Below are 57,671 nucleotides of genomic sequence, written 5' to 3' on the forward strand. Positions count from 1 at the left end.
CCTTCACGTAGCGCTTGAATGGCAGCATTGATATCAAAAGTAGGTGTGGTCATAAATCATCTCTTTTTGGCATCCATGCCATCGCGGCATTTGTGCATCCTTTCACATCAGACGGGGCGGTCGAGCATCCACGGACGGACTGGCTGCGAGTCGACGAGCGAATGCCATGGCAAGCCTGTGTGAGTGGATATCAGCAAATGCTAAAATCCCAACGACTGAAATAACAGGTCACCCCGTACAGTTTGCCTAAACTATTAGGTCAAAAGGTGAGCTAGGTTCAGTACGATAATCTGTTATTCAAAATAGTAAAAAGCCCTGCTTATACAGTGATGTATAGCATGGCTTTTTGAAGCGAGTTTGCATTCGCTCATCTCTTTACACTAAAACCGCATCATAGATATTCTAGTAACCGATAGCTTCGCTACCCGAGTGGCGTGGATCTGACGCGCCAAAAATCCCTTGTTCGGTCACCATAATTGATTGCGTACTGCCCATAGCGGACTGTACTTTCACTTTGTGGCCTTTGGCTTCGAGCAGGGATATGGTATCGCGGTTTAAGCTGGATTCGACCCGCAGCTCATCGGGCAGCCATTGATGATGCACCCGGGCTGCATTGCTGGCTTCGGCGATGTTTAATCCATGATCAATCACATTCATGATGATCTGCAGTGTGGTGGTGATAATGCGTGAGCCGCCCGGGCTGCCAGTGACGAGGAAAGGTTTGCCACCCTTCATCACGATAGTGGGGCTCATTGAGCTGAGTGGGCGCTTATTGCCTTCGACCGCGTTGGCATCGCCGCCAACTAAACCGTAGCCGTTTGGTACGCCGGGTTTAGCTGAGAAATCGTCCATCTCGTTATTGAGCAAAATGCCAGTTCCCTTTGCCACTAATCCTGAGCCGTAGCTGAAATTTAGGGTGTAAGTGTTTGAAACGGCATTACCCCATTTATCCACCACCGAGAAGTGAGTGGTTTGGTCGCTTTCATAGGGGGTGAGTTTACCTGGCTTGATTTCGGCGCTTGGTGTTGTTTTATTGATGGCAATTTTACTGGCGATTTTTTGGGCGTAGTCCTTACTGGTTAAGGCTTTGACGGGCACCTTATAGAAGTCGGGATCGCCTAAGTATTCGCTGCGATCGCTATAGGCTTGCTTCATGGTTTCCGTCATCAGATGGATCGTTTGGGCGGTGTTGTGGCCGAACTTATCGATGGGGAATTGCTGAAGTACATTGAGCATTTCGATGATGTGTACGCCGCCCGATGAAGGGGGCGGCATAGACACAACCTCGTAGCCACGGTATTCGCCGCGCACGGGTTCGCGTTCGACAACCTTATAATTTTTAAGATCGTCTAAGGTCATAATGCCGCCAGCTTCCTGCACTGCATTGATGAGTTTAGTGGCGGTTTCACCTTCGTAGAATCCTTTGGTGCCTTTTTCAGCGATAAGGCGTAGCGAGTGAGCGAGTTCGGGTTGTTTTAAAATATCGTCGACTTGATAGTCACTGCCGTCGGCTTTATAGAAAATCGCGGCAGTGCTTGGCCATTGGCTCATACGGCGTTTTAGGCCAGAGAGGGACACGGCCAAATCGGGGGTCACACTAATACCTTCCTGAGCCATTTTAATGGCGGGGGCAGTGACCTCAGCAAGTGTCATTGTGCCATATTTTTCAAGGGCTAAGCTCATACCCATTACCGTACCAGGGACGCCTACCGCAAGGCCGTGCTCGCGGCTCAGTTTTTCTACTGCGTCACCATTCTCGTCGAGGAAAATATCTTTTTTCGCCTTGGATGGGGCCATTTCGCGGTAATCGATGGCGATGGTTTTGTTTTCTTTGGCAATATGCACCAACATAAAACCGCCGCCACCAATATTGCCTGCCCGCGGTAAAGTGACCGCCAAGCTGAAGGCGACCGCCACGGCCGCATCGACAGCATTACCACCTTGCTTTAGGATCTCAACACCGGTGCGACTGGCGAGGGCTTCTTGGCTGGCAACCATGCCATGCTTGGCCCACACAGGTTGTGCTGTGGCCATCTGGCTGAAAATTGAAGGTTCATCGGCATAAAGCGTCGGGAAAGATAGCAGTGGTAAAGCCATGGCAATGGCGAGAATAAGAGGTCTAAACGGTCTTGTTGGACGCATATTCAATCCTGAATTTATTTTCTTATGGCTATGCAATGTGCCGAGAATTAGGCTTAATTGCAACCTCATATGTTTGCTTATCACCCTAAGGATGAGAATTTACCTAATGAAGCCGCTGATCTTGGCCTTTGCGAGTTCAATCGCTGATATTGCATCCCATGGGTGGAATGCTGTGATGGGCAAGGCGAACCCCTTCTGTCGCCACGAATTTTTGTTGGCGCTTGAACAGAGTGGCTCTGCCTGCGTTGCAACGGGTTGGATCCCTAAACATCTGTGCGTATTTGATGCCAGTGGGATTGCTAGTCTTGAGTATGCTGAGATTAACGACGATAGCATTAGCTTGAGTTCACAGGGCGCGAAGCATTTTATCGATTTGCCACTTTTAGCCGTGATGCCCCTATACCAAAAGTCCCACTCCTATGGTGAATATGTGTTCGATTGGGCATGGGCAGAGGCTTATGAGCGCCATGGCTTGGATTATTATCCCAAATGGGTGAATGCGATCCCGTTTACCCCTGTGCAAGGACGGCGGCTGGGCATTCAGCCCGAATTAGCCAATGTGGAGCAAATGCGTATAGCCGAACTCTTGCTGCTGACATTGAATCGTCAGCTTATGTTAGGGCGGGATGATATCCAGCTGTCCTCATGGCACAGTTTATTTGTGGCATCGTCACAAGCCCCCTTATTTGAGTGCTTGTCGGCTCCGATCCTTAGGCGCTTAGGCACGCAGTTCCATTGGCATAATCGCGGTTATCGGAATTTTGAGGACTTTCTGGCGGGCTTTAGCTCGCGCAAACGTAAAAATATCTTGAAGGAGCGGGCACAGTTACAGCCTTTTAATCTTAAGTTTCATTTTGTTGAAGGTGAGCAGATTAGCCCTTTGCAATGGCAAACATTTATCCAATGTTATCAATTAACGTATCTTAAGCGCTCGGGCCATCGGGGTTACTTAACCCCGGCATTTTTTCAGCAGTTGGGGGCGCAATTAGCCGAGCACATCCTACTGTTAGTGGTAGAAGATGCAAAGGGCGAGATGATAGCTGGCGCCTTGTACCTCAAAGGCGAGCATACTCAAGGGCAAAAATGCTTATACGGTCGTTATTGGGGCACGAGGGTCGAACTCGACGGCTTACACTTTGAAGCCTGCTATTACCAAGGTATTCAATATTGTATTGAACATGCGTTCCAAATGTTTGATGCGGGCGCACAGGGTGAGCATAAGGTGCTGCGCGGCTTTGAACCTGTAGAGATATATTCCTACCATAACATCGCCCATTCGGGATTTAAGGCGGCGATTGCGGATTTTGTCATACAGGAAACCGAGCAAATGCAGCAATATATAGTGCAGATGCGAGACATTCTGCCCTATAAAAAAGCGATCTAACGGATTTGTAGATCGCTTATCAAGCTATTTAACCGCGGTGCATTTAGCCTGCGGTTGTGTGGTGGATCTGGCCGATTAGCTTATGGCTAACCAAATACCTACGCCTATCATAAGGCTACCCGCAATTCGATTTAGCCAACGGATATTATCACCACGGCTTAGGAAGAGTCGCAGGCTTTTGCCGCCGCTGGCGTAGGCGAGCATGGAAGTAAACTCTGTCACCATGATAATACTCAGCAATGCGATAAGTTGGGGGGCAACGTCGCGTTCGGCATTGATAAAGGGGGGCAGCAGTGACACCATAAATGCCCAACCTTTAGGATTGGCAATGGCGGTAATAAAGCCTTGGGATATTAAGGTCACATTGCTGGCTCTGGGGTTAGTGTCGTCATCGCTTAACATGGCCATCTTGCCGCGAGCACGCCACATCTGTACGCCGATATAGCCTAAATAAATGCCGCCAACCCATTTAAAAATTTGAAATATTTCCGGATAGTTGAGCATGATGCTGGCAACGCCCATCACGGCCGCGGTGGCGACTAATGCCACACCGACGAGTTCCCCTAACATCATCCACAGGGTGCGACGTACGCCTATGCTCATCCCCAGCGTCATGGCAAGCGTCATACACATGCCCGGCGTGATAGCAACAAAGAAAAAGGTCGGGATAAACACTGCGAGTAAGGCAACATCTGGCATGGTTCGGTTCGTCTTGAGTCTGTACTAGAGGGCCGTTAGTGTAATGAAAATAGGCGATTTAGCCAATGCGTGACACTGATGTTTAGGCAAGTAACTGTAACTTAGTGTGTAAATCATGCTACAACAATCATAAGCTCACCCTATTGGATACTCGCCAAGTTGCCAGTGGTATAAATAATTGTAAAGTGATGAAGCCGTTTATACGAAACTGAGTTTTGGCGTCAGGTCTGCTGAGTTTCCCAACTTGGCCTTTCATTCGCTATAGTGATATCGGCACATTAACGGAGTTTATAGACGGATTGAAGACACTTTTATCAAGACACCTTCCTGCAAAGGAGGGTCTGTTATCGCTTATACTCGCGGCGGTTCTGTATTACGGTGTAGGTTTTATGGGGCAAACACTCTTTAGTTTGCAACCGTCAAATATCACCCTTATCTGGTTACCTTCAGGCATTGCATTAGTCATGTTGCTCATTTGGGGTTTTAGAGCCTTGGGGCTGATTTTTATCGGCAGTTTTCTACTCAATATTGAGGGCATGTTACTTCAAAATTCTATGGCCTTATCTGTGCTGCATACATCGGTGGCGGCATTAGTCGATGCCCTGGCGCCAACCTTATCTTTACTGTTACTGCGCCGTTTTTTACCCTATGGTGCCCGTAACGCTAATGATTTACTCAAATTTGTTGTACTGGCTGGGATAGTACCTATTTTATGCTCCAGCGGCCTATTATCGTGGAATTTAGTGCTGGGGCATTACATAGCGCCTTCGGCTTTTTGGGATATGGGGCAAATGTTCTTTTTCGCCGACATACTGGGTATCGTCTTGGTGTATCAGATCTATGCCGGTTGGATGGAAGTTCATGCCCTAAAGATTGAACGCAAGCGCCATATACTGCTACCTCTTATTGGCTTGCCCCTGTTTTGCATTGTGGGCGTATTGTTTGACTTGGGGTGGTTATTCTATGTTGTTCCACCGCTTTTAGTGGTTTTAGCCTTTGAAGTCACTCGCTTTTACCTCGCAATATTTAGCAGCTTATCTATGTTGTTTATGATTTTAGCGACGGCGCAAGGTGTTGGACCATTTATTAACCAAACACAAGTACAGACGAATGCAGAGATGATGGCCTTTGTATTGTCATCGGCATTGACCATTTTTGGGGTTTCACTGCAGCGGGCACAGTTGCGACGTTCTGAAAAAGATAAGCAAACGGCAGAAAAAGAAGCCCAATATGATCCCCTCTCTGGCCTGCTGAACCGACGTGCTTTTATGCCGCAACTCGCACAATTGACGACAGAAAATGCATATCAAGGTCACTGCAGTGTGGCGATGCTGGATTTGGATAACTTTAAAGCGATCAATGATACCTATGGTCACAGTGTGGGTGATAGGGTGATCCAACTGTTGGCGCAGATCATTCATAACCATTGCCGTAGCCAAGATATTGCCGCGCGTTTAGGTGGAGAGGAGTTTGCCTTAGTGTTAAAGGATATCGATGAAGCGCAAGTCTTCCCTTTGCTTGAGCGCATTCGCAGCACGTTGGCGAATATGTCCATTGCCGCAGAGGATAGTACTATTTATTGCACCGTCAGCATTGGTTGGGCGGAGCGTGGTATTGGAGCAGAGGGCGAGGCCCTATTACACTTAGCCGATAAAGCCCTGTATCAAGCAAAGGCGAAGGGAAAAAATTGCATTGTTAAATTCGAAGCGGCAACAGACCTAGTCTGAATATAGGGCTGAATCTAGGATTGCATGGCAGCGTAAGTTGAGACGAATATGCGTCAATGTATAGGGACTGTCCCGACGCTCAGGTTAACTTGCTCGAATGGGTTATGTTATTAATATAAAAAACGGTGCCAATGGCACCGTTTTTTATTTGGGGAGCTTTACAATACGCCGCGGCGCATTTGATCCCGTTCAATCGATTGGAACAGGGCGGTAAAGTTGCCTTCACCAAAACCTAAGTTATTCTTACGCTGAATAATTTCGATGAAAATAGGCCCGAATAGATTCTTAGTGAAGATCTGCAGTAAATAACCGGATTCATCGCCATCCACCAAAATTTGGTGATGTTTGATGCGCTCACGGTCCTCAGTCACCTGTGGCAACTTATCGAATATGGTGTCGTAGTACTCGGGAATAATGTCTAGGCATTGGATTGAACTGCCTTCCATCGCATCTAAGGATTTAACAATATCGCGGCTTCTAAAGGCCAAGTGCTGCACACCTGGACCATTGTATTCCTTGAGGTATTCATCGATTTGGTTCTTATCGTTGCCTTTACCTTCGTTGATGGGGATACAGAAACTACCATCGGGAGAGCGCAGGGCGTAGGACACGAGTGCGGTTTGTACGCCGCTGATATCAAAATAGCGTACCTCGGTAAAACCAAAGATATTTTTATAGAAGTTAGCCCAATGTTCCATTGTGCCTTTGTAGACGTTGTTGGTTAAGTGATCGACTTCAATAAAGCCTTTCTCTTGGGTGATCACTTGCTCATCTAAATCTTCAAAATCAGTGGCATAGATATTATTATCCGCACCGAATGTATCGATAAAATAAATTAAGCTGTCGCCAATGCCGTAGATAGCGGGATAGGGCAGATCCTTATTGGCGTCATCGGCGGGTTTTGCACCGCGCTCAACGGCAACCCGATAGGCAAAACTCGCATCTTCGACACGCCAGCCCATAGAACAAATGGCAGGACCATGGGATTTGGCAAATTTAGCCGAAAATCCTTCGCGCTCAGTATTGAGTAGGAAGTTAATATCATTTTGTTTGTAATAGAGAATGTCTTTATTTTTGGCTTTTTTCAGCAGGGAAAAACCAAAATCAATAAAGACTTTATGCATAAAATCGCTATCGGGGCTGGCGAATTCAGTGAATTCGATACCTAATAAGCCCAGTGGATTGAGTTCGCTTGCCATGATCCTTTCCTCATTTATGTGTGCAACACGCTATCACTCTCATTGCTCCAGAGGGAGCCTTGGTGACTTAGGGCTAGTCTTCTAGCCAAGAGCGGTTGTAGTCTTTGCTCATGCAATTTTGTACATGTTCGGTTAATTTCAGTGGGGCGAAGGTGTCCACCATCACTGCGTATTCATAGGTGTCTTTTTTGCCGATAGAGGCCTCGGTGCGACCCGGTTGCGGCCCGTGGGCCACGCCTTTTTGATGTAAGGTCATGTAACCCGCTTCGATTCCGGTGCGGCTCATAAAATCGCCATCGACGTAATACAAGACTTCGTCGCTATCGATATTGTTATGGTAATAAGGCGCTGGAATCGATTTCGGGTGAAAATCGTAGGGACGCGGCACAAAGTTACATACCACAAAATTGTGGGCGGTAAAGACTAAGTGATCCGACGGCGGCAAATGAATTTTACCCACCTTTGGCGCGTATTCGGTGATATTGAATGCCCAAGGGTAGACACAACCATCCCAACCCACTAAGTCAAAGGGATGCCACTCGAGCGTGGTGAGTTGGTACTTATCACCAAACTTACACACTAAGGGGAAGGCGCCGCGCTCAACCACAGCATCTTGCAATGTGGGTACCCGCAAATCGCGCTCGCAGTAAGGTGCCGATTCTAATAACTGACCATATTCATTACGAAAATGCTTAGGCACTTCCACCATAGAGAATGACTCTATAACGAAAAGTCGCACATTGTTGTAATCGTTGAATTTAAGTTGATAAGTTGTGCCGCGGGGGATGACTAAATAATCCCACTTTTGGACGCTAATCGTGCCGTATTCGCTCAGGAGAGTGCCTTCACCTTGGTGGACAAAAATCACTTCATCGGCGTAGGCGTTACGGTAAAACTCATCGGTATCTGTGGTCACTTTAGCGGTATAGAGGGCCACATCATTGTTATAAAAAATCTTGTTGCGGGCGCTAAAGAAGTTGCCTTCGCGGTCGGCTTCGCGGGAGTCGAGTTTATAGTTTTGCACTAGGGAGTCTTCCCAGTTTGCACCATGACCTAGGCTATAGGGCGCGACTTCCAACGCCTTGGTCGGCATATTGTGGTGATACTTATTGGAATAGATATTGGAAAAACCATGGGTAGAGAAAAGCTCCTCGCGGTATAGCTCGCCGTTTTCCTTTTCAAATGCGATGTGGCGCTTTTGGGGTATTTGGCCTTGTTTCACATAAAATGGCATGGTTATTCCTTCAATGTTGCGTTGCAGGCTTGCCTACATCGCTGGTCGTTATGCTGCAAGTTGCATTAGTGTGATCTTGTTATCAATTTAGTTGCTTGGATGAACAAAAAAAAGAATAATAAATCTGTTATCTCAATCTAAAAATTAGATGGTACTTTTATCTTTACGAATTGTAGTGTTTCCATGACAAGCAAGGAGTGACTATGCGCATCGATATTGATGCTTTTAATGTGCTGCAGGTGCTGGTGGAAGAGGGCAGTTTTGCCAAGGCGGCTGAGCGGTTACACAAGGCACAATCGGCGGTGAGTTATCAAGTTAAAAAGTTAGAGGATCACTTAGGTGTATCGCTTTTTAGCCGTGAGCAATACCGAGCAGAGTTGACGTCAGAAGGGCGGGTGATTTTGGCCGAGGGGCAAAGATTACTGCAACACCTTGCAAATATTGAACATTTAGCCAGCCGCTTTAGTGAAGGCTGGGAACCTAAGCTGGAATTAGTCATAGATGGTGCCCTGCCAATGGAGCCAATAATGACGGCGCTTAAGCGTATGGCGGAGCATCATATCCCCACAAAAATTCAGCTCAATATGGAATTTCTAGGCGGTGTACAGCATAGATTTGAGCGGGATAATGCCGACCTTATGCTGGTGAAGGATTATCGCACTGGCCCCTATTACCATCCGCAGCCGTTGCCCGCAATCACCAGTATTCTGGTGGCGAGTGCATCCCACCCCCTCGCGGTCATTAAAGAAATTAGTTTGCCTGAATTGCAGCAGCATGTGGAATTGACTATCGAAGACTCGTCACCGAATAAAAGCTATCGGGATGAAATGCAGTTTGGTGGTGATAAAGTGTTTTATCTTTCAGGGTTTATTATGAAGAAGAACGCCTTATTAAAAGGGCTGGGTTTTGGTTGGTTGCCGGATTTCTTAGTACAAGAAGAGTTGGCTAAGGGGGAATTAGTTGAAATCGATTTTGTCGGTGGCAGCCGCTACACCTTTATTCCACAGCTAGTCTCGACGTTAGAAAGGCCATTAAGGCGTGCTGGGCAACTCTTTACCGAGTTGATATTAGAAGAATTTGCTAAGGCAGAGCAGTTTAATGGCGTGGGTTTAGGATAAATGAAGGCGCACGCCCATCGGGCGTGCTACCTGTGAGTTCTATCTATCATTAATCGGTAATGATATTGACTATATCGAGAATTTGACGGCTTTTTTCATCTAATTTAATGATAGAACCTTCGACTTGAATGCTGATCCTGCCATCTTTATCTAAAGGAACGACAATACGGCCACGGTCATAGATGTCATAGTCAAGAATATCGCCGCGGTGAAGTTTCTTCTGCCAGCCTGGTGGTAGGGGTTCTCCATGAGCCACTTTTTTCTGTAACCCTGGTGGTAAATCTTTGTCTTTCTTGCCCTGTTCATGGTCATGTTTAGCAAAGGCTAACATGGGGGTCATTAGGCTGAACGCCAGACCTGTGATAATCACTGATGTTAATTTATTCATCCATGCTCCAAAAGGTGTTTAGTTGATATGGTGACAATAGAGTCTCTTAAATGAATCTTAGCTGAACGTGCTATGTCATCGGGTTTATTGACGGGTTAACATGAGTACCGCCTGCCATTGTTCGTTAGTAACAGGTTGAATACTCAACCTTGAACCTTTGGAAACGAGGTACATATCGGCCAATTGCGGCAGGCTTTTAATCAGACTTAAGGGAATAATATGATTAAATTTTTCGACAAAACGAATGTCGACCCTTAGCCACCTTGGCTTCGTCGGATCGGACTTAGGATCGAAATATTTTGATTCGGGATCGAAGGCGCTGCTATCGGGATAGGCCTGTGTCATCACTTCGGCAATCCCTACAATTCCAGGGACTTTGCAGCTTGAGTGGTAAAAAAACACTTTGTCGCCTATGTGCATGGTGTCACGCATAAAATTACGCGCCTGATAGTTGCGAATGCCAAACCAAGCTTCGGTCTGGTTCGGACAAGCCTTAAGATCATCGATGCTGAATTCATCGGGCTCTGATTTCATTAGCCAATAGTTCATCTTGTTTCCTTACTGCTCTTTCTGTTAATCGCTTTAATGTCCTTGAGTTTAACTTAATCTTTCCTCGTACCCTAGTTAACCATATGTATGGCTATTGTTGGCTTGATTAAGTTGCTGTTCAGATAGCACGGCTTACCCTGTGGGCATCAATGATGTTTGGTATGCCTTATGCAGTTTTCAGTGTATTAGGTAAAACGTCAATTTCGAGCTTGTTCACTGGCTCTTTGATAACCCAAATCAATGAGGTGCACTATGGTAACTTCAACAATGACGGTAACTCCAACAATGACGTCTGACTGTGGTTTGTACACTAAATATCTCAAAGATCTCACCGCGGGCGATGTGAGTTTACACCATGATCGCATGTTGGAGTTCATCAACGATTTGACCACCCAAGGCTGGTTATTAGCTAATTTCACCTGGGACTACTGGTATAATAACAGCTACTTAGTCGACAAACCCGCCTATATTCGCGATGCAAGTATTGCCCAATGCAAGTTGCTGCTGACCGCCATGACGCGCTTAGAAGTTTTTAGCCCCGGTGTGTTAGAAAATATGCGTCGCCAAGGTATTCTGCTGGCGATTGTCGAACGACTCCAAAGTTTGAATGTGCCTAAATCGGATACTCATTTTGAATTTATCAATCGTTAACCCCATGGCGAATGGATTGCCATATTCTTTAGTCTAATAAGGCGCTTTTTTACTTGTGACCTAATCCGTGGATTGGTTAGTTTGGATCTCGCTAACCATAATAATAAATGCACGGAGGCCTAAATGTCTGTTTCAACTCAGCAAGCAAGCGATTCTCTCAAGCCCACACCACTCAAATACAGCGAGTTTCACGGTGTAACAACACCCGAACTCGTTGATAAAACGATAGGCCAATATCTGGATGATATTGCTAAAGCTTATCCAGATCAGCTCGCTGTCGTGGTTCATCATCAAGATATTCGTTGGAATTATCGTCAGTATCTCGCGCGAATCGACTCGCTCGCGACGGGGCTGCTCAAGCTTGGGATCAAACCCGGCGATAGGGTGGGGATTTGGTCGCCCAATAATATTGAATGGTGCTTAACCCAATATGCGACCGCTAAAATTGGCGCCATTATGGTGTGTATTAACCCAGCTTATCGTCCTGAAGAACTGCAGTATGCCTTAACCAATGTGGGGTGCCGCGCAGTCATTTGTGCCGATAGGTTTAAATCCAGCAATTACCTTGAGATGTTATATCAATTGGCGCCTGAGCTAACCACTTGCCCAGCGGGAAAATTAACTGCTAACTTGCTGCCAGAATTAGAATTTGTGATCCGCATGGGCGCTGAGAAATCCGTCGGTATGTTGAATTTTGACGACCTGCTCGTCGAGGTGACCGCCGATGATAAGCTAAACCTCGAGCGTATCGGTAAGGAATTAAGTCCCCTCAATGCGATTAATATCCAGTTCACCTCTGGTACCACGGGCAGCCCGAAAGGGGCGACGCTATCCCACCATAACATTTTGAATAATGGTTATTTAGTCGCAGAGGCGATGAAATTTACCTGTCACGATAAACTCTGCATTCCCGTTCCCCTATACCATTGTTTTGGCATGGTGCTTGGCAATTTAGTATGTTTAGCCAAAGGCGCCGCGGCCGTGTTTCCTGGAGAGTCCTTCGATCCGCTCACGACGTTGCAAGTTGTTGAAAATGAGCGTTGTACTGCCTTACATGGTGTTCCTACCATGTTTATTGCCGAGCTTGAACATCCTGAGTTTGCGCGTTTTGATTTGCGTTCTCTACGAACCGGCGTGATGGCGGGGGCGACTTGCCCAGAAGAGGTGATGCGCCGGGTACAAAACCTGATGTATATGCGGGAAGTGCTGATTGGCTACGGTCAAACTGAATGCAGTCCGCTCAATCATATTACTGAGATAGATTCGCCGGTCGAAAAGCGGGTATTGACAGTGGGGCGAGCATTGCCCCATACCGAAGTGAAAATCGTCGATGAATTTGGCGAAGTACTGCCGATTAACCAACCCGGCGAAGTCTGTAGCCGGGGGTATTGCATTATGCAGTGCTATTGGAACGATCCCGGCAAAACGGCGGCAACCATAGACAGTGAGGGTTGGTTGCATTCGGGTGACATTGGTCAAATGGATGAACAAGGTTATGTGCAAATTGTTGGCCGCATTAAAGATATGATCATTCGCGGTGGTGAAAATATCTATCCCCGTGAGATTGAAGAGAAACTCTACACCCATAAGGATGTGCAGGATGCGGCGGTCTTTGGGGTACAAAGCGATAAATACGGTGAGGAAGTCTGTGCTTGGATCAAAGTTCGCTCAGGAGTCACGATTTCAGAGGCGGATATTCGGCATTTCCTCACCGAGAAGTTTGCCTACTTTAAGGTGCCGCGCTATATCAAATTTGTGGATCAGTATCCTATGACTGTGACAGGTAAAATCCAAAAATTCAAAATGCGTGAGCTTATGTACCAAGAACTATATCAAGATATTAATGCATAACTCTACCAGCATGAGATTATCTTGATTATGCCCTTTCAAGCCGCATAGGCGGCTTGAGTTATATAATTTGTCATAATTCTTCACTTTCCCATAGGTGTCGTGAAAGATTATGTGAATACCGATGTGCTCGATAGCATGATCGTATCGGGTGTCCAACCCGTAGAAGCCGTCACTTCGGACGAACATAATATTAAAAAAGTGGCCGCAGGCCGTGTTGATGCGGCGGTAATCGATGTGAATGTGTTGCATTACTTATTGAAACAAAAAAATCTGCAGCCAGTGGCGGATAAGCTGCAAATTAATCGACAGCTTCTTGCAAATAAACAACTTTATATTGCCTTTAGAAACAATGATGAAGGCCGTCGCTGGCGGGACATAGTCGATCGTGGGTTGGCACAAATTGATGTCGAAGCCCTAGCCAATGATCTGCTCTACCATGACGACGCTGTAATGGAATAGTTCCTGTCATACCGCTGTCGTAATTTGCCATTAGCATCGGTTTAACGGTATGAGTCATTGCTCATCTCATTATTCTGGATGATATGGATAAACTTCCCTTTGAGTTAGATACACTGCAACAACTGATCGATACTCATCATCGTCAGTTGCAGTACCAAATCCTCGCCGACATTCCCTTTCGCAATGAACATTTCCCACTCTATAGTGTTGAACTTGGGGTGATTGTCGAGCCATGTCCAACCGTGTTGTTTGTCGGTGGTGTACACGGCGTCGAGCGCATTGGTGCTCAGGTGATGTTGGCGCTGCTGAGCAGTTTGCTGCAACGCCTGGTGTGGGATAAACATTTACAACAATTACTGACGGGAATAAGGCTCGCCTTTGTCCCTGTGGTCAACCCTGTCGGTTTGTTTCTGGAAACCCGAGGTAATGGCAATCAAGTGGATTTGATGCGCAATGCCCCGATAGAATCCACTGAAAAAGTGTCTTTTATGGTTGGAGGTCAGCGTTTATCCCCCCGTCTGCCATGGTTTCGCGGCATTGGCGGAATGGAACTTGAGACAGCTGCTTTAGTTGCCTATGTGCAACAGCTACTCAAGCGTAGTACGAGTTTGATTTCATTAGATGCTCATTCAGGATTCGGCTTGAGCGATCATATTTGGTTTCCCTATGCCCATACCCGCGCCGCCTTTGAGAATGCTCATTTTATCTTTCACCTTAAGCAATTGTTTGAAATGAGCTATCCCCACCACGGTCATTATCGATTAGCACCACAGAGCCAGTTTTATCGTACCCACGGGGATATTTGGGATTATCTCTATCGCCAGCATCTGGGGGAGACGTCGAATGCTAGGGTGCCCTTTTTGCCACTGACACTTGAAATGGGATCTTGGGCATGGATAAAAAAAAATCCAAGGCAGATCTTTAATTTTGCAGGTTTTTTTAATCCACAGAAAACCCATCGTCACCACAGGATTTTGCGCAGGCACACAGTGCTGATGCAATTTTTGATGGAGGTGGCCTATGCTAAGGAATTAGAGCAATTATCACCTGAGCGTTTAGCCGAATTGGCCCATAGCGCACAGCATTTTTGGTATCGGGAGGCTAAGTCATGACGACTTGGGTGTTATTACGCGGTTTAATGCGAGATCAGCGTCATTGGCATGGTTTTGATCAGCGTCTTCGGCTGAAGGGATTGAGAGTCTTAACACCCGATCTTCCCGGAAATGGCCGGCTCACGCATATAAAGAGTCCGCTGAACATCGCCGACTATGCCGCGGCGGTATGGCAGCAAATCGATGAGTACTGCTGTGAAACTGAACCCTTATATCTGCTCGGTTTATCCATGGGGGGAATGTTGGCAATGGAGATGGCACGCCAGCGACCATGGCAGATAAAACAGGTATTTATCCTGAACAGTAGCGCTGCTAATTTATCACCTTGGTATCAAAGATTTAATCTAATTAATGCCCTCAAAGCGGTTTTCTTGAGGAAAAAAGGCAAAGATCTGAACCCGATAGAATCGACTATTGTACGTTTGACCAGTTTTCGTCACTGCAATGATAGGCATCTTATTGTCCATTGGAGCCAATTGCGTAAGACGTCTTGCCCCAGTTTGAGTAACACATGGCGCCAACTTTGGGCGGCATTTATCTATCAATGCCCAAGTACACTTTTTGTCCCGGTTAGCATACTTTGCGGTGACCGTGATGCCCTAGTGAGTATTGAATCCAGTCGAGCCTTGGCAAGGCATTTTCAAACCGCATTAATCGTATTGGCCTATTGTGGCCATGATGCGGCGATCGATGTGCCTGCTAAGTTGACACACTATCTGTTGGCATTGGCACCATCGGTAGCGCTCCCCAAATCCACTTTACTGGCCGAAACAAGCATCAATAATGTTCACATACTGGATGAAGAACTGAGGCAAAAGGAGACCGGGCTGCTGGCATGGGATAAAAAAGCGCTATCCAATGTTGAATGTGAATAGCGCCTATCTTCGGTTAAGCTCCGTTGGTTATTAAGTTTTAGCCACTACGGTTTGACCTATTGGGGTGAGGCTTAACAGTGCCAATTTAATATGCTGGATCCCAAATGGGATCCCGATTATGGTCACAAAGCAGGCGAGGGCATGGACTAAGTGGCCTATGGCTAACCAGATCCCGAAGAGTAAGAACCAAATAATATTGCCTATCATGCCAAAGGCGCCAGTGCCTAAATCTTCACGTCCCGTTAGATGGCGGCGATTCATTTGTTCTTGACCGAAGGGCCAGAAGGTCATCTCACCGATAACAAAGCAGGCGCGTCCAAAGGGAATGCCGATAATACTGATAAAACACAAAATACCGGCGAGCCACCAAGCCAGTCCCATCACAAACCCTCCTAGGACAAACCACGCAATATTGAATACTAAGCGTAAAAGCGCCATGGAAAACTCCTTATTATCTTACAGACTTGTTTTATTGGCCTATGGCTTGGGTACTATGCCATCGCCGAACGTTAATATTGATATAGCGAGAATTGTGCCAGTTATTTTATTACTAATAATCAGCTGCTTAACTTGTTTTTGTTCGGTGCTGATTGTGAGTTTCACCAAAAAGTCGTGAAATTGCTAATTTCTTAAGGACATGTTTTGTAAAGGGACGTTACACTAGCCTATACCTTTGAGAGATCAAGACGTCTATCGTTTGAGTGCCCTGATGTTCGCTAATACCCCCGTAGAAAAGATGTTTTTTGCCGGCCGAGACATTTTTCTAAAACGTGATGATTTATTGCATCCGGACTTTAGTGGTAATAAGGCCCGTAAGTTTGCCTATTTTTTAGCACATGAATTTACCGGTGTTAAAAAAGTGATCTGTCATGGCTCACCACAGGCTAACTCCCTTTATTCACTCTCGGCCCTTGCCAGCATCAAAGGTTGGCAGTGTGATTTTTATGTCGATCATATCGCTAGCCATATCCTTAACAACCCTTCGGGAAATTATGCTGCAGCAGTGGCGAATGGCGCCAATATTATCGATTTGAGTCGGTTAGGGGGCTTGAACCCGGATGTGGGGACTCGGTGCCAAGCGTATATCGAACAGCAGGTATTACCCTATGAGCCCGCAGCGCTTTTTATTCCCGAAGGCGGACGCTGTGGTTACGCCGAATATGGCGTGAGCATACTCGCAAACGAGATAGTCGTGTGGTCAAAAATGCATAATATCTCGGATTTAAAGGTGTTTTTACCCTCGGGAACGGGGACCACTGCGCTGTTTTTAAATCAGTATTTTATTCGGCAACAAACGGATATTCGTGTCGTGACCTGTGCTGTTGTTGGCGGGGATGCCTATCTGAGGCAACAGTTTTCGATGCTGAATTCAGATATCAGAGAACATCCACAGATAGTGAATGTGGGCAAGAAATACCATTTTGGAAAACTTTATCCGGAATTTTATGCCATGTGGCAGCGGGTCTGCGCCTCAGGGGTGCAGTTTGACCTGCTCTACGATCCCTTAGGTTTTATTGTGCTTGAGGATTATTTACAGCGTAGTGAACCAGGTGTTGTGATGTATTTGCATCAAGGCGGATTATTGGGGAACGAAACCATGTTGCCACGTTATCAGCGTAAATTCGCAAGTGATATTTAAGAAAACCGCGCAATAAAACACGTATATTATTAGGGAACGAGGCGATTTCGTTTCAGGATCTTATAGGTTCGAACGCCCATTTTTTCGAGGTTTTTTAAGTCCTTTAAACTAGGGGGAAACTCACTATATTGCCAGTAGCTTATTTCTGCATCGAGCATTTCAAGCATTTTTTTCGAGCAACCTAAACATTCTCCCTGGCACATTTGCGCCTCATCTAAATGAAATGGAATGCTGTCTTTAATTAAGCTAATCATGTCCTGCATAGCGACTTTTGTGTTGGGTTTTGGCATGACTCAGTGTTGAACGGGGGCTTCTAGTACGAATATTAGCGAATGCGGAAATGAAAATAAGTGATCTGGGTCTGATATACACATTTGGTTCGGCAGATATCTGTGTGAGCAAGATATAGCCAGAACCAAATGGGTTTCGTCAAAGAGACGTCGTGGGATAGCAAGTCGTGATATTTCGCTATCGGCTGCTTAAGTTATCGGTACGGTGAGGGAAATGGAAACCGAATTAACCTTGTTTAAGCAAGCGGTATTAAGGTACTAAGGTGACTTATTTGTTTGCTGACAATAACCATTTCATAAAGCTGATGGCTTCTGTACGCTTAGAAAAAGTCTGTCTGTTTTTACCTTGTCTATCGGTAAAAGCAATTGAGGTTTTATTTACTGAGATTGAATCTACAGGGAAGTTCACTGTAATTTCATGTCCATTAATTTTGTATGACATATGCCACACTCCTTTTTTGTTAATTCACCCATAGGTGAGATAGTTGTAACTATAAAATATCCTTAGCAATTGTGCGAAAGATTCGTTCTATTGAGTATCGAGGTTACCCCATCTTTGATTCATTAATCAAGAGATGCTTAATCGATAAATAATACATGCTGTCGATTATGCCAATGGAATAACTTGATTCTGCCAGTTGACCATAGCTTAATGACAATACTATGACAACGTGGAGAACAGTAAGTTCACAGACATAACCACATGATTTTAGTGGTATCGAATGCTTGAGCTTATGGGGTTTTGCTTGTAGTAGGCTTTCTTTATGAGGACCGAACTCTGATTGCTAATGGTCAGGCTGGTTTAAAAAGGTAAACAACAAGGTGTATCTCAAAACGACGTGCAGTATATCAACAAAAACAGCTTATGCAAGTTTAATTTTTATTCAATGTGATTATTTGTTGATTAATATTGAGTTGACGTGAATTGTTTCTGGCTATTTATTTGATTTAAAGAGTGAAGCTTGGTATGGGTCATGTTCTTATCTTGTATTTAGCGGCAATGCTGAGTGTCCATATTGCGGCTTTTTAGGCGAATAGGGTGCGGCTATTTCTTGCAAATTGAATAAAAAATTCTCGAAAATAGAAAAAATCCCACTGAAATAGGTCATTTCAATGGGATCCATGGCTTTAATTCAGTAACTGAAGATTTAATAACGGACTCATTTAAAAAACGGTGTGAATAAGTCATGTTAAAGCACAGGCTAAAGGCTTAATAAATCAGTTCACCTATGGGGTTAAGCAGCTTGCTTAGGCCTTTGGTAAAATACAGGGGAGCGTTTAATACTGTGTAACATAAACAGCCCGTTTTTGTTTTAGGGGCATGATGGGTTTGACTGTTTAATAGAATAAAATCCCCAGGTACATACTCACCATTAAGATCCGAAAACTCTCCCGCTAACAATAGGGTTAACTCATAGCCCTTATGGGTATGTTGAGGTATTTCTCCGAGTGCATCTATGTGTAATAAGCTTGCGCGGGTGTTCATTTCATTGACATCGAAGCGCATGCGACTAACTTTGCCTAAGATTTGCCAAGGACGAGCCAAATGCTGACGAAACACCGACGGCACTGTGTAATGCTGTTGTTTTACTTGGACATCCAGGGGAGCATTACTAGGCACATTCGTTGCCATAGGCTGAGCTATGATTTGCGCCAGCATAGCGTCAATATCCATCATAGGCTCTTGAGTGGATTGAATGTTTTCAGCCTCAATATGTGCGGTGTGAATCGACTCTTGGTCGGTATTATTTGCAGCATGAGCATCATCTGGATTTAATGCCAAATTGGCGGCTTGCTCTGTTAACCGGGCAAGTTGCTCACGACAAGTCTCACACAGCGCGCAATGTGCTGATACCGCGATGGCCATCGACAAAGGTAAGTCCCCATTGGCATGACTCACGAGTAAATTTTGTTGGGGATGATGCTTAATCATTGTGTGTCTCCAAGAAGCTTTTCAACTTTTCTAGCCCGAGTCTTAATCGTGACTTTATGGTCCCAATTGGCACCTTGAGGGCATCGGCTAGCTCTTGTTGAGTGAGTTCTTGCATGTAAATACCTTGCACGACTTGTCGTTGCGCTAAGGGGAGGGCATCAAGATGTTGGAGGAGTTTTGCCGTCAATTTATGATCAGTGAGTGTGTCTTGAGCCATAGTCGTATCGCACAGTGGCCAAATATCATCGCCAAAAACATCTTCTTTATTGTGCTGGACTCGCCTCAACATATCGAAACACTGATTGCGCATTATGGTAAAAATCCAAGTGGTCACTGAGCCTTTGTCAGCATTGTAAAGATGGGCTTTTGTCCATACGCTGGTCATGGTTTCTTGTACCAGATCCATCGCCAGCCCCTGTTGATTTAGGCGCTGTAAGCCAAAGGCTCGGATCTTAGGCATAAAATGAGTGAACAAATAGCTAAAGGCGGCTTTATCTCTTTGATTGGCGATTTGCAACATCGCTGCGGTCAATCGATCCATTTCTACCTGCTGCTCAGCTAAATCTTTAGCATGAGTTTCATTATCCATAGCCGTGCCAATCTGGGATGAGATGGGTCTATGATACCGATTTTGCTCAGGTAGTGATTGAATATTTTCCATTATTATGCCCTTAGTCTAAGGTTTACCCCTGCGCAGATATCGGTGATGGAGCATTATCCCCATTGAGTCTTGAGTGATACGTTAGCAACAAGATAAAAGATCACTGGATAATTATTTGATGACGGCTCGTAGTAAATTCCGCGCCATAGTGTGATCCTGACTGTTGATGCAAGTGTATTTTTCTGCGGCATGCACGGGTAATATTTCTAACCAACGCTGGCAAACCCAAGCGATATCTTCAAATTGCTCCGCTTGGTAATGCTGTAAATGTTGAGGGTATTCCTTAAGAATATTTTGTAGCATTTGGCTAAGATAGCGTTCATCAGTGGCTATAGGGACTGCAGGCCAGTTATCGATGAGGGTGATATCTCCACGTTTTAATCCATCACTTTCAATCTCGATATGATTAAGTTTAAAGCGTTGACTACCTTGAATGCTGATCCCTAGGGTGCCATCGGCTAAGGTTTCGAAATCGATGATATGAACTAAAGTGCCAATCGGTTGAATGGTTTTCCCATCTTCAGTTGTCATACATAAACCAAAGCCTTGCCCGGTTTTTAGTGACTCAGCCACTAAGCGCTTATATCGAGGTTCAAAGATCCGCAGTTGGGTGTATCCCTCGGGCAATAAACAGATAGGCAATGGGAAAAGAGGTAATTTCATAGTGGCCTCGGGTGAACTTATGTCTATATCATTACGTAACATAGCGGAAATTTGATCAGTTATTCATACAAGAGTTTACTCACACTAAGGGGATGATATGAAGCTAAATCCATTTGAGAAGAAGTTAGTTCGACATCCGCTGCGATTTTGGTTACAGAATCATATTGAAGCTCCCTTGTTGACGTCCATGATGCCTAAGCCTATGGCATGTTTCGAACAGGCGCTCGAAATCGGTTGCGGTTTTGGTAATGGTATTCATCTGATCCGTGAGCATTTTGGTGCCGGGCGAGTCACCGCTGTGGATATTGATCCCGAAATGGTGGCTGCGGCAAAGGGACGTTGGCAAGGCTCGCCCCATGGATTAAAGGATATCGATTTTGCCATTGCGGATGCGACTCGGCTCCCCTTTGGCGATGCCCAGTTTGATATAGTGTTTGATTTTGCTGTTTTCCACCATATTCCCGATTGGCAAATGGCTATCGAAGAGGTCGCACGAGTGCTAAAACCCGACGGTTTTTTTGTGATAGAGGACTTGTACCGCGCGGCTATCTGTAATCCACTGAGCCGTAGATTATTTGAGCATCCACAGCAAAATCGCTTTGATCACCGGGAATTTTTGGCAGTATTACGCCAAGCGGGATTTTTGATCCTGTGTGAGCGAAATGTGTTTAATCTTGCGGGTATGGTGCTTGCACAGAAAACACTGCGTCTGTGAGGTTATGTCTCTTGCTGACTTCACTGGGGAAAAGTGAGCGGGTCTATGCCGCTTCTCGGGAGCTGAAATAAGTCACAATGGTTCCCTTATTGTGCGAGAGTGATTGTAATTTTTAGATAAAATAGAGTCTTGGCATAGTTCTCATCCTTAGTTTACCGCTATAATTTAGCTTAATCCTGAGTATGTGAGGAAAGGTTTTCCTCCAGTGTAGAGAAGCAGCATTATGGCAAATGTACTTGCAACCGTAGATCAACGTACCAAACTCGTCGGCGAGAACCGGCTGGAGTTGTTGCTTTTTCGGATTAATTCTACACAGTTGTTTGCCATTAATGTCTTTAAAGTCAAAGAAGTGGTTAAACTACCGCCACTCAATACTATGCCCGGGAGTCATCCACATATTTTTGGTGTGGCGAATATTCGCGGCATGTCTATCCCAGTTATCGACTTACGTTCGGCGATAGGTTTTAAGCCTGTACCTCCCGGGGATGATGCCAACATGATCATCACCGAATATAACCGTAGTGTGCAGGGCTTTTTAGTCGGTAAGGTTGAGCACATTATCAATATGACGTGGAGCGATATCATGCCGCCGCCGAAAACGGCTGGGCGGAATAATTATCTGACGGCAATTACTCGTATCGAACACCAAGGTCAGTCGCAATTAGTATCGATTATTGACGTAGAGAAAGTGTTGGCGGAGATCATTCACTACGATATTAGGCTTTCTGAAGGTGTACTCGATGAAACCTTAGTCCATGAAATGCCAGGTAGAAAAATCTTGATCGTGGACGATTCATCGACCGCTAGACGCCAAGTGCGCGAAACCTTAGGCCAATTGGGTATCGAAATCATCGAAGCCTCGGATGGTTTGCAGGCGCTGACGTTATTGCAGAAATGGCGCGATGAAGGCAAGCAAGTTTCCAAAGAATTATTGATGATGATAACCGACGCCGAAATGCCGGAAATGGACGGTTATAAGCTGACCTCTGAAGTGCGCAGCGATAAGGCCATGGCGGATTTATTTATTACTCTCAATACTTCGCTGAGCGGCAGTTTTAACCATGCCATGGTTGAGAAGGTCGGTTGTGATAAGTTTATTTCTAAATTCCAGCCGGATTTGCTGGTGGAGGTCGTACAGGAAAGACTAAGGCAAGTTATTAATAGCTAAGCTATGCCTAGGTTCAACTGGCTAATTCGGCTTTGATATCGGCTAATACTTGCTGTTTCATTTCCTTGGCGGCGGCAATATGGATACGAGCAAGTCTTAAAGCATAGTTAAATCGCCCCCTACCTAGTAGCCCAATCAGTTCGGCAAAAAAGCGTGGGTCTAGGGTAAATTGAGTACAGTAATAGTGGATGGCTGCGTGTAGCGACGTATAAATTACCCCATCAAATTCAAAGCCTGCGCTATACCCCTGATCATCAATAGCGACGCCTTCGAGCACAATCGGCCAACCGGGCGCATTTATCCTGTCACGGGCGATTTGATACATCATCCAAGCACTTTTCTTAAACCCCTCAAAGACTTTACAGGAGAATTCCGACTCGGCCAGTTCTTCTTCGGTCCAGTTGATCCCTATGGCAAGGTGTTTGGCATAAATTCGCATCAAGGCATCCTTTACCGCCATGCGGCAATCCCAAATGGATGTGAGCCTATGTTGCTTAGCCAGTGTTAAACATTCGCCACAGGCGGGCACGGCAAGGGAAGGATGGGGAGTATGAACTTGACTGTGATATTCAAAATAGCGATCACAGGGCTCACCACAGAACCAACAGGTATGACGTTTGTCGAAGGGGGTATCGATGGGCGTGATAGCTGACATCAAGGTTTGAGAGCCCCAGACCTTGATGTCATATCACTTAAGCTAAAGGGCTTAAACTTCTTCAACATCAACTAAATCTTTGGCTAAAACGATAGGATCTAGCTCTAAACATTCTTCATCGGTTTGCCAATCTACGCCGATTAATACGCCATCATCATTCAGATCAGAAACCCAATACTCTAAGAACTCTTCGAGTGAAATGGAAACGGCTTGGTAATCATGCCATTCCTCACTGCAATGGGACTTTGCCGCCGCTTCACTCGACCATAATGGCATCACATCTGTGTCTTCAAACTCACTGGAGTCACAAACGACCCAGCCTTCACCAGTTTCATCCATTAGACCCCAAAGCGTCTGATGTTGTTTTACATTTTCGATAAAGCCAGCCAAAGCCGCGTTGATTTCAGTCATGATAGGTCTCTTTGAAGTGTGCTGTTAACTTACCCATTATACGGTAACATCGACATAGGCCAAGGGATTCTTTGTTAAGATTTTTCTGGTGTTGGTTAACTGAGCAATAAGTGAGTTTATCCCTGTATTTGTCATCATAAGGATTGTGTTAGCAGGCGCTATGGGTCAGGATTATTGTCGTGTTTAACGCGCGTTTTGCCGTGGGATCAAATATTGGAGTTATTGATTTGATTAAAGTCAAAGGAATTACCTACCTTGTCGCTAGCCTTGCCGCCTGTGTGAGTTTAAGTGCCTGTTCAAGTGCCTCTACATCGAGCCCAAGCAGCAATACCGCCGTTGCCGATGTGAAGTCCCCGAATAGTGAGGTGGATATTAATGCCGCTATCCAAGCGAATGCCGATGCCTTTGCGGCTTGCATTATCACTTTGCAGGCGAGGGCACGCAGCGAAGGCCTATCGGACGATACGATTAATTCCACCGTCGCCAACCTGCAATTTGTACCCAAGGTGATTGAGCTTGATCAGCAGCAGCCGGAATTTAGCCAAACCTTTGCCAATTATTTTAACAAACGCGCCACCGATTGGCGGGTTAACGAAGGTCGGCGTTTACTGCAAAAACATCGGCTATTACTGGATAAACTCGCCAAGGAATACGGCGTACCGCCGCAGTATATTTTGTCGTTTTGGGGTTTAGAGACAAACTATGGTTCCTACAAGGGTAAAATGTCGGTACTCGATTCCCTTGCAACCTTGGCCTGTGAGCCGCGCCGTAGCAGTTATTTTACTACTGAGTTGATGCAATCTCTTAAATTAAAAGAAAAATATAATTTTGATAAAGAAACTATGGTGGGGTCATGGGCGGGGGCTATGGGGCATACGCAATTTATGCCATCCGCCTATGCCAAATATGCCGTTGACGGTGATGGCGATGGCAAAGCCGATCTCTGGAATAGCACCGCAGATGCCTTAACATCGGCGGCTAATTTTTTGCAGCACTTAGGTTGGCAACGCAATCAGCGTTGGGGGCGAGAAGTCTTGCTACCAAAGGATTTTAGTTACGATCATTTAGGGGCTAAGCAGGCGGTACCACTCTCAACATGGGCGGCACAGGCGGTTGTTCAGAGTAATGGCCAACCTTTGCCCGGCGTGGATATTCAAGCCGCGCTGTATTTGCCCGCAGGTCATACAGGACCTGCGTTTTTAGGCTATGAAAACTTTAATGTGATCATGCGTTGGAATCGCTCGGAGTTCTATGCCATTACCGTGGGGCATTTAGCCGATCGTATTATTGGCGGGCAGCCACTGAAGGTAAGTCCTCCGGAGCAGCCGCGTTTAAGCCGTGAGCAAGTTAAGCAATTGCAAGCCAAACTGAACGAGGCGGGTTTTGATGTGGGTAAGCCTGACGGTGTATTAGGCCGCAATTCTATCGCTGGGATCCAAGCCTTCCAACGCAGCCAAAATATGGTTGCCGATGGTTTTCCAAGTCCTGAGGTCTTTATCGCCCTAGGTATCACGCTTTAAGCGGGGCATCAAACTGCTGGTGGGATAAAAAAGTGGAGTGAATAGGTCAGTTTTGTTAAGCTCGGCCGACATTTGAAATCGAAGTAAATCAAAGGATATTCGATGAGCATTAAAGACGATATGGTGGTGCAGTTTAATTACACTCTGCGCGACGAAAAAGGCGAAGTGATCGAGACCAACGAAGGCCGTGAGCCTATCGCCTATTTACATGGTCATGACAACATGATGCCAGGCGTTGAAAACGCCATTAATGGTAAAGCCATCGGTGAAAAATTCACTGTGACTTTGCCCGCCGCCGAAACCTATGGTGAGCGCGTAGCCGATGCCGATGCGCACCAACGCGTGTCAGTAAAGCACTTATTGGGCGCGACTGTGTGGAAACCGGGTATGACTGCCGTGGTGAATACCGACCATGGCCAACGCCAAGTGACTATCGTTAAAGTGGGTAAGTTTATGGCGACTGTGGATGTAAACCATCCATTAGCTGGCCGCGAACTGACCTTCGATATTGAAGTCGTCGGTGCCCGTGATGCGAGTGATGAAGAAATCGCCCATGGTCACGCCCATGGCGCCGGTGGTCATCACCACTAATCTCTTTACTTCTGACTTGGCTTCTATCTGACTTAATGTGAGTGGAATATCAGTTCAGTATAAGTTGAATGAATCGAGTTTGAAGATTGAATAGCAAAAGCCCAAACCTAGGTTTGGGCTTTTTGTTTTTATGGCGCTAACGGCTATGTTGATGCTCGAGTGGTTTGTCGGCAAACATCATATCTAGGCTTGATTGGGTTTGTGGATGGTAACCGCTGCGAGCCTTAAGATAGGCACTCTTGGCCCAGTCGTAATGCTCTGTGCTGGCGAGTGTTTGGTATAAGGGAAGGATTAAGCGCAGGCGGCCAATATGGGTTAAGTGCTGTTTTAATGCGGGTAATACCGCGTAATAGCCGTTGTCTAGGGCGAGTGAATACCATGCAAAAGCGATTTCACTGTTGCCTGTGCCCGTAAAATGGAACGCCTTATCCAGCTCGGCAAGCTTAGCTTGGTTCAGATTGACTCTTGGCATTTCATTGATAAATCTTAACCACTGGTGGACTGTCCAAGTGCCGGTTTTTAAATCGCTTGCGCTAAGTTTACCCTCGAGCCAAGTTTGTCTTTGGGCATCGACATCATCGAAGGCGTGGGAATTGGGTGGCACTAAAAATGACGGCAAACCTTGCCCTTCAATCCAAGTATCCACTTCGGCCTCAGTGACCACATTGGGATATTTATTTAAGAGGTTCAAAGACAAATACTCACGGAACTGCGCCGTGGTAATGCTTTGAAATGCAAAATGATTGAAGTAGCCTTTTACAAAGGCATCGAAGCGCTCGCGGCCAAATTTCTGCTCTAAAAAAATCAACAACAACTGGCCTTTAACATAGGGCACACCGCTGAAGGCGTCGTCTGGCGAGCGCTTACCGAGATCCACATGTAGCACTGAATCGCCAGGCGTGAGTTCTGCAAGCTCGGCAAGTAATTCTGAGTAGCCAATGGTTTGCTCCATCAGCGCTCGGTCATGGCCGTAGAGATCCTCCATAATGCGGTTCTCAACATAGGTGGTAAAACCTTCATTAAGCCAGAGATCGCGCCAAGTCGCGTTGGTGACTAGATTACCCGACCAAGAATGGGCAAGTTCATGGGCAATCAGACTCACTAGGCTTTTATCACCTGCGATCACCGTTGGCGTAATGAAGGAAAGCCGTGGGTTTTCCATTCCGCCATAGGGAAAGCTTGGCGGCAAGATAAGCAAGTCATATCGTCCCCAGCGATAATCACCGTAACGTTTTGCCGCGATGTTGATCATCTCCGGCGTGTCGGCAAATTCCTTGCTCGCTTTATCGAGGAGTTCTGGCTCAGCCCAAATGCCAGAGATGGTATCTAAGGGCACAAACTGTAAATGTCCGGCCGCAATGGCAATCAAATAAGCTGGAATAGCCTGCGGCATAGTGAACTGGGTCTGCGTGCTCGACAGGGTTTTACGATCGGCACTCATGACCACAGTAATGGCTTTATCGGCGGTGATCGTTGCGCTATAGGTTTGGCGCACCGCTGGCGTATCTTGCAGTGGGATCCAGCTGCGGGCATGAATCGCCTGACTCTGGCTGAACATAAAAGGCAACTGCTTACCTTGGGTTTGTTCAGGGGGTAACCATTGAATACCGGACGGATTATTCGATGTGTGGTAATTAATTTTAACTTTTTGGGTATCTTCATCGGCAAGTTTGATGGTCAGTGCCGCGCCTTTTACAGCGTCAGCGTTGGCTAAGGTGAAGGGCACGCTTTGCCATTTCCCATTTGTATTCAAAGCACTCACGTTGTTAATCGTTAGATCTCGAGTATCTAAGATGAGTTCTTTCCCCGGCTTATGCCAAGCCAAATCGAGGGTGGCTTCGCCGGATAAGCGGCTTTGTTTAAAATCGATGGCAAGGACAAGCGCCACATGACTCACGCTGACTTCAGTGTAATTAGCATAGGTCAGTGCATCTAGATTCTGCTGCGTCTCTGCTTGTGCAGGAGTGCTATTGGCATCAGTGCTATTGGCATAGGTGCAAGGAAGGAATTGCAGCGCAAACAGTAGGGCGCTGCAAAGGACTGTACGGCGAAGTGAAAGCATTATTTAACAGCCTAATGATGAAGTATTTTCGTTCGAGTTTTGGCCGATAACAGCAGCAGTTTTGCTTGGTGTTCTATCGACCCATTCTATATCGGGCAAAAGTTTACCTGATAATCCACTGGATTTGTGATCTCACTGTTAGCTCAAATGTAATCAAACTTTAATGGCTTGGATGCTGGCAAGGAAATGCCATCGGTAAAAGACCACAAGTTTGCTATGATGACGGCGTTTTCACATAGGGCGGTTATCAAAATGGTGTTAGATTTTTCGCAGGGTAAGCTCATCGTCACTGAGTTCGAGGTGCAAGTGCGGCTCAATGTTGCCAGTATCGTACTGCAAGCGAGTGCGGAGGATATAGGTTTGCGACGTCAGCCACCTATGTTGATCGCCGATGGTGGCGGTGTGCGTTGGAGCTTAGTATTGGACTCAAATACCCAGTTACGTGCGATTCAAGCTGTGCTGGGAATGGATGCGGAATAAAGTACGCCTGCGTAGCGTGTCTAACGTATAGATTTATCATCATTTTTAGTTGATGAGTGTTTAATATCGAATTAGGGATTTTTTAGTATGTCAGTTTCTCTTGAGCGTATTGTCGTTGAGCCTAAGACGCCTGCTACGGCCGTGGTCATTTGGTTACATGGATTAGGGGATTCGGGTGCCGGGTTTGCCCCCGTTGTGCCTGCATTAGGTTTGCCTGCCGATCATGCTATCCGGTTTATTTTCCCCCATGCACCGGAGCAAGCCGTGACCATCAATGGCGGCTACGTCATGCGCGCTTGGTACGATATTAAAAGCATGGATTTACACGACAGAGCCGATATGCAAGGGGTGCTTGAGTCGGAAAAAAGGGTTGTGGCATTAATTAATGAGCAAATCGCGGCGGGTATTGCGAGCGATCGTATCGTATTAGCGGGATTCAGCCAGGGCGGGGTTATGAGTTTATTCTCTGGACTGCGTTTCCCGCTGCAGCTTGCTGGGATTATGGCGCTATCTTGTTATTTACCGACGGGCGATGTGTTACCCGCTGAATTAAGCGTGGCGAATCGCAATACACCGATATTACAGCAACACGGTCTACAGGATGATGTGGTGCCATTATCCGCAGGTATATTAGCGAAAGAAGCATTAATGGCGGGCGGCTATAATGTTACGTGGCAGACTTATCCTATGCCACATTCTGTGATCCCTGCGCAGTTAAAAGAGATTAGTCAGTGGTTATTACAGTGTTTTGAAATGTAGCTAAGTCTAATTGCTGATAAAAACGGCATGCGGTAAATAAAATGTCGCCCATGCCTGTTTTTTATCGTGAACAATCATAATTTCTTTCAGCTAAATCTAAGTTGTTTATATTGAATGGTTTAACCCTCTTTTTTTTATCAGTAATGACCTATGTTTCAATATTTAAAAATCGGTCTTTTAGCTTATTTTTTATTTGAAACAAAAGTGTCTTAAACAATGCTAAAATTCCACATTAAAATCACGTTTATTAATAAAATTGACACAATTCGTCTTTATTCTTTGATATTATGCATGGCGTGAACTTGATGGAGTTCGCGCCAATTTATCTATGATAAAATAATTAAAATCAAGGGGTTGATGTAATGAGAAATAAGCTTATTAAAGGATTAGTTGCCACTGCTGTTCTCGCAGCTCTCGCAGGTTGTAATAGTGATGATGACAACACTAAAGTTCCAACAAGTTGCGCCGAAGCGGGCAGTGCTTGCACAACATTTACCGTATTACATACCAATGATAACCATGGTCGTTTCTGGGAAAACAGTGATGGCGAATATGGTATGGCTGCTCGTAAAACGTTAATTGACCAAATTCGTGCCGAAGTGAATAAGAATGGCGGTCAAACTTTATTACTCTCTGGCGGTGATATTAATACAGGTGTGCCAGAATCGGATTTACAGGATGCTATTCCTGATTTTACGGGTATGAATAAAATTGGCTATGATGCTATGGCGGTCGGTAACCATGAATTTGATAACCCATTATCTGTCGTAGATATGCAACGTCGTCTTGCTGAATTCCCTATGCTGGCAGCAAACATTTATCGTAAAAATGCTGATGGTACTCAAGGCGAGCGTTATTTTGACGCCTATAAAATTTTTGATATTAACGGTCTAAAAGTGGCTGTGATTGGTTTAACCACGGAAGATACCGCTAAGATTGGTAACCCAGAGTTTATTAGCGATTTGATCTTCACCGATCCAAAGACTGAAGTGGCGAAAGTCATCAAAGAAATTAAAGACGCAAAATCTGCCGATATTATTTTCGCAACGACACACATGGGTCACTATGCCGATGGTCAGAATGGTAGCAACGCCCCAGGCGATGTGGCTATGGCTCGCGCGCTAAACAAAGGTGATTTACAGGTTGTGATTGGTGGTCATTCACAAAACCCTGTCTGTATGGAACCGGGGACTGACAACAAAGCCTATGCTGCTTTCAAACCTGGCGATGATTGCGCACCGGATCAGCAAAATGGCACTTACATTATGCAAGCCCATGAATGGGGCAAGTATGTAGGCCGTGCGGATTTTGAATACTTCAATGGTGAACTCCATTTAGCCAGCTACAAGCTTGTGCCTGTTAACATGCGTAAACTGGATGATGCAGGCAAGAAGACCACGGATTTAGCTGGCACTAAGATTGAACCGGATGCTGAGTTAAAAGAGCTGCTGTCCTACTACCAAGAAAAAGGTCAAGCTAAGTTAGACGAAGTGATCGCCACCACAGATGCATTACTCGATGGTGAGCGTGCAAATGTGCGTAATAAGCAAACTAACTTAGGCCGTATGTTAGCCATGGCGCAAAGTGGCAAAGTGTCCGCCGATTTTGGCGTGATGAACTCAGGTGGTGTGCGAGCATCAATTCAGCCTGGCAACATTACCTACCGTGACGTGCTGACTGTTCAGCCATTCGGTAACATGGTTACCCTGAACGAAATGACCGGTACTGAAGTGGCGGCTTATTTAGGTGCTGTTGGCAGTATCCAAATTGGCTCCGGCGGTTATGCTCAGATCACAGGTGTGAAAATGACCATTGACTGTGTGGCCAAGACAGCCAATATCAGTGAGATCAATGGCCAAGATTTTAGCCCTGCAGGAAACTACAAATTCACTGTACCTAGCTTCAATGCAGCGGGCGGTGACGGTTATCCAAAACTGGCAAGCCCAATTCAAACGGGTTATGTGGACGCTGACTTGTTGTATTCTTTCTTGAAAGAGAAGCAAGCGATTGTTGCCGCTGATTATAACCCAGTCGGTGATATAGTTTACGAGAACTCTTCTAGTGTTGAAGGTTGTCAGCTCTAACGCTGAATTTATATTGCATAGGTAAACCTCAATGCCACTCACTCGAGTGGCATTTTTATTTCCGCTGTTAAATTTTCTGCTACTTCACACTTTAATGATACATATTAAATTATTTGTTTATTAAAATGAATATTTATTAAGTATTTAAAGTGTTAATAACAAATAACTTATTGTGTATCGAGTTTTAACATGGCTATGTATCAAATTGTTTTAATTGTATTGTTTGTTGTTTTTAGTTGTTGACTAAAAATTTCTTAATTAACACTATCTCTACAGCAAGAGGATACTTGCTATATCAATTATAAAAATAACAACTATAGGTTTTTAATATAAACCTCAAGGAGAGATAATGCGTTATTTAACCCTTACAGCAAAAGCTGTTCGCACTAGTTTAATGACAATTGCAACAACGGCTGTGGTTTTTTCTGGCTCAGGCTTTGCTGCAGAAGGAAATACAGCTGAAGAAAGTGCTAAAGTCGAGCGTATTGAAGTCACAGGTTCGCGTATTAAACAAGTCGATATGGAAACCGTTTCACCCGTTACTGTAATTAATGCTGCCGATATTGCCATGACGGGTGAAAAAACCGTTGCGGATGTTTTGAATAACTCTGCGATAAACAGTTTTGGTTCTTGGCGTGGTATTTCAGGATATGGTTCGGGTGCGAGTTCCACTAGTAATGTCAATTTACGCGGTTTAGGTTCATCGGCCACCTTAGTCTTACTCGATGGACGGCGTATGCCTGGCACCAGTTCAAGCTCTGGCTCGGTAGCGGATACCTCTTCAATCCCTATGGCCATAGTTGAGCGCATTGAAATTCTGCGGGATGGCGCCTCGGCGGTATATGGCTCCGATGCGGTTGCGGGGGTGATAAACATTATCACCAAGAAAGAATTTGAGGGTTTACAATTAGATTACAGCACTGAGCAGCCAAGTGTTGAAGGTGGCGATGCCAACCGTTTGTCGATTGCCACTGGCTATAATACCGATAAAGGCAATATCACGTTAACCTATGAGTATTATGATACTAAAGCTGTGATGGACCGTGATATTTGGAATATGGATGATCCTAGCTATTCGGCTTATAGTGGTTTTAGTTCGGTGCCAAATGGTAAATATGGAACGGGCAATGGTAGTTGGTATAGCAATTCAGACATGTGTGAGCAAACCGAAAACACGGTAGACAGCACAGATGGCAATAATAATGGTCGCTGTTTATACAATCATGGCAATGTCACTAAATTATTTGGCGATCAAACTCGTAATTCGGTGTTATCTAATTTCTCCTATGAGATTTCAGATGATATTAAGTTTCGCGGTCGAGCTTCTGCTTCACTCGCTGAAACTGAAACCCGTTATGCCGGTACACCAGTATCTACTAATTACCCTGTTATGAGTGCCGACAATAAATTTAATCCAGTCGGTGAAGATTTAACGCTCTCGATGCGAGGTGCGCAACTCGGCGAGCGCGATACGTTAACTGAAACCAATAATTTTGATATTTTAGCGGGCTTTGTTGGCACCATTGATTACGGCAATGGTATCGACTGGGAATTAAATGCCCAGCATGCAACCTCGACGACAAATAGTTTTAATTATAATTTACTCAACGATGAGATTATTCAGCAGGAAATTGATTCTGAGCAATATGATATTTTCAATACTTCTGGCATGAGTTATGAGCAGTGGAACCAACAGATGACAGATCTGTATCGTAAAGCTGCCCACACTGGGGTGTATCAAGGTAAATTTGAAAGCACTCAACTAGATGGTTTGGCGTCTACTCTACTTGTCGACAACGGTGATTTTTCGGTCGCTATGGTCGGTGGTCTTGAATATGAGATGATCAAATTCAAGCAAACCAGCGATCCAGAATCAGCGGCAGGGATTATTTCCGGTGGCTCGGGTGGTGATGATGTCGATGCCACGCGTGACCGCAGCGCCGCGTATCTCGAGTTTCAAGTGGGTTTACCTGCCAATGTTGAGTTCTCTGCCGCGGTTCGTTACGAGCGCTATGAGCAGGAAGGCTCTCTGACTGGACCTCAAGGTGAAGTGGTCAACTCATCGACCTTCGATGCCGTGGTGCCTAAATTTGGTTTGAGCTGGCGCCCAGTGGATAGCTTGCTACTGCGTGCTAGCTATGGTGATTCGTTCCGTGCGCCGAATATGAGTGAAATGTTCTCCTCTCAATCCTTGAGTTTTGAGAAGGCGGTTGATTCCCTATGGTGCAATGAACCCGGAAATGTGGATGCCATATATTGCGCCACCAATAACCAACATAAAACCTGGTACGGTGGTAACCCGAACTTAGAGGCTGAAGAGGGCAACTCGTTAACCTTAGGTGGTGTGTGGAATGTTACTGATGCTTGGAACCTAGAGTTATCTTATTATTCAATCACCTACGACAATAAAATTGAGTCGATTGATGTAGATGATATCCTGCGAGATGAAATCAAGAATGGGTCATCTCCCTATGTGACTCGCGGATCGGATGGCAAAATTGAGTATATCGAGGCGGGGGTTCGCAACTTAGCGACCGTAGAAACCTCGGGTATCGATTTTGTGACTGCCTATAACTTAGAGACAAGCCTTGGCGACTTCAATTTTAAATTGGACTTGACTCATGTGCTCGACTTTAAGAAGCAAGATAATGCCGAAGCAGAGATGATCGACTATGCGGGAACGACAGACTCACCCGATTGGCGCGGTAATTTCGCGACGAGTTGGAAATATGATGACTTCTCTGCGGCATGGACAGTTGTCTATATTGGTAGTCAATCAGCAAGTTATTTCAATGAGTTAGAAGAAACTGACCGTTATGTTGATTACGATAATTACTTTAAACATAACATTCAATTTGCCTATAACCATGCCTACAACGGCTCTATTACCGTTGGGGTGAATAATGTGTTTGATGCCGATGCGCCCAATTATTACACCTATGCGGATTATCGTGATGTGAATGTGGGTTTATATGATGTGTTAGGTCGTACTTACTACCTGAGAATAAACCAGAAGTTTTAAGTTATCCCCTCCCTGGATAACTCAAACCTCCGCTTGCGGAGGTTTTTTTGCTTTATGGATAAAAAATTGTGCTAATTGCCGAAACAGGACTCACTCAATGGGTGAGGCGTAATTCATGGCGGTGCTCATGTAAGTAGTGCTCGGCGCACGCACTGCAGCGCTGTTCGGTCGGATCTTGGTTTAAACGCCCAGATTCAATTTCAGCCTCACAGTCTGAACAGAGACCGTAGAGTCCTAAGTCAAGTTGGCAGAAGGCGGCATCGAGTTTATTTAAACGGCAAAAAAGTGGCTGCTCAGCCAAAGGGGTTAGGGCTAACTTATCGATCAACTCACCCAAACTTAGGTTGGCAAAATGTGCCCCTAACACTTCGAGATACTCTGGGTGTGCGCCGATTTCTTTCCTTAGACTTGCTTCAAGCTCTGACAATTCTTGTCTGATATGGATGGTGCTCACGTAAAATCGCCTGTTTTATCTGACTCTAGGCGTTTAGTCTAATAGTTTCACTACCAACGACTATGATGAAGATCAAGTATCGGCACGATTTTTCGTGTTGTTGAGCCGTTTAAAATAAAAAAGTAGTTCATTTCTATTGCATTATTGCTGCAGCATCTCCTGGGTCTTTTCTAGCACTCGCACAATTTCTTCGGTTGTTTTATAGATCCTCAGTTCCCTAAAGAGGGTATCAGCTTCGGGATATTGGCGATTGAGATAGCTAAACCATTGTTTAATTCGGGCGGGATAATAGTCACTCTTACGGCCACTTAGCTCCCTCTGGGTATAACTTAGCATTAACCCTAAGGTTTGCGCCCAAGTGTAAGGCGTCGCACCGGTTTTGATGGTATCGGCTAAATTGGGCAGTGAAATTGCGCCGCGGCCTACCATGATACTGTCGCAGCCCGTGACCTCGATACAGCGTTTGGCATCGTCGCTATTCCAAATTTCCCCGTTAGCAATCACGGGGATAGGTAGGCGTTTTCTCACCTCGGTAATGTATTCCCAATAGGCTGGCGGTTTATAACCATCGACTTTGCTGCGCGCGTGGATAGCCAGTTCCGTCGCACCGGCCTCATAAACGGCGAGGGCATTTTCCATAAACAGCGACTTATCTTCATAGCCTAAACGTATCTTAGCCGTAACTGGTTGCTCGCTTGGGACGGCTTGGCGCATGGCGCGGACAATATCGTGAATACTATCGGGGTATTGTAATAAGACGGCGCCTCCTTTACTGCGGTTAACCATTTTGGCAGGGCAGCCAAAATTTGCATCGACGCCGTGGGAGCCGAGTTCAATCGCACGCAGGGCATTGTCACCCATGCATTGGGGCTCTTGCCCAAGCAATTGTACCCGCACTGGGGTGCCCGAAGGCGTTTTACCACCATTGAGCAGTTCAGGGCAGAGTTTGAGAAAGACTTTCTCTGGCAGCAGTTGGTCAACCACTCGAACGAATTCAGTGACCAGCAAATCGTAGGGATTGATAGTCGATAGGATGTCACGCATCAGATCGTCTACTACGCCTTCCATTGGAGCCAAAATCACACGCACAGCCGTTAACCCGCATAAGTTCTCAAAGGGCGTGCATTCTATCCTATTGGTCTCCTGTTACAAAGCGTTGAGATAAGTGCTTGAAGACTGAACATGACGATTTGATCAGGTAAATTAAGTCTCCTAGCAGGATGTTTTGATTATTTCTGTGATTTGGTGATATTTTTTGAAATAGAATCGAAGCAGGGCGGGTCTTTTGCAGTAAGCCAGCGACTCAAACAGTTGTTGGTCACCATTAATCAATAAAAGGAAGCAATAATATGAAATCAGTTAAGCAAACAGCGGTTGCAGTTGCATTAGGTACAGTGGTGGTCGGTGCTGCATTCGCGGTAAATGCCCAAACCAATCCGTTTGGATTTGAAGCCATGGATGCGGGTTATCAAATTGTCGGCTCAGAAGGTAAGTGTGGTGAAGCTAAGTGCGGTGCCGATATGAAGAAAGCCGCGGCAGAAAAAGCCAAAGAAGGTAAATGTGGTGAAGCTAAATGTGGCGCCGATATGAAAAAAGCGGCCACCGATAAAGCCCACGAAGGCAAATGTGGTGAAGCTAAATGCGGCGCGGATATGAAAAAAACCGCCGATAAAGTAGAAGCAAAGACTGAAACCGTTAAAAAAGAAGTGAAAGAAATAAAAGAAGTGAAATAAGCGCTCAAGTAGTGCTTATTGGTTTTGCGCTTGAGCGATATGGCCAGCCTATGCTGGCCTTTGTTTAGCGGTTTCCCCTTAAGGCGCATCTAAGTGAAAGGTGGTGCAGATGCAATATCAAGGATTAGTAGGGCTGGGTCTACGACGAGAAATGCTCGATGAGTTTTGCCAGCAGGTGCCCAGTGAGATCCAGTTTTTTGAGGTCGCCCCAGAAAACTGGATGACCCTCGGCGGCAAATACGGTCGGCAATTTCGCCAGTTAACGGAGCAGTATGAGTTTTATTGCCATGGTCTGAGTTTATCCATAGGTAGCCCTGCGCCTTTAGATGTTGATTTTGTCCGCCGTATCAAAGCCTTTATGGACTTACATCAAATTCAACTCTATTCCGAACACTTAAGTTACTGCTCTGGCCAAGGGCATATGTACGATCTGATGCCGATCCCCTTTAGCGACGCGGCGGTCAAGCATGTGGCCTCGCGGGTTAAACAAGTGGAGGATATTTTAGAGCGGCCGCTTATCCTCGAAAATGTCTCCTTTTACGCGGCGCCGAGTGCACAGATGACAGAGCGGGAATTTGTCACGGCAGTGCTCGAAGAGGCTAACTGTAAGTTACTGTTAGATGTGAATAATATTTACGTGAATTCAATCAACCACAGCTACGATGCCAGTGCCTTTTTAAGCGCCATGCCAACCGAACGTATTGCTTATTTGCATATTGCAGGACATTACCAACAGGCCGAAGATCTGCTGATCGACACCCATGGTGCAGACATCAATGACCCTGTATGGGCGTTACTTAAAGCGTGTTACGCCCAGCATGGTGTATTACCCACCTTACTCGAGCGGGACTTTAATTTGCCAAGCACGGCACAGTTGCTCGGGGAAATAACCCAAATCCATGATCATCAAACAGAAGCGCTTAAGCTGATGGCATCTCGGAGGATGGCCTAATGGATTTTAAACAAGTACAGCAATCCTTTATCGATTATATCCGTGATCCCGAAAAGCCATTGCCCGCAGGCGTCCCCCTTGAGCGGATGCAGGTTTACCGTGAACTGTTTTTCAATAATGTGATGGGTTTTGTCTCCAATGCATTCCCGGTGCTTAAGAGTTTGTACTCAGAGGCTGATTGGCAGGCATTAGTACAGGCCTTTTTTAGTCAGCATGACTGCCAATCGCCAATTTTTATTGATATTGCCGGGGAGTTTTTGCATTTCCTGCAACAGGAATACCAATCCAAGGATAACGATCCACCGTTTATGCTGGAACTGGCCCACTATGAATGGCTCGAACTGGTGGTGGCCGTTGCCCAGCAAAAGAGCGATGAACAGGCGATCCAAGCTGAGCAGCTCCCCCATATTTTTCTGTGCTTAGCGGCGACGGCGAGGGTGGCGCAGTATCATTTTCCCGTACAACATATACGCCAAGATTATCGCCCTGAGCAGGAGCTTGATACGCCGATATTTTTTTGCCTCTATCAGGACGATGATGGTGAAGTGTGTTTTCTGCAATTAACGCCCCTGAGTGCCCAGGTCTTGGCCTATGTGGTTGAGCGAGGGAAGGTGACATTTAGTGAAATACTCACATGGTTAACAACAACTTACCCGCAGATGGCGCAGGAGGTACTCGCGAAGGGATGTTTAGCACTACTCGAGCAATTGGCAGTGAAAGGAATAGTGCGTGGTCTGCACTAATAAGGTTGCATAAATCATCAAAATAAATGCAATAACCTTACATAAAAAGGGTTTTTGTTGATTTGACAAACCGCTACAATGTCGCCCGTTTTGTGATCTTCATCACCATTAGATCCCGCGCACTTACTTGCATATACTTGAGGAGCTGTAATGAGTAGTCAGCCATTTAAAGACCCATTTAACTTTATGTATTTTATTGGTTTTATTTTAGTCTTATTGTTGCCGACACTGCCAGCAAGCCTGACTTGGTTAAAACATCTAGGTTTAATTTAAGCAGGTTTTAAGCTCGAGTTGATATACAATTGCCACTCTTTGAGTGGCTTTTGTTTTTTAGAGAAGGGCATTATCAGCTTATGGTATTGAAGCGCGGATTCTTTTTAGTCGTGGGATTAACGGCGTTAGTCCTAGGGCTACTCGGTATTGTGTTGCCCCTATTACCGACTGTGCCCTTTATTTTGCTGGCCGCTTTTTGTTTTGCTCGCTCGAGTGAACGTCTACACAACTGGCTGATGGCGCATCCATGGTTTGCCGATGCATTAACCCAATGGCAGCAGCAAGGAGCAATACGTAAAGGATTGAAGCGAAAAGCAATGATGCTAAGCGCCCTTAGCTTTAGTCTCAGTATTGTGCTGGTGCCACTCCTGTGGGTGAAAGGGCTATTATTCACTATGGCCCTGTGTTTGCTCTGGTATCTTAGCCGTATTCCCGAAATTGAATAATGGTCCTTGTATGGTCCTTTTGTGATGGGTTTGACCTTGTGTGAATAGGGTTTGATCTAAGGCACAAATTGATAACCAATTCATCACTTGAGCGCAGTGCCTGTTGCAACTCAAACCAAAGCGGCATAAGCTTTGTGCGACTTTTCTACGCTCGTCCACACTCGATGTGGACGTTTTGTTTTTACCGTCAGTATTGGCGAACAGATTAAGTAACTTATTAAGTAAATATGATGGCTATGAATACAGAAACCTTATCCTTGATAAAGCAAAGCATTAAAACGATTCCGAATTACCCTAAGGAAGGGATCCTATTTCGCGATGTCACCAGTTTGCTTGAGAATGCCACGGCCTATAAGGCGACTATCGATCTGTTGGTTGAACATTACCGTGGTAAAGGCTTTACCAAGATTGTCGGTACCGAAGCCCGCGGTTTCTTATTTGGCGCGCCCTTAGCCCTAGAGTTAGGGGTGGGTTTTGTGCCAGTTCGTAAACCGGGTAAATTACCCCGTGAAACCATTAGCCAAAGCTATGAGCTTGAATATGGCCACGATAGCCTCGAAATCCACATTGATGCCATTGTTGCCAATGATAAAGTCTTGGTCGTTGACGATTTACTGGCGACGGGCGGCACAATCGAAGCGACGGTTAAACTTATCCGTCAACTGGGGGGCGAAGTGAAGGATGCGGCCTTTGTGATCTCTCTGCCCGATTTAGGTGGTGAGCAGCGTTTAACGGCATTAGGGCTTGAACTCGTTAAACTTTGTGAGTTTGAAGGCGAATAATTCTTCAGCCAAAGGCGCCTTGGGATAGTTTAATGGCATGTCACACCCTGACATGTTATCTTTCAACGTTCCCGGGGCGCATGCTCCCATTTTTGTATCACACACTCTGGGGAGTTCCATGTCATATCAGGTGTTAGCCAGAAAATGGCGCCCTGCCACATTTGAACAAATGGTTGGTCAAAGCCATGTTTTGCATGCTTTAACCAATGCGTTAAGTCAGCAGCGTTTACACCATGCCTACCTGTTCACGGGGACGCGAGGCGTGGGCAAAACCAGCTTAGCGCGACTCTTTGCCAAAGGCTTAAATTGCGAACAAGGTGTCACTGCATCGCCCTGCGGCGTCTGTGGTAGTTGTGTTGAAATTGCCCAGGGGCGATTTGTCGATCTAATTGAAGTCGATGCCGCCTCCCGCACTAAGGTCGATGATACCCGCGAGTTGTTGGACAATGTGCAATATCGCCCGACCCGTGGCCGTTTTAAGGTTTATCTTATCGACGAAGTGCATATGCTGTCGCGCAGCAGTTTTAACGCACTGCTAAAAACCTTAGAAGAACCCCCCGAGCACGTTAAATTTCTGCTAGCAACCACCGATCCACAGAAACTGCCCGTGACTGTGCTATCCCGTTGTTTGCAGTTCAATTTAAAAAGTTTGACTCAGCAGGAAATTGGCACTCAGCTCAATCATATCTTGACCCAAGAGCAGCTTCCCTTCGAGTCTGAAGCGTTAACACTCCTTGCCAAAGCCGCCAATGGCAGTATGAGGGATGCCTTGAGTCTAACGGATCAGGCCATTGCCTTTGGCGGTGGCACTGTGATGCTCACCCAAGTGCAGACCATGCTCGGCAGTATCGATGAACAGCATGTGGTGGCCTTACTGAAAGCCTTAACCGATGCCGACATTGGCGTGTTAATGCAAACCTGTAATCAAGTGCTGGCCTATGGCGCCGATGCCCAAGAAGTGCTGCGCAGTTTGCTGGAGTTATTACACCAGATCACCCTAACGCAATTTGCCCCGGCTGCGGCTCAGCAATCCTTATACTGTGCGCAAATTCGCGCCTTTGCCGAGCAGCTCGCCCCAGAGCAAGTGCAGTTGTATTACCAAATTCTATTAACTGGACGTAAGGACTTGCCCTACGCCGCGGATCCTAAATCGGGTCTGGAAATGGCATTACTGCGCGCCGTTGCCTTTGTGCCAGAAAAAACGGTTAAACGCTGGCAAGTCGATGCACCGGCCGAGGTGAGTCTGCCTTCGGGGCAAACTCCGCTATCGACTGTGGCTGTCGCCCCAATGGCAGAAAGAGTGGTTGAAAAAGAGGCTGAAAAAAAAACAGTATTAATTGAGCCTGCTGTTTCTGAACCCGCAGTAGCCGAGCCTATGGTCTCTCAAGCTGAAGTAGCCCTAAAAACTGACCTTGCCACCGATGAAACGCTGTCCGATGCCGCCCTCAATGCGGCATTAGTGGCGGAGCAAAAGCTGATCATCAGCCAAGCGCAGAGTCAGGGATTTAGCCCACAAACCGAACGGTCTGATGTGGCTACTACGCTGACATTTGACACCCAACATTTATCTATCAATGCCTTAGCTACGCCTCGCGTCGATACCGATAGTGCGAATGCCGATAGCGTTGATATTGCCGATGCAGATAGCGCTGGTAGTGATAATGCGGCAAGCCATGGTGCTGGCCGTGATGCTAGTGATGATACTGGTAGCATTCGCACCGTGAGCTCTCAGACGCCTATTTCTGCTGAGCAAGGCGTTCAAGGGCCTGATATTGCAGACCACGGCCCGCTCGATTATGCCTACGGTGAATATGCTCATTATGCGGAAGATCCCGTATCACTCGATGCCTACCAAGATGCCTATCAAATTGATAACGCTTACTTTTTTAATGACGATGGCGCAGCGTTAGGGCAGGAAAGCACGCCAGTACAAGGGGCGAGTTCAATCTCTGAAACGCCGCTATCCGCTGCATCTAACTCGGCAAGTCAGCCATTAAGGGCGCAAAATCCCACCAATCCAGTCGTGACAACGCCCCTAGAGGATGACGATATTTTATCGGCGGTGCTGGCTGCACGGGAATCGCTGCTGTCAGATCTCGAGGCCTTGAGTGCTAAGGACGGTGATGAAAAAAAGCCATCACTGGATCCAAAGCTGAAAGTACCCGCCCTCGGTAAGAGTGCTGCTGAGCCCAGTGTCAGTTCTCGGCCCGTATTGAACACCCTGCCAACACCATCGGTAATGCCAGCGGCTAAAGTGACTGCGGGCTTTGATAAGGCTGATTTGGATGAAGCTGATTTTGATAAGCTTAGTATCGATAAGCGTGGGTTTGATGGGGCAGGTTATGATGATAGGCCGAGTGCGCCAGTTAAAGCCCAGTTAGAGAGTAACGATCGTCCGCCCTGGGAAGAGGCGCCTACAGCGGCGGCCAGTACTGAGTTTGTGGCGGTCAGCGAGCTGAGTGTTGAAGTGAGTGTTTCGCAGCCATTACCAAGGGCGAGTGAAGTCAAAACCACGCCAGTTCAAGCCCTTGTTGTAGAAACTAGCGCCGCTGGCCACCGTGAAACAGGGCTTTGTGTGGCTGAGCCTATTAGCGGCGATCCGCTGGATTTGCACTGGTATAAATTAATGGCGAGTTTAGAGGTTGGCGGCCGCGTACGCCAACTGGCCGTGAATTCTGTGTGTCAGGCACTCGAAGATCCCTTGCCATTATTATTAAAACCCGATCAGAAGCACTTAGCGGCCGATATCGCCATTGAACAACTTGAACAGGCTCTGACCACGACGCTTGGGAACCCCAGGCGGGTAAAAGTGGTCATAGGAAGCGATCCAAAGCGGGAAACGCCACTCGAACTGCGTAAGCGTTTCCACCAAGAATTATTGCAGCAGGCGCAGCAATCCTTAATTAAAGACGATAATGTTCAATGGCTTATTCAGCGTCTTGGGGCAGAGCTTGACACCGATACCTTAGTGTATCCACCAGAACTGTTAAACCAACGCAGCCAGCAAATTCAAGCGTTGCCTGAGCCTAAGTGATCCAGGTTATATGGCTTCATCCGTCAAGCGAATGCTATCGCGTGTGACTGGCTTGGATAATGCCTAAAACTGCGTATCGAGATCATAAGTTTATTAACGGGATAACGGCATAGATTGCCAATCCGATTTATTTCAGTAAGATTAGCCAGCTTAAAAGCTTGCGACTCACCCTAATAGAAGAGAAATGACTATGTTTGGAAAAGGCGGTATGGGCAATTTGATGAAACAAGCCCAGATGATGCAAGAAAAAATGGCAAAAATGCAGGAAGAAATTGCTCGCATGGAAATGGTGGGCGAATCGGGTGCCGGTCTGGTCAAGGTCACTATGACGGGCGCGCACACAGTGCGTAAAGTCGAAATTGACCCAAGTCTGATGGAAGATGATAAAGAAATGCTAGAAGATTTGATTGCTGCGGCCTGTAACGATGCCGCCCGTCGCATCGAAGAGAATCAAAAAACGAAAATGGCTGAAGTCACTGGCGGTATGCAATTACCTCCAGGCATGAAAATGCCGTTTTAATTGAGATAAACAATGAAATTTAGTCCACTGCTTGATGAGCTAATTCAGTCCCTGCGTTGTTTACCTGGGGTTGGGCCTAAGTCGGCACAACGTATGGCGTTTCAGTTGCTTGAACGGGACAGAAAGGCGGGGCTTAAATTAGCCAGTGCCCTGTCCAGTGCCATGAGCGATATCGGCCATTGTCAGTCCTGCCGAACCTATACTGAAGAGACTCTGTGCCCCATTTGTGCTAGCCATAAGCGCGGTTCATCCACCACTATCTGTGTGGTTGAAACCCCGGCGGATGTGTTAGCCATTGAGGCGGGTGGACATTTCAGTGGTCGCTATTTTGTACTGCTAGGCCATTTGTCTCCCCTCGATGGGGTTGGGCCAGATGAGTTAGGGCTTGCCTTACTCGAACGTCACTTAGCCTCGGGGGATGTTTCTGAGCTGATCCTCGCCACCAACCCCACGGTTGAAGGGGAGGCAACGGCGCATTTTATCGCCGATATGGCCAGGCGCCATAGGGTGATGATCAGCCGTATCGCCCATGGCGTTCCCGTGGGTGGTGAGCTTGAATATGTCGATAGCACCACTTTGGCATTGTCCTTTAATGGCCGTTTACCTTTATAGCGGACGGCTTCTCAAAAGATCATTGTCTATGAAACCCGCCCAGTGACTGCTTGTGCGGGTTTTTTATTGGCCTTTATCCCCTCAAAATGCCTTATTTTTCACCATTCACGACTCGTTTTATTCCTTGCCCTTGAAAAGCCAATTTGCAGCCCCATTTAAGTAAACACTGAGCGTTATTTTTAGTAAATTGCGTAACAAATAAGGAAAATTTCATGTCACAACAAGAAACTCATGGTTTTCAAACTGAAGTCAAACAGCTGTTGCATTTGATGATCCATTCTTTGTATTCCAACAAAGAAATTTTCTTGCGTGAACTGGTCTCCAACGCTGCGGATGCGGCCGATAAGCTGCGTTACCTCGCGTTGACCAATGACGCATTATACGAAGGTGACGGTGAACTGCGGGTGCGTATTAGCGCAGACAAAGATAAAGGTACTGTAACCATTGAAGATAATGGTGTGGGTATGACCCGTGATGGCGTGATTGAGCATTTAGGCACTATCGCAAAATCGGGCACCGCGGAATTCTTCAAAAACCTCTCTGGCGAAGCCTCAAAAGACTCGCAGCTAATCGGCCAGTTCGGTGTGGGCTTTTACTCAGCCTTTATCGTCGCGAAAAAAGTCACAGTCCGCACCCGCGCTGCAGGCCATCAGGCCAGTGAAGCCGTGTTGTGGGAATCGGAAGGCGAGGGCAACTTCACCGTCGAAACCATCACTAAGGCGAGCCGTGGTACCGAAATCACCCTGCACCTACGTGATGACGAAAAAGAATTTGCCGACGATTGGCGCCTGCGCTCAATTATCACTAAGTACTCAGATCATATCTCTGTGCCAGTAGAAATGTGGCAGGAGGGCACCCCTGAGCGTGATGGTCCAGATGGCGAAAAAATTCCCGCGACCGAAGGTTACTGGAAAGTCATGAACAAGGCGACCGCCCTGTGGATGCGCAATAAGTCTGAGATCAGCGACGAAGAATATCAAGAGTTTTATAAGCACATTTCCCACGACTATACAGACGCATTGCTCTGGAGTCACAACCGCGTAGAAGGTAAACAGGAATATACTAACCTATTGTATATACCAGCAAAAGCACCATGGGATATGTGGAACCGCGACCGTAAGCATGGTCTGAAACTGTTTGTCCAGCGCGTGTTTATTATGGATGACGCCGAGCAGTTTATGCCGTCTTACCTGCGCTTCGTGCAGGGCTTAATTGACTCGAACGATCTACCGCTGAACGTGTCCCGCGAGATTTTGCAAGACAACCACATCACCAAAGCGATGCGTACGGGTATCACCAAACGTGTGCTCGGTATGCTGGAAAAACTGGCCAAGGATGATGTGGAAAAATACCAGACCTTCTGGGCTGAATTTGGCCAAGTGTTGAAGGAAGGGCCTGCGGAAGACTTTGCTAACCGTGAGCGTATCGCTGGCTTACTGCGTTTTGCATCGACCCATACGGGCAGCGGGGCACCGACTGTGTCACTCGATGACTACATCAGCCGCATGAAAGAAGGTCAAAGCAAGATTTACTATATCGTTGCCGACAGCCACGAAGCGGCCGCCAACAGCCCGCACTTAGAACTGTTGTGTAAGAAAGACATCGAAGTATTGCTGATGTCAGAGCGTATCGACGAGTGGTTAATCAACCACTTAACTGAGTACAAAGAGAAACAACTGCATTCAGTGACCCGTGGCGAGCTGGAATTAGGTGAGCTTGAAGATGCGACCGAGAAGGAAGCGCAGGAGAAACTTGCCGAGGAAGCTGCACCTCTCCTTGAGCGTATCAAAACGGCGTTGGGCGCAAGTGTGGCCGATGTTAAGGTGACCTCACGTTTAACCGACACCCCAGCCTGTGTGGTGACGGGAGAAGGTGAAATGTCGACCCAAATGATCAAACTGATGCAGGCGGCTGGGCAGCCTGTACCTGAGGTTAAGCCGACATTCGAGATCAACCCAGCGCACCCATTAGTGTCGCACCTTAATGATCTTCAGGATGAAGCCGCCTTTGCAGATTGGTCAAACTTACTGCTACAACAGGCGCAGTTATCGGAAAAGGGCAGCCTTGCCGATCCATCGGCCTTTATTAAGCTGATGAACCAAATGTTACTGGCGAATCTGAAGTAAGAAACGTTTGGGCCCATAGATCTCTATACTATGGGCCTTATTTTTTAGCACTTATTTCAACGTTAGATGCTTTTGATATTAAGGGAACACCATGGACAATATCCTCGATCTGACTAAAGACAATATTCAGCAAGTGGTTGATGCTTCGATGCAACAGATCGTGGTATTAGCATTTTGGGCACAGCCTCAAGCGCAAAGTGTGGCCCTAGTGCAGATGCTAGAGCAATTGGCGTTGCAACATGCTGGGCGTTTTGTGCTTGCTAAAGTGAACTGCGAAGCTGAACTGGAAATCGCTAACTATTTCCGCATACAAAGCTTACCTACCACCTTAGTGCTGGATAAGGGCCAACCGATCGACGGTTTTGCCGGAATGCAGGAGGCGGTGCAGCTTAGCGCTATGCTCGAGAAGTATTTACCACCCCTGTGGCAATTACAGCTTGAGCAAGCTAAAGCCTTACTCGCCTTAAGCCAAGTTTCCAATGACGATTTAGCCACGGCTGCTGTGTTACTGAAGGAGGCCTATAGCGCCTCAAACCATGTGGGTGAAGTGAGTTTAGTGCTCGCCGATGTGTATCTAATGCAGGGCGAACTTGCCCAAGCCCAAGCTTTACTCGAGCAGATCGGACTCGCGGATCAAGACGGTTATTACCAGAGCTTAAAGGCGAAATTAACGCTGGCTTTAGATGCGGCGGATACGCCAGAAATCCGCGATCTACAGCATAAATTTGAGCAACATCCGCAGAATTTAGTGCTATTACTCGAGCTAAGCAAGGCACTCCATTCGGCTCACCGCGATGATGAGGCATTAGCGCTGTTATTCGGTGTACTCAGTCAGGATCTTGGTGCTGAAAATGGCACAATAAAACAAGTGTTTATGGATATATTAACCGCACTTGGCCAAGGCAATAGTCTGGCAAATCAATATCGCCGTAAGCTCTATACCTTGCTCTATTAATGCGTAAAATTGCCCTGGATCCGCGGTTTATTTGTATTTTCTGAGGCTAAAGTCGAAGCTAAAACCCTTCTCAATAGCGGCCAGATGTGCGAAGATCGCCGCCCTAAGAAGAATATCAATGCGAAAAAGAGGACTCTTGAGATGCGCATTATCCTATTGGGCGCCCCCGGTGCCGGTAAAGGTACCCAAGCCCAGTTCATTATGGAACAGTATGGTATCCCACAAATTTCTACTGGCGATATGTTACGCGCCGCCGTTAAAGCCGGTACTCCGCTGGGGTTAGAAGCGAAGAAAGTGATGGATGCTGGTCAACTGGTTTCTGATGATCTGATCATTGGACTGGTTAAAGAGCGTATCGCACAGGACGACTGTGCTAAAGGTTTCCTGTTAGACGGTTTCCCACGTACCATCCCACAGGCGGATGCGATGGCGGCAAACGGTATTAGCATTGATCACGTGATTGAAATCGATGTGCCAGATGAAGAAATCGTTAAGCGCATGAGTGGTCGCCGTGTTCACCCAGGTTCTGGCCGTGTTTACCATGTGGTATTCAATCCACCAAAAGTGGAAGGTAAGGACGATGTGACGGGTGAAGATTTAGCTATTCGTCCTGACGACGAAGAAAGCACAGTGCGTAAGCGCCTCGCGATTTACCACGAGCAAACTAAGCCGCTCGTTGAATACTACGGTAAAGTGGCTGCGGCGGGTAACACTCAATACCACAAATTTGATGGTACTCAGTCAGTTGCTGCGGTGAGTGAGCAACTTGCCAGCGTGCTGAAATAAACACATAGCTTAAATTCGAGAACAAGTTCTCATATTAAGAAAAAGCCTGCCTGAGCAGGCTTTTTTTATGGGCGACTGAATGTTAGCCTGCCGAGGTAATTGGCTGATAAAAGGTAGCACATTGACTTCTCCCTCTCCTGCGTTTGGCGTGTTATTAGTAAATCTTGGTACGCCCGATGAACCCACTCCGAAAGCGGTTAAGCGATTTCTCAAGCAGTTTTTAAGTGATCCTCGTGTCGTCGATTTATCCCCTTGGCTGTGGCAGCCCATTTTACAGGGGATTATCCTTAACACCCGACCTAAGAAGGTCGCCAAACTTTATCAAAGTGTGTGGACTGAGCAGGGCTCACCGTTAATGGTCATAAGTCGACGCCAGGCGCAAAAGTTAGCCACGGATTTAAGTGCGACCTTTAATCAAACCATTCCGGTGGAGCTGGGTATGAGCTATGGCAATCCTTCGATTGATAGCGGCTTTACCAAACTCAAAGCCCAAGGCGCCGAGCGCATCGTGGTATTGCCGCTGTATCCGCAGTATTCCTGCTCGACGGTGGCCAGTGTGTTCGATGCTGTTGCCTGTTATGTTAAAGCCGTACGTGATATGCCAGAGCTGCGTTTTAACAAACAGTATTTCGACCATGGCGCCTATATTGCGGCGCTGGCGCATTCGGTAAAACGTCATTGGAAAACCCATGGGCAGGCCGATAAGCTGATTTTATCCTTCCACGGTATTCCGCTGCGTTATGCGACCGAAGGTGATCCTTATCCTAAGCAGTGCCACGCAACGGCCAAGTTATTAGCACAGGCATTAGGGCTCGGTGAAGGACAATGGCAGGTGTGTTTCCAATCCCGCTTCGGTAAAGAAGAATGGCTAACCCCCTATGCCGACCAATTACTAGCCGATTTACCCCGCCAAGGGGTGAAAAGTGTCGATGTAATTTGCCCTGCCTTTGCCACCGATTGCCTCGAAACCCTAGAGGAAATCTCCATTGGCGGTAAAGAAACCTTCTTACATGCAGGTGGTGAGAAATACCGATTTATTCCCTGCTTAAATGATGATGAGCTGCATATAGAGCTACTGAGACTACTAGTACAAGAGCAAGCCCTATCTTGGGATTGACGTAGGATGACCTCTTAAACATCTGCACTTGAAACGCTAACACGCCCCTAGTTTCATGCTGATTTTATGGTAGAATCTGCGCCCTTGTGGCTAGGGAGTGGATTTTTTGTCTCGCTAGCCTAGACTCATTATTTTTAGGACGCTGGCGAGTATATGCTCGTCATAATGCCAATTAGCATGGATGCCAGGAAAAGAGAACCACTATGAAGTTTCCCGGTCAGCGCAAGTCGAAACATTATTTCCCGGTCAAAACCCGAGACCCACTGCTTGAGCAGCTGACTCAACAGCCTCAACCCTTTGCCACTTACATCAGTGGTATAGATCAAACCCTAGTGGATATCGAAGCCAAGGTGGAAGATGAACTGCTCAGTCGTTATGGATTGCCTAAGGGAAATTCGACCCTGATCGATGATGAGCAAGCCCATCAACTCTATACCGAGCTGAAACAAAACGGTTTGATCAGTGATGAATTTGCCGGTGGCACTATAGGTAATACAGTGCACAATTATTCTATTTTGGCCGATGACCGCTCTGTGTTATTCGGGGTGATGAGCCAAAATATTGAGGTGGGCAGTTACGCCTACCGTTACCTTTGTAATACCTCCTCTAAAGTGGATCTTAACTTCCTGCAACCCGTCGATGGGCCTATTGGCCGCTGTTTTACCCTGATTTCTGAGTGTGGTGAGCGAACGTTTGCGATTAGCAAAGGCGCCATGGATAAATTGACACCGGAATTTATCGATAAAAAAGTAGTGCAGGGCAGTTCGGCCTTAGTGTTAACCGCCTACTTAATGCGCGCCAGCGGCGGCGACAGGATCACCGATGCGGCTATGTGCGCGATTGAATACGCAAAAGAAGCCGAAGTGCCAGTGGTATTGACTCTGGGCACCCGTTTCTTGATCGAGGAAGATCCACTCTGGTGGCAAAACTTCATCAAAGAACACGTGACTATCCTTGCGATGAATGAGGATGAAGGCGAGGCCCTAACGGGGTTTCGTGACCCTCTATTGGCCAGTGAAACGGCATTAGAGTGGTGCGATATGGTGTTAACTACCGCTGGCCCTATTGGTTTGTATACTGCGGGTTATGCCGAAGAGTCAGAAAAGCGCGAAACCACGCACACCTTATTACCTGGCGCAATCCCTGAATTTAACCGTTATGAATTCTCGCGGCCTAAATTGAAAAGTGACTGCGAAACGCCGATTAAAGTGTATGCCCATATTTCCCCTTATATGGGTGGGCCTGAAAAAATCGGTAACACTAACGGTGCGGGGGATGGTGCGCTCTCAGCGTTATTGCACGATCTGGCGGCCAATACGTTCCATAAAGCCAATGTGCCCGGTTCAAGCAAACATAAGCGTGATGGGCTCTGTTATTCCTCATTCTCGCAAATTTGCAAGTACGCTAACCGCGTGGCTTACGAGGTGTTGGCCCAGCACAGTCCACGTTTATCCCGTGGCTTACCCGAACGGGAAGACAGCTTAGAAGAGTCCTACTGGGAAAGATAAGCCAGTACTGGCTGAGTTAACAGGGGCAATAGCGGCAAACCGTTATTGCCCTTGTTGTTTTATGGGCGCAATGTTTTTGGTGCTGGCGTGATGACGTTTTCCTCAACAATTAGCCCAATGGGCGATATTTTTCGCTACAGACAAGGTCGAATAAATGTTACCGTTAGTGGGTTCGAATCGACCCAAATCACAGTGATTGTTTAAGGTGGAATTTTCGGTGAAAGCGCAAATCTTAAAAGAAATGAAGGTGCTCAAGACGATTGAGCCAGAATTTGAAGTGCAGCGCCGTGTGGCGTTTATCAAGGCAAAACTGAAAGAAGCCCGCAGCAAAGCATTAGTGTTGGGGATCAGTGGTGGTGTTGATTCCTCCACCGCCGGGCGTTTATGTCAGCTCGCTGTGGATAGCCTCAATAGTGAGCATCCTGATGGTGGCTATCAATTTATTGCGGTGCGTTTACCCTATCAAATTCAAAAAGATGAGCACGAAGCCCAACAAGCTTGTCAATTTATTCAACCGACTAAATTAGTCACAATCAATGTGCATCAAGGGGTTGATGGCGTGCATCAAGCGACCTTAACCGCCTTTGTCGAAGCGGGACTGCACTCACCGGATGCGGCCAAAGTTGATTTTATTAAGGGTAACGTGAAAGCGCGGATGCGGATGATCGCCCAGTATGAGTTAGCCGGTTTGGTCGGCGGTTTAGTGGTGGGCACTGATCACAGCGCCGAAAATATTACCGGTTTTTACACTAAGTGGGGTGACGGTGCCTGCGATTTAGCCCCTTTATTTGGTCTTAATAAACGTCAAGTACGCCAGCTAGCCGCCTACCTTGGGGCGCCGGAATCCTTAGTCTATAAGGCGCCCACTGCAGATTTAGAAGATAATCAACCGCTATTGGAAGATGAAGTCGCGCTTGGACTGACCTACGAGCAAATTGATGATTTCCTCGAGGGGAAAGCCGTCGACAAAGCCGTTGAAGAAAAGCTGATTAATATCTACAAGGCAACGCAACATAAGCGTCAGCCAATCCCGACTATCTACGACTAAGCTTGACCCTTTACTGATGGCTTAATCACTAAGTTGTCCACTGTCTAAATATTAGCTAAAAAGCACCCTAATTCGGGTGCTTTTTTATGCGCAAAAGCTTGTCGAATCCAGCCTAGTCGTTTTCAGTTTAGTTGTGCCCAGCTTGGAGGTGTGCGCGCGTAAGTGTAATTAAGGCATTCGAGTATTGGCGATAGTCTAAGTAGGGCGTCAGCAGTACAAAGCTTGAGTGTGGAGATTGTGTCAGTACTTTCGTCGTTATGTCTTGCAGCTTACCTTGAGACGCTTGCAGTAAGTGCTGCGCCGCTTGCTGGCCTGTTGAGGCAATATCGCTATCGATAGCAATCCCTAATGATGTGGCGGCCGTTTGACCACAGATAAGATGAATACTGGCGTGGGGCGAGAGGCTATCGGCGCCTATCAATAGCATTTGGTGCTTTTTGAGCAATAAGTTGTCGCGATAATGGCGCCAATCCTCACCGTAAGCACAAATTTTTGCCATAATTGTGAATATCTTGCGCCAGTGGTTACCATTTAAGGCGATAAGTTCTGCTATCGCGTTATCTTGCTCGATATGCCAATTGTCGGGGAACAGTGGCACATTGGGGAGATAAAACGCATAGGGCGCAGCGGTCGGGCCAATGTGCATATCAATGGAATTCGCGAATATAAAGTGGGGCGGATCTTAACCTAAGTCGAGCAAACCGTTGAAGCTAAATTGTCGTCAGATCAAATATTAAACATGAAAGTTGAGGTTTATTTTTATCTAACCTTATAATTAGCTTGCGTATTTTAAGGGATTCAAAGGACTAGAATGAAAGCGATTATCATAGGCTCAACCAAGCATTTATTTTTCGCAACATTTTATGCCTGTTTGGGGATTACCGTTGCCCTGTTATTGACAGGGATACACTTTCTCAATGCCAGACCCGATCTGTCCCTTTGGCATACCACCGAACTTAAAAACGAGTTCCATTACAATACCAAACTTGACAATTTTAGTGATTACATCGCCTTAGAAGATAAGTTATTTGCCGAAGTGGACAATAAGGTCCTCAAAAAAGTTTCGACGACGGATGCTTCGCCCGTGAATCGTTATGTGAAAAACAGTCTCTCGGATCCTACCCATTGGCCACAGAACTGGAATCGTAGCTTCGAGTGGCCCAAGGCCTATGCCCCCTTTGGTGTATTACTGCTCCACGGCATGTCTGATTCACCCTATGCCATGTCCAATGTGGCCACGCACTTTAAGGGGAAGGCCCATGTGCTTGGACTGCGTTTTCCTGGACACGGTACCCTCCCAAGTGGGCTGACTGAACTCTATTGGCAGGATTTAGCCGCGGCGGTCAACTTAGCTACCGCCCATATGAAGCAGGAGCTTAAGGGTAAACCCTTATTTGTGATTGGTTTTTCGACGGGCGCTGCCGCAGCTCTCAACCATGAACTTGAACTTATCAACCGAAATAGGTCCCCAGATTATGCGGGGATGATTTTTATCTCACCGGCAATCGGCCTGGCGCCCAGTGCTGCTGCAGCACGTTGGCAGAACTGGATTGGTCAGTTGTTAGGGTTGGATAAATTGCAGTGGAACAGTATTCAAGTGGAGTATGATCCCTTTAAATACATGTCTTTTGCGGTGAATGCGGGGGATGTGGTATATCAATTGGCATTGCGCAATCAGGGATTGCTGGCGGGATTAACGGCTTTACAGCGAGAAAAGCTCCCGTCGATACTCACCTTTCAATCCGTAGTGGATGCAACCGTCTCAAGTAATGCAGTGGTCAATACTCTCTATCAAGTACTGCCTGCAAAGGGTCACGAATTGGTTTTGTTTGATATGAATCGCACCTCAATTAATCGCAATATGATGCTCAATGACCCTCTACCCCAGCTGTTACCGACTAATCCTAGCCGTGTGCATTATCGTGGCACTTTGATCGAAAATATCAACGCTGAGACCACACAGGTACAGGCTCGGGAATTTGGTGTTTTACCTCGTCAACAAGCATCATCGACTATTGCGCCCTTAACCCTGTACTGGCCAGCGGGAGTGTATTCCTTATCCCATGTGGCAATACTCTTTGCCGAGGATGATGGACTCTATGGTCTAAGAAACGATACCGACAAGCGCCGCATTCAGATTGGTGGCGCGGCCGCCCGTGGTGAGCGTGGTGTGCTGAGTGTCTCGGCGGCTGAAATGCTTAGGCAGAAATGGAATCCATTTTTCCCCTATGTGTTGTCACGGATTGACCAATATCAAGCGGCCCATATCAAGCCATAATATGCAATTGATCTTCTAGGTGGGTTCGATAATATGAGTGCAGACTATGCAGTTGCGACCCCGATCTTTTGCCCTATAGAGATTTTCATCGGCTTGTTTTAGCCAAACGTCCAGGGAAGCATTGTAGGAGGCATCAGCGATCAGCGCGCCAATACTGACAGTGACACTGAAGCTTTTTTGGGTTGCTGGATCGGTAATGATTTGTTTTGCGAGCCGTTCGCGGAATTGATTCAGATGCTCCTCGACATTTAAGGCATTGCACATAGGCAACACTAATACAAACTCTTCACCACCATAGCGGCAAAGCAAGTCGACATCCCGTTTAAAATGACTCGATAGCACTTGAGCCATGACTCTTAAACATTCATCCCCCGCTAAATGGCCATAGGTATCGTTCACTTTTTTAAAGAAATCGAGGTCTAACAGTACGACGGCAATGGCATTCTCTGCGCGCTCGCACAGCTCTTGGATAGATAAGAACTGTTGTTCAGTGTAACGACGGTTATAGAGATTGGTGAGGGGATCGCGTTCGGCCATTTCTTGCAATTTCTGATTGGCGATCTCTAAATCTATGGTGCGTTGTTGTACTTTCTCTTCTAATTCTGATTGATAGCTAAGGAGTGCTTGCTGGTTCGCTTCGAGGCTCTTATATAAGCTATAGATCTCTTTAGGGGTACTCTTGCCGAACAACGGGTGCTCAAATTTTTCACCATTCATCTTGCCATCTTTTGCTTGGTTAAAATGCTGGGCGAGCAGTGCTAGGGGGGTTGTGGTTAAGCGACTGATGGCTTTGGCGACGAGAATGGCAATAAACATACCGATTAAGAGCAAAATCATGGTGTTGGCATATTGTTTTTGAGCCAGCTTAAGCAAAGGGAGAAAGGGCTCAACGACATAGATCTGCCAGCCATTATTCAAGGTGTTGTGGGTATAAATATATTCGGGTATCTTTGCATTAATTTGCTTAATATTCATCAGATTAAGCCTCGTGTTATATTCCGCGCTACCCGTCGTATAGGTAAAAGGTGTCAGAGGTTTGAGTCCCAATCTTTCCGATGCATAAACAATATTATTTTTATCATCAAGTAGAACAATGGATTGAGTCTGATGGTGCCGGTTTTGCTTATCGATACTTGAGAAATAACTTAAATCTAAGCTTCCTCCCACAATTCCGATTGGGATGTTTGTATGTCCCTTCAAGATGGGGGCGCTGATCACTATGACAATCTCGTTACCTAGGCTTTGCCCGATAAATGCGGGTGAGACGTAGGTGTTGTGGTAGTCGAATGACTGCGTAAAGTAATCCCTATTGTTTATGGTGAATTTGGGGAACTGTTGATTCAAATACTGTAGCTTTTCGGGTGGGCTGGCCGCCGTAATTTCCCCTTTTTCATTCGCAATGAATAGGGTGCTAAAACTGAGACTCAAGCTCTCGACACTGGAAAGTAAATCCTGCCAATTGTTGAATGGCGCATCTACGATGCTGACGAGTTTAGCGATACTGGCGATAGTGTTAGTGTTAGTGTTAGTTCTGATATAAGTTTCAGTCGCGTGGCTAAGGGATATCCCAGTGTCATCAAGATTACGGGTAAACAACATTTGTTGTTTATCCATAAAATAGTGATTAAACATTAGGGATGAGATCAACAAACTAATGGTAGTGAACAGGATAAACAGATAACTCAACTGCACACTAAAGGTGCGGCGAGTATGATTAACCAATTTGCCTTTCAGGTGCCACAGACTCGGCAGTGCAACGACACAAAGCTCTCCGAGAGTGGTATATAAAATACCATTAAATGCTTGTTTAACCGTGATAAAAGTAATATGACTGAGTGGTATACCTGTCATTAACCAAAGGTATAACCCCATTAACTAAAAGCCAATAACTGATACTGGCATAGAGAATATGAGCATCCTTACGGCGAACGAAACCTAGCCAAAGTGCTTCGAGTAAAAAGACGATATACACATGGGGACTCGACCAGATCAGCATTAACCCTGTCGCAGTGAAAAAAGCCGTAAATAGGGCGTACCAAGGACCCAATAAAATCGCCACGATAACGACCGCTGTATTCCCGAGAATTAATTGCACATTGGCACTGAGGGGAATAGGGTACAGATTGATAATAAGGCCAATCAGTCCAAGGAGAGTGGCTAGTTTGAGGTGCGCAGGATTAAATGCCGGTAGACGCAAAGAAAGGTTCCTTGAAATTAATTATCCCAACCAAGTTTAATCATCGCTAAGTTTGAATAAGTGATATAAATCACTGCATAAAGTGACTTAGCCATCTTAGCTTAGCAGATGTTTCGCCATTTGATTTTGCAAAATGCGCTGCATTTTTTTGCAAAGACAGGGAGGTCGATAATGCGGACCTCAATTCACTTTCCTAGAGGGTTAATATCGCGAACGGTTATAAATTTAATCATTCAGACTAGAAACTAAGCAGTTGATCAAAGAGATGTCACTAAGCACTTGCGTAGGCGCGAGGCAATTGCTAAAGTCTGGCTCACTTAAGGCGAACCCCAGCAAAAAGCGCCTTAAGTACAGAGTGATTTAGGCTTATCTCGAATAATGTCATGGATCACTTAAATTTCGGTATGTAGCGCAGCCCGGTAGCGCACTGTCATGGGGTGTCAGGGGTCGGAGGTTCGAATCCTCTCATACCGACCAAATTTCTCTTTTTAAGAGTATAAAAAGCCTCACTTTTTAAGTGAGGCTTTTTAGTTTCTAGCTTTTTAAGTACACCCCCACAAAACGTCTTCTTAGCACAGATAGTTCCCAGATCGACATAAGCATGGCTTTTTGTCGCTCGACTGCATTGATAGCGCAACTGCAAAAGTGAGAAAGTCCGACATCGATTATATGGCGCTTGTTTGAGAGATGAGACAGGACATGTCCCGGGGAGGGGCTAATCATGATCATAGACGGATGGATAATGTCAGTTGTGATTTGGCCACCTGTGGGGTTGTACTTCACTCCTATAACTAGCTAATCTAGTTCTTAATTGAGTGCATGGGAGATCATTATGCCATTACCGTTACTTTGGCTTGGCGGTGCTGCCATTGGTGCGGCGTTCTTAGCGGATGAACGGCAAAAGCGTCTGCAGCTTGAGCGTGATAGATTGCTCGGCCGGGCTCCCAAGCAAGCCCCCACCAATCGCGCTATGTTGGCGGCGCCGAGCCAATGGCAGAAGGGCTTTAAACAAGTGCTCCCTGAGCCTGGCAGTATTGTTTGTTGTTATGTCTTTGGAATGATAGAGCATACGGCTATTTGGCTCGGTGATGATTGTTTGGTCGAGCTTCATGGCTCTGGTTTGGTTCGAGCCGTATCGATAAAACGCTTTTTAGCGGGACGTACGGGGAGCCAGATCTATCTTGCCTGCAATCATCAACATCAACCTTTGGTCTCTGAAGCTGTGCTGGATCGTGCCCAGCAGGCGATTTATCAATACCGCGAATACGATCTATTCGACAATAATTGCCATCGTTTTGTTTGGTCATGTATGAGTGGGTATGAGATTTCAATCAAGAGCTTTAACGAGTTAAATCAGAAGCTGGCTGTGCATTTTAATCAAGGGATTTATTGGGATGAAATGCAGTTACCACAGCTGAGTGATTAACTTTGGAAACTAAAAAGCCATCCGAAGATGGCTATGTCGCGAGTGTTGCACCAGGATTATTGGCAGAACCCAATTATTTGCAGAAATAGTCCACCGCAGGCTTAACTAATTCAATGCCAGTTTTATCGCAAGGTGGCAATTGGGCATCACTCAGGGTAATTGGTGTGACTCGCTCGCCCCATTTGAATAGCAGCGCCGCAGAAGTTAACCCTGCACCGAATGCACAAGAGAGTATTGTTTGATGCGGTTTGATAAGACCTTTTTCCAACGCATCACAAATCGCAATAGGAATCGTCGCCGCCGAGGTATTGCCATAGTTAGCAATATTCACAAAGGCTTTTTCTTTCGGAATTTTCATTCGGCTAACGAGGGTATCGATAATGCGCTCATTCGCTTGATGTGGAATAACTAAATCCACTTCATCCTTATTCACCCCGCATTTTTCAAGCACTTGCGTGCTCAATTTGTTCATGCCGTTAATGGCGCGCTTGAAGATTTCTTGGCCATCAAATTGAATATAAAAATCCAACGATTCGGCAGAGAATCTATCCATCGCAGTGCCAAAGCCAGCTTTAAGAATATCACGGCCATCTGGGTCGTTATTGAGCTCGTAGCCCAATATGCCGCCCGGAATATCAGT

The 57,671-nt window shown here is 46.3% G+C and carries 54 protein-coding genes, 1 tRNA gene and 1 pseudogene (1 of these 56 running past the window's edge); 35 read left to right on the forward strand and 21 right to left on the reverse strand.

What is annotated here, in order from left to right:
- Nucleotides 1–402: 402 nt before the first annotated feature.
- Nucleotides 403–2,142: a gamma-glutamyltransferase gene (ggt, locus tag COW15_RS18435; protein ID WP_293634827.1), complete on the reverse strand. Its 1,740-nt coding sequence runs from the start codon at nucleotides 2,140–2,142 to the stop codon at nucleotides 403–405.
- Nucleotides 2,143–2,248: 106 nt separating this feature from the next.
- Between ggt and COW15_RS18440 the strand changes: the two genes are divergently transcribed.
- A complete protein-coding gene (locus COW15_RS18440; RefSeq protein ID WP_293634828.1) occupies nucleotides 2,249–3,526 on the forward strand; it encodes a GNAT family N-acetyltransferase in 1,278 nt (425 codons plus the stop codon).
- 75 nt (nucleotides 3,527–3,601) lie between these two features.
- On the opposite strand, the gene COW15_RS18445 is transcribed toward COW15_RS18440, so the two are convergent.
- A complete protein-coding gene (locus tag COW15_RS18445; RefSeq protein ID WP_293634829.1) occupies nucleotides 3,602–4,225 on the reverse strand; it encodes a LysE family translocator in 624 nt (207 codons plus the stop codon).
- A gap of 299 nt (nucleotides 4,226–4,524) precedes the next feature.
- Here COW15_RS18445 and COW15_RS18450 point away from each other — a divergent pair, with 299 nt between their 5' ends.
- Nucleotides 4,525–5,952: a diguanylate cyclase gene (locus COW15_RS18450; RefSeq protein WP_293634830.1), complete on the forward strand. Its 1,428-nt coding sequence runs from the start codon at nucleotides 4,525–4,527 to the stop codon at nucleotides 5,950–5,952.
- 158 nt (nucleotides 5,953–6,110) lie between these two features.
- Here the strand turns inward: COW15_RS18450 and hppD are convergent, their stop codons facing one another.
- The gene (hppD, locus tag COW15_RS18455) at nucleotides 6,111–7,151 is read right to left on the reverse strand and encodes a 4-hydroxyphenylpyruvate dioxygenase (protein ID WP_293634831.1); all 1,041 of its coding nucleotides are present in this window, start codon (nucleotides 7,149–7,151) and stop codon (nucleotides 6,111–6,113) included.
- Between the two features lie 73 nt (nucleotides 7,152–7,224).
- Nucleotides 7,225–8,385, reverse strand: coding sequence for a homogentisate 1,2-dioxygenase (locus COW15_RS18460; protein ID WP_293634832.1), 1,161 nt, complete (start codon nucleotides 8,383–8,385; stop codon nucleotides 7,225–7,227).
- Nucleotides 8,386–8,588: 203 nt separating this feature from the next.
- Between COW15_RS18460 and COW15_RS18465 the strand changes: the two genes are divergently transcribed.
- Complete coding sequence (locus COW15_RS18465) at nucleotides 8,589–9,503, forward strand: LysR family transcriptional regulator (RefSeq protein ID WP_293634833.1); 915 nt, start codon at nucleotides 8,589–8,591, stop codon at nucleotides 9,501–9,503.
- A gap of 49 nt (nucleotides 9,504–9,552) precedes the next feature.
- On the opposite strand, the gene COW15_RS18470 is transcribed toward COW15_RS18465, so the two are convergent.
- Nucleotides 9,553–9,891 (reverse strand): hypothetical protein, encoded by a 339-nt coding sequence (locus COW15_RS18470; RefSeq protein ID WP_293634834.1) that lies wholly within the window; start codon nucleotides 9,889–9,891, stop codon nucleotides 9,553–9,555.
- 84 nt (nucleotides 9,892–9,975) lie between these two features.
- A complete protein-coding gene (locus COW15_RS18475) occupies nucleotides 9,976–10,440 on the reverse strand; it encodes an EVE domain-containing protein (protein WP_293634835.1) in 465 nt (154 codons plus the stop codon).
- A gap of 252 nt (nucleotides 10,441–10,692) precedes the next feature.
- On the opposite strand from COW15_RS18475, the gene COW15_RS18480 reads away from it, so the two are divergent.
- The 5 genes and pseudogenes from COW15_RS18480 to COW15_RS18500 all read left to right on the forward strand — a co-directional run bounded on the left by COW15_RS18480 (nucleotide 10,693) and on the right by COW15_RS18500 (nucleotide 15,388).
- Entirely contained in the window at nucleotides 10,693–11,091 is a 399-nt protein-coding gene (locus tag COW15_RS18480; protein ID WP_293634836.1) for a DUF6508 domain-containing protein, read from the forward strand.
- Between the two features lie 123 nt (nucleotides 11,092–11,214).
- Nucleotides 11,215–12,942 carry an AMP-binding protein gene (locus tag COW15_RS18485; RefSeq protein WP_293634838.1) on the forward strand — a complete coding sequence of 576 codons (1,728 nt, stop codon included), beginning with the start codon at nucleotides 11,215–11,217 and terminating at the stop codon, nucleotides 12,940–12,942.
- Nucleotides 12,943–13,032: 90 nt separating this feature from the next.
- Nucleotides 13,033–13,401, forward strand: a pseudogene (locus tag COW15_RS18490) (transporter substrate-binding domain-containing protein); the annotation flags it as partial.
- A gap of 83 nt (nucleotides 13,402–13,484) precedes the next feature.
- Nucleotides 13,485–14,513, forward strand: a complete 1,029-nt coding sequence (locus tag COW15_RS18495; protein WP_293634842.1) for a M14 family zinc carboxypeptidase — start codon at nucleotides 13,485–13,487, stop codon at nucleotides 14,511–14,513.
- Complete coding sequence (locus COW15_RS18500) at nucleotides 14,510–15,388, forward strand: alpha/beta hydrolase (protein ID WP_293634844.1); 879 nt, start codon at nucleotides 14,510–14,512, stop codon at nucleotides 15,386–15,388. Before COW15_RS18495 ends, COW15_RS18500 begins: the two co-directional genes overlap by 4 nt.
- A gap of 30 nt (nucleotides 15,389–15,418) precedes the next feature.
- Here the strand turns inward: COW15_RS18500 and COW15_RS18505 are convergent, their stop codons facing one another.
- Nucleotides 15,419–15,826, reverse strand: coding sequence for a YccF domain-containing protein (locus tag COW15_RS18505; protein WP_293634845.1), 408 nt, complete (start codon nucleotides 15,824–15,826; stop codon nucleotides 15,419–15,421).
- A 271-nt stretch (nucleotides 15,827–16,097) separates the two neighbouring features.
- Between COW15_RS18505 and COW15_RS18510 the strand changes: the two genes are divergently transcribed.
- The gene (locus COW15_RS18510) at nucleotides 16,098–17,027 is read left to right on the forward strand and encodes a pyridoxal-phosphate dependent enzyme (protein WP_293634847.1); all 930 of its coding nucleotides are present in this window, start codon (nucleotides 16,098–16,100) and stop codon (nucleotides 17,025–17,027) included.
- A gap of 29 nt (nucleotides 17,028–17,056) precedes the next feature.
- Here the strand turns inward: COW15_RS18510 and COW15_RS18515 are convergent, their stop codons facing one another.
- The 5 genes from COW15_RS18515 to COW15_RS18535 form a co-directional block, all read right to left on the reverse strand.
- The gene (locus COW15_RS18515; RefSeq protein WP_293634849.1) at nucleotides 17,057–17,317 is read right to left on the reverse strand and encodes a hypothetical protein; all 261 of its coding nucleotides are present in this window, start codon (nucleotides 17,315–17,317) and stop codon (nucleotides 17,057–17,059) included.
- Between the two features lie 268 nt (nucleotides 17,318–17,585).
- Entirely contained in the window at nucleotides 17,586–17,759 is a 174-nt protein-coding gene (locus COW15_RS18520; RefSeq protein WP_006082106.1) for a hypothetical protein, read from the reverse strand.
- Between the two features lie 768 nt (nucleotides 17,760–18,527).
- Nucleotides 18,528–19,250, reverse strand: a complete 723-nt coding sequence (locus tag COW15_RS18525; RefSeq protein WP_293634865.1) for a ChrR family anti-sigma-E factor — start codon at nucleotides 19,248–19,250, stop codon at nucleotides 18,528–18,530.
- On the reverse strand, nucleotides 19,243–19,911 hold the full coding sequence (locus COW15_RS18530; protein ID WP_293634867.1) for a sigma-70 family RNA polymerase sigma factor: 669 nt from the start codon (nucleotides 19,909–19,911) through the stop codon (nucleotides 19,243–19,245). The genes COW15_RS18525 and COW15_RS18530 overlap by 8 nt, the downstream gene beginning before the upstream one ends.
- 111 nt (nucleotides 19,912–20,022) lie before the next feature.
- Nucleotides 20,023–20,574, reverse strand: coding sequence for an LON peptidase substrate-binding domain-containing protein (locus COW15_RS18535; protein ID WP_293634869.1), 552 nt, complete (start codon nucleotides 20,572–20,574; stop codon nucleotides 20,023–20,025).
- A gap of 97 nt (nucleotides 20,575–20,671) precedes the next feature.
- On the opposite strand from COW15_RS18535, the gene COW15_RS18540 reads away from it, so the two are divergent.
- Entirely contained in the window at nucleotides 20,672–21,289 is a 618-nt protein-coding gene (locus COW15_RS18540) for a class I SAM-dependent methyltransferase (protein WP_293634871.1), read from the forward strand.
- A 223-nt stretch (nucleotides 21,290–21,512) separates the two neighbouring features.
- Nucleotides 21,513–22,457, forward strand: coding sequence for a chemotaxis protein CheV (locus tag COW15_RS18545; protein WP_293634873.1), 945 nt, complete (start codon nucleotides 21,513–21,515; stop codon nucleotides 22,455–22,457).
- A 13-nt stretch (nucleotides 22,458–22,470) separates the two neighbouring features.
- Here COW15_RS18545 and COW15_RS18550 read toward each other — a convergent pair whose 3' ends face one another.
- Nucleotides 22,471–23,112: a hypothetical protein gene (locus COW15_RS18550; protein WP_293634875.1), complete on the reverse strand. Its 642-nt coding sequence runs from the start codon at nucleotides 23,110–23,112 to the stop codon at nucleotides 22,471–22,473.
- 51 nt (nucleotides 23,113–23,163) lie between these two features.
- Nucleotides 23,164–23,523: a DUF2750 domain-containing protein gene (locus COW15_RS18555; RefSeq protein WP_007648782.1), complete on the reverse strand. Its 360-nt coding sequence runs from the start codon at nucleotides 23,521–23,523 to the stop codon at nucleotides 23,164–23,166.
- Between the two features lie 227 nt (nucleotides 23,524–23,750).
- Between COW15_RS18555 and COW15_RS18560 the strand changes: the two genes are divergently transcribed.
- Entirely contained in the window at nucleotides 23,751–25,043 is a 1,293-nt protein-coding gene (locus COW15_RS18560) for a lytic murein transglycosylase (RefSeq protein ID WP_293634878.1), read from the forward strand.
- A gap of 102 nt (nucleotides 25,044–25,145) precedes the next feature.
- Nucleotides 25,146–25,634, forward strand: a complete 489-nt coding sequence (locus COW15_RS18565) for a peptidylprolyl isomerase (protein ID WP_293634880.1) — start codon at nucleotides 25,146–25,148, stop codon at nucleotides 25,632–25,634.
- Between the two features lie 136 nt (nucleotides 25,635–25,770).
- Here COW15_RS18565 and COW15_RS18570 read toward each other — a convergent pair whose 3' ends face one another.
- A complete protein-coding gene (locus tag COW15_RS18570) occupies nucleotides 25,771–27,696 on the reverse strand; it encodes a M1 family metallopeptidase (protein WP_293634882.1) in 1,926 nt (641 codons plus the stop codon).
- A gap of 252 nt (nucleotides 27,697–27,948) precedes the next feature.
- Between COW15_RS18570 and COW15_RS18575 the strand changes: the two genes are divergently transcribed.
- The 4 genes from COW15_RS18575 (at nucleotide 27,949) to COW15_RS18590 (ending at nucleotide 34,041) form a co-directional block, all read left to right on the forward strand.
- A complete protein-coding gene (locus tag COW15_RS18575; RefSeq protein ID WP_293634922.1) occupies nucleotides 27,949–28,176 on the forward strand; it encodes a DUF3389 family protein in 228 nt (75 codons plus the stop codon).
- 87 nt (nucleotides 28,177–28,263) lie between these two features.
- Nucleotides 28,264–28,935 carry a carboxylesterase gene (locus COW15_RS18580; RefSeq protein ID WP_293634884.1) on the forward strand — a complete coding sequence of 224 codons (672 nt, stop codon included), beginning with the start codon at nucleotides 28,264–28,266 and terminating at the stop codon, nucleotides 28,933–28,935.
- A 362-nt stretch (nucleotides 28,936–29,297) separates the two neighbouring features.
- The gene (gene ushA / locus COW15_RS18585) at nucleotides 29,298–31,019 is read left to right on the forward strand and encodes a bifunctional UDP-sugar hydrolase/5'-nucleotidase UshA (protein ID WP_293634886.1); all 1,722 of its coding nucleotides are present in this window, start codon (nucleotides 29,298–29,300) and stop codon (nucleotides 31,017–31,019) included.
- Nucleotides 31,020–31,368: 349 nt separating this feature from the next.
- Nucleotides 31,369–34,041 carry a TonB-dependent receptor gene (locus COW15_RS18590; protein WP_293634888.1) on the forward strand — a complete coding sequence of 891 codons (2,673 nt, stop codon included), beginning with the start codon at nucleotides 31,369–31,371 and terminating at the stop codon, nucleotides 34,039–34,041.
- A gap of 94 nt (nucleotides 34,042–34,135) precedes the next feature.
- On the opposite strand, the gene COW15_RS18595 is transcribed toward COW15_RS18590, so the two are convergent.
- Both COW15_RS18595 and COW15_RS18600 read right to left on the reverse strand, forming a co-directional pair.
- On the reverse strand, nucleotides 34,136–34,495 hold the full coding sequence (locus COW15_RS18595; protein WP_293634889.1) for a TraR/DksA C4-type zinc finger protein: 360 nt from the start codon (nucleotides 34,493–34,495) through the stop codon (nucleotides 34,136–34,138).
- 141 nt (nucleotides 34,496–34,636) lie between these two features.
- Complete coding sequence (locus COW15_RS18600; protein ID WP_293634890.1) at nucleotides 34,637–35,584, reverse strand: tRNA-dihydrouridine synthase; 948 nt, start codon at nucleotides 35,582–35,584, stop codon at nucleotides 34,637–34,639.
- A 260-nt stretch (nucleotides 35,585–35,844) separates the two neighbouring features.
- Here COW15_RS18600 and COW15_RS18605 point away from each other — a divergent pair, with 260 nt between their 5' ends.
- The 15 genes from COW15_RS18605 (at nucleotide 35,845) to nadE (ending at nucleotide 51,130) form a co-directional block, all read left to right on the forward strand.
- On the forward strand, nucleotides 35,845–36,228 hold the full coding sequence (locus COW15_RS18605) for a hypothetical protein (protein WP_293634891.1): 384 nt from the start codon (nucleotides 35,845–35,847) through the stop codon (nucleotides 36,226–36,228).
- 109 nt (nucleotides 36,229–36,337) lie between these two features.
- On the forward strand, nucleotides 36,338–37,180 hold the full coding sequence (locus COW15_RS18610) for a DUF692 domain-containing protein (protein WP_293634892.1): 843 nt from the start codon (nucleotides 36,338–36,340) through the stop codon (nucleotides 37,178–37,180).
- A complete protein-coding gene (locus tag COW15_RS18615) occupies nucleotides 37,180–37,923 on the forward strand; it encodes a putative DNA-binding domain-containing protein (protein ID WP_293634893.1) in 744 nt (247 codons plus the stop codon). Before COW15_RS18610 ends, COW15_RS18615 begins: the two co-directional genes overlap by 1 nt.
- Before the next feature lie 150 nt (nucleotides 37,924–38,073).
- Complete coding sequence (locus COW15_RS18620) at nucleotides 38,074–38,196, forward strand: hypothetical protein (RefSeq protein WP_269820000.1); 123 nt, start codon at nucleotides 38,074–38,076, stop codon at nucleotides 38,194–38,196.
- Nucleotides 38,197–38,276: 80 nt separating this feature from the next.
- Complete coding sequence (locus COW15_RS18625) at nucleotides 38,277–38,642, forward strand: YbaN family protein (protein WP_293634923.1); 366 nt, start codon at nucleotides 38,277–38,279, stop codon at nucleotides 38,640–38,642.
- Nucleotides 38,643–38,872: 230 nt separating this feature from the next.
- Entirely contained in the window at nucleotides 38,873–39,424 is a 552-nt protein-coding gene (apt, locus tag COW15_RS18630; protein WP_293634896.1) for an adenine phosphoribosyltransferase, read from the forward strand.
- A gap of 118 nt (nucleotides 39,425–39,542) precedes the next feature.
- The gene (gene dnaX, locus COW15_RS18635; protein ID WP_293634898.1) at nucleotides 39,543–42,458 is read left to right on the forward strand and encodes a DNA polymerase III subunit gamma/tau; all 2,916 of its coding nucleotides are present in this window, start codon (nucleotides 39,543–39,545) and stop codon (nucleotides 42,456–42,458) included.
- A gap of 190 nt (nucleotides 42,459–42,648) precedes the next feature.
- Nucleotides 42,649–42,978 (forward strand): YbaB/EbfC family nucleoid-associated protein, encoded by a 330-nt coding sequence (locus COW15_RS18640; RefSeq protein ID WP_028759630.1) that lies wholly within the window; start codon nucleotides 42,649–42,651, stop codon nucleotides 42,976–42,978.
- A 12-nt stretch (nucleotides 42,979–42,990) separates the two neighbouring features.
- The gene (recR, locus tag COW15_RS18645; RefSeq protein WP_198783148.1) at nucleotides 42,991–43,590 is read left to right on the forward strand and encodes a recombination mediator RecR; all 600 of its coding nucleotides are present in this window, start codon (nucleotides 42,991–42,993) and stop codon (nucleotides 43,588–43,590) included.
- Between the two features lie 212 nt (nucleotides 43,591–43,802).
- Nucleotides 43,803–45,716 (forward strand): molecular chaperone HtpG, encoded by a 1,914-nt coding sequence (gene htpG, locus COW15_RS18650; protein ID WP_293634901.1) that lies wholly within the window; start codon nucleotides 43,803–43,805, stop codon nucleotides 45,714–45,716.
- Between the two features lie 91 nt (nucleotides 45,717–45,807).
- A complete protein-coding gene (locus COW15_RS18655) occupies nucleotides 45,808–46,671 on the forward strand; it encodes a tetratricopeptide repeat protein (protein ID WP_293634903.1) in 864 nt (287 codons plus the stop codon).
- A gap of 141 nt (nucleotides 46,672–46,812) precedes the next feature.
- A complete protein-coding gene (gene adk, locus COW15_RS18660) occupies nucleotides 46,813–47,457 on the forward strand; it encodes an adenylate kinase (RefSeq protein WP_293634924.1) in 645 nt (214 codons plus the stop codon).
- Between the two features lie 79 nt (nucleotides 47,458–47,536).
- Nucleotides 47,537–48,574 (forward strand): ferrochelatase, encoded by a 1,038-nt coding sequence (hemH, locus tag COW15_RS18665; protein WP_293634905.1) that lies wholly within the window; start codon nucleotides 47,537–47,539, stop codon nucleotides 48,572–48,574.
- A 203-nt stretch (nucleotides 48,575–48,777) separates the two neighbouring features.
- Entirely contained in the window at nucleotides 48,778–50,082 is a 1,305-nt protein-coding gene (locus COW15_RS18670) for an inosine/guanosine kinase (RefSeq protein ID WP_293634907.1), read from the forward strand.
- 217 nt (nucleotides 50,083–50,299) lie between these two features.
- Complete coding sequence (nadE, locus tag COW15_RS18675) at nucleotides 50,300–51,130, forward strand: ammonia-dependent NAD(+) synthetase (RefSeq protein WP_293634909.1); 831 nt, start codon at nucleotides 50,300–50,302, stop codon at nucleotides 51,128–51,130.
- 127 nt (nucleotides 51,131–51,257) lie between these two features.
- On the opposite strand, the gene COW15_RS18680 is transcribed toward nadE, so the two are convergent.
- Nucleotides 51,258–51,776 (reverse strand): hypothetical protein, encoded by a 519-nt coding sequence (locus COW15_RS18680; protein WP_293634911.1) that lies wholly within the window; start codon nucleotides 51,774–51,776, stop codon nucleotides 51,258–51,260.
- Nucleotides 51,777–51,941: 165 nt separating this feature from the next.
- Here COW15_RS18680 and COW15_RS18685 point away from each other — a divergent pair, with 165 nt between their 5' ends.
- The gene (locus COW15_RS18685; RefSeq protein WP_293634913.1) at nucleotides 51,942–53,408 is read left to right on the forward strand and encodes an alpha/beta fold hydrolase; all 1,467 of its coding nucleotides are present in this window, start codon (nucleotides 51,942–51,944) and stop codon (nucleotides 53,406–53,408) included.
- A gap of 15 nt (nucleotides 53,409–53,423) precedes the next feature.
- Here COW15_RS18685 and COW15_RS18690 read toward each other — a convergent pair whose 3' ends face one another.
- Together COW15_RS18690 and COW15_RS18695 are read right to left on the reverse strand one after the other, a co-directional pair.
- Nucleotides 53,424–55,280 carry a sensor domain-containing diguanylate cyclase gene (locus tag COW15_RS18690; protein WP_293634915.1) on the reverse strand — a complete coding sequence of 619 codons (1,857 nt, stop codon included), beginning with the start codon at nucleotides 55,278–55,280 and terminating at the stop codon, nucleotides 53,424–53,426.
- On the reverse strand, nucleotides 55,216–55,605 hold the full coding sequence (locus tag COW15_RS18695) for a hypothetical protein (protein WP_293634917.1): 390 nt from the start codon (nucleotides 55,603–55,605) through the stop codon (nucleotides 55,216–55,218). Before COW15_RS18695 ends, COW15_RS18690 begins: the two co-directional genes overlap by 65 nt.
- A gap of 400 nt (nucleotides 55,606–56,005) precedes the next feature.
- On the opposite strand from COW15_RS18695, the gene COW15_RS18700 reads away from it, so the two are divergent.
- Nucleotides 56,006–56,082: transfer RNA gene (locus COW15_RS18700), tRNA-Pro, on the forward strand.
- Between the two features lie 355 nt (nucleotides 56,083–56,437).
- Nucleotides 56,438–57,031 (forward strand): lecithin retinol acyltransferase family protein, encoded by a 594-nt coding sequence (locus tag COW15_RS18705; protein ID WP_293634919.1) that lies wholly within the window; start codon nucleotides 56,438–56,440, stop codon nucleotides 57,029–57,031.
- Nucleotides 57,032–57,104: 73 nt separating this feature from the next.
- Here COW15_RS18705 and COW15_RS18710 read toward each other — a convergent pair whose 3' ends face one another.
- Nucleotides 57,105–57,671, reverse strand: partial view of a ketoacyl-ACP synthase III gene (locus COW15_RS18710; protein ID WP_293634920.1) — the 3' portion only. 498 nt of this gene lie beyond the right edge of the window; only the last 567 of its 1,065 coding nucleotides appear in the window; the start codon falls outside the window, past its right edge; it ends in the stop codon at nucleotides 57,105–57,107.

This window comes from Shewanella sp. CG12_big_fil_rev_8_21_14_0_65_47_15, from assembly GCF_002783505.1.
Classification (GTDB): Bacteria; Pseudomonadota; Gammaproteobacteria; order Enterobacterales; family Shewanellaceae; genus Shewanella.

Coding starts and splice junctions, on each gene's coding strand:
- ggt (WP_293634827.1), bottom strand. CDS start 2,142: ATGCGTCCAACAAGACCGTTTAGACCTCTTATTCTCGCCATTGCCATG.
- COW15_RS18440 (WP_293634828.1), top strand. CDS start 2,249: ATGAAGCCGCTGATCTTGGCCTTTGCGAGTTCAATCGCTGATATTGCA.
- COW15_RS18445 (WP_293634829.1), bottom strand. CDS start 4,225: ATGCCAGATGTTGCCTTACTCGCAGTGTTTATCCCGACCTTTTTCTTT.
- hppD (WP_293634831.1), bottom strand. CDS start 7,151: ATGGCAAGCGAACTCAATCCACTGGGCTTATTAGGTATCGAATTCACT.
- COW15_RS18460 (WP_293634832.1), bottom strand. CDS start 8,385: ATGCCATTTTATGTGAAACAAGGCCAAATACCCCAAAAGCGCCACATC.
- COW15_RS18465 (WP_293634833.1), top strand. CDS start 8,589: ATGCGCATCGATATTGATGCTTTTAATGTGCTGCAGGTGCTGGTGGAA.
- COW15_RS18470 (WP_293634834.1), bottom strand. CDS start 9,891: ATGAATAAATTAACATCAGTGATTATCACAGGTCTGGCGTTCAGCCTA.
- COW15_RS18475 (WP_293634835.1), bottom strand. CDS start 10,440: ATGAACTATTGGCTAATGAAATCAGAGCCCGATGAATTCAGCATCGAT.
- COW15_RS18480 (WP_293634836.1), top strand. CDS start 10,693: ATGGTAACTTCAACAATGACGGTAACTCCAACAATGACGTCTGACTGT.
- COW15_RS18485 (WP_293634838.1), top strand. CDS start 11,215: ATGTCTGTTTCAACTCAGCAAGCAAGCGATTCTCTCAAGCCCACACCA.
- COW15_RS18495 (WP_293634842.1), top strand. CDS start 13,485: ATGGATAAACTTCCCTTTGAGTTAGATACACTGCAACAACTGATCGAT.
- COW15_RS18500 (WP_293634844.1), top strand. CDS start 14,510: ATGACGACTTGGGTGTTATTACGCGGTTTAATGCGAGATCAGCGTCAT.
- COW15_RS18505 (WP_293634845.1), bottom strand. CDS start 15,826: ATGGCGCTTTTACGCTTAGTATTCAATATTGCGTGGTTTGTCCTAGGA.
- COW15_RS18510 (WP_293634847.1), top strand. CDS start 16,098: ATGTTCGCTAATACCCCCGTAGAAAAGATGTTTTTTGCCGGCCGAGAC.
- COW15_RS18515 (WP_293634849.1), bottom strand. CDS start 17,317: ATGCCAAAACCCAACACAAAAGTCGCTATGCAGGACATGATTAGCTTA.
- COW15_RS18520 (WP_006082106.1), bottom strand. CDS start 17,759: ATGTCATACAAAATTAATGGACATGAAATTACAGTGAACTTCCCTGTA.
- COW15_RS18525 (WP_293634865.1), bottom strand. CDS start 19,250: ATGATTAAGCATCATCCCCAACAAAATTTACTCGTGAGTCATGCCAAT.
- COW15_RS18530 (WP_293634867.1), bottom strand. CDS start 19,911: ATGGAAAATATTCAATCACTACCTGAGCAAAATCGGTATCATAGACCC.
- COW15_RS18535 (WP_293634869.1), bottom strand. CDS start 20,574: ATGAAATTACCTCTTTTCCCATTGCCTATCTGTTTATTGCCCGAGGGA.
- COW15_RS18540 (WP_293634871.1), top strand. CDS start 20,672: ATGAAGCTAAATCCATTTGAGAAGAAGTTAGTTCGACATCCGCTGCGA.
- COW15_RS18545 (WP_293634873.1), top strand. CDS start 21,513: ATGGCAAATGTACTTGCAACCGTAGATCAACGTACCAAACTCGTCGGC.
- COW15_RS18550 (WP_293634875.1), bottom strand. CDS start 23,112: ATGTCAGCTATCACGCCCATCGATACCCCCTTCGACAAACGTCATACC.
- COW15_RS18555 (WP_007648782.1), bottom strand. CDS start 23,523: ATGACTGAAATCAACGCGGCTTTGGCTGGCTTTATCGAAAATGTAAAA.
- COW15_RS18565 (WP_293634880.1), top strand. CDS start 25,146: ATGAGCATTAAAGACGATATGGTGGTGCAGTTTAATTACACTCTGCGC.
- COW15_RS18570 (WP_293634882.1), bottom strand. CDS start 27,696: ATGCTTTCACTTCGCCGTACAGTCCTTTGCAGCGCCCTACTGTTTGCG.
- COW15_RS18575 (WP_293634922.1), top strand. CDS start 27,949: ATGGTGTTAGATTTTTCGCAGGGTAAGCTCATCGTCACTGAGTTCGAG.
- COW15_RS18580 (WP_293634884.1), top strand. CDS start 28,264: ATGTCAGTTTCTCTTGAGCGTATTGTCGTTGAGCCTAAGACGCCTGCT.
- ushA (WP_293634886.1), top strand. CDS start 29,298: ATGAGAAATAAGCTTATTAAAGGATTAGTTGCCACTGCTGTTCTCGCA.
- COW15_RS18590 (WP_293634888.1), top strand. CDS start 31,369: ATGCGTTATTTAACCCTTACAGCAAAAGCTGTTCGCACTAGTTTAATG.
- COW15_RS18605 (WP_293634891.1), top strand. CDS start 35,845: ATGAAATCAGTTAAGCAAACAGCGGTTGCAGTTGCATTAGGTACAGTG.
- COW15_RS18610 (WP_293634892.1), top strand. CDS start 36,338: ATGCAATATCAAGGATTAGTAGGGCTGGGTCTACGACGAGAAATGCTC.
- COW15_RS18615 (WP_293634893.1), top strand. CDS start 37,180: ATGGATTTTAAACAAGTACAGCAATCCTTTATCGATTATATCCGTGAT.
- COW15_RS18620 (WP_269820000.1), top strand. CDS start 38,074: ATGAGTAGTCAGCCATTTAAAGACCCATTTAACTTTATGTATTTTATT.
- COW15_RS18625 (WP_293634923.1), top strand. CDS start 38,277: ATGGTATTGAAGCGCGGATTCTTTTTAGTCGTGGGATTAACGGCGTTA.
- apt (WP_293634896.1), top strand. CDS start 38,873: ATGGCTATGAATACAGAAACCTTATCCTTGATAAAGCAAAGCATTAAA.
- dnaX (WP_293634898.1), top strand. CDS start 39,543: ATGTCATATCAGGTGTTAGCCAGAAAATGGCGCCCTGCCACATTTGAA.
- COW15_RS18640 (WP_028759630.1), top strand. CDS start 42,649: ATGTTTGGAAAAGGCGGTATGGGCAATTTGATGAAACAAGCCCAGATG.
- recR (WP_198783148.1), top strand. CDS start 42,991: ATGAAATTTAGTCCACTGCTTGATGAGCTAATTCAGTCCCTGCGTTGT.
- htpG (WP_293634901.1), top strand. CDS start 43,803: ATGTCACAACAAGAAACTCATGGTTTTCAAACTGAAGTCAAACAGCTG.
- COW15_RS18655 (WP_293634903.1), top strand. CDS start 45,808: ATGGACAATATCCTCGATCTGACTAAAGACAATATTCAGCAAGTGGTT.
- adk (WP_293634924.1), top strand. CDS start 46,813: ATGCGCATTATCCTATTGGGCGCCCCCGGTGCCGGTAAAGGTACCCAA.
- hemH (WP_293634905.1), top strand. CDS start 47,537: ATGTTAGCCTGCCGAGGTAATTGGCTGATAAAAGGTAGCACATTGACT.
- COW15_RS18670 (WP_293634907.1), top strand. CDS start 48,778: ATGAAGTTTCCCGGTCAGCGCAAGTCGAAACATTATTTCCCGGTCAAA.
- COW15_RS18680 (WP_293634911.1), bottom strand. CDS start 51,776: ATGCACATTGGCCCGACCGCTGCGCCCTATGCGTTTTATCTCCCCAAT.
- COW15_RS18685 (WP_293634913.1), top strand. CDS start 51,942: ATGAAAGCGATTATCATAGGCTCAACCAAGCATTTATTTTTCGCAACA.
- COW15_RS18690 (WP_293634915.1), bottom strand. CDS start 55,280: ATGGGGTTATACCTTTGGTTAATGACAGGTATACCACTCAGTCATATT.
- COW15_RS18705 (WP_293634919.1), top strand. CDS start 56,438: ATGCCATTACCGTTACTTTGGCTTGGCGGTGCTGCCATTGGTGCGGCG.